This window comes from Pseudomonas sp. HP_01 (genome assembly GCF_055284355.1).
Map to the genome: position 1 here is coordinate 1 of NZ_JBTOPV010000026.1, position 56,173 is coordinate 56,173.

At 60.2% G+C, this 56,173-nt stretch carries 52 protein-coding genes, 1 tRNA gene, 1 pseudogene and 1 riboswitch (1 of these 55 cut by a window edge); of the genes and pseudogenes, 25 read left to right on the forward strand and 29 right to left on the reverse strand.

The window, feature by feature from the left end:
• Positions 1–567 precede the first annotated feature (567 nt).
• Genes ACYAR8_RS15485 through bglX form a run of 3 tightly spaced genes read right to left on the reverse strand, consistent with a single transcriptional unit; the run spans position 568 to position 6,018 of the window.
• Positions 568–1,920: a sigma-54-dependent transcriptional regulator gene (locus ACYAR8_RS15485; RefSeq protein ID WP_463580357.1), complete on the reverse strand. Its 1,353-nt coding sequence runs from the start codon at positions 1,918–1,920 to the stop codon at positions 568–570.
• Positions 1,914–3,677 carry a sensor histidine kinase gene (locus ACYAR8_RS15490; RefSeq protein WP_463580358.1) on the reverse strand — a complete coding sequence of 588 codons (1,764 nt, stop codon included), beginning with the start codon at positions 3,675–3,677 and terminating at the stop codon, positions 1,914–1,916. The genes ACYAR8_RS15485 and ACYAR8_RS15490 overlap by 7 nt, the downstream gene beginning before the upstream one ends.
• A gap of 43 nt (positions 3,678–3,720) precedes the next feature.
• The gene (gene bglX / locus ACYAR8_RS15495; RefSeq protein ID WP_463580359.1) at positions 3,721–6,018 is read right to left on the reverse strand and encodes a beta-glucosidase BglX; all 2,298 of its coding nucleotides are present in this window, start codon (positions 6,016–6,018) and stop codon (positions 3,721–3,723) included.
• A 341-nt stretch (positions 6,019–6,359) separates the two neighbouring features.
• Between bglX and ACYAR8_RS15500 the strand changes: the two genes are divergently transcribed.
• The 4 genes from ACYAR8_RS15500 (at position 6,360) to ACYAR8_RS15515 (ending at position 9,299) form a co-directional block, all read left to right on the forward strand.
• Positions 6,360–6,923, forward strand: a complete 564-nt coding sequence (locus ACYAR8_RS15500) for a LemA family protein (protein ID WP_425438866.1) — start codon at positions 6,360–6,362, stop codon at positions 6,921–6,923.
• Complete coding sequence (locus tag ACYAR8_RS15505) at positions 6,923–7,708, forward strand: TPM domain-containing protein (RefSeq protein ID WP_463580360.1); 786 nt, start codon at positions 6,923–6,925, stop codon at positions 7,706–7,708. Before ACYAR8_RS15500 ends, ACYAR8_RS15505 begins: the two co-directional genes overlap by 1 nt.
• 27 nt (positions 7,709–7,735) lie before the next feature.
• On the forward strand, positions 7,736–8,353 hold the full coding sequence (locus ACYAR8_RS15510) for a TPM domain-containing protein (RefSeq protein WP_463580361.1): 618 nt from the start codon (positions 7,736–7,738) through the stop codon (positions 8,351–8,353).
• A 451-nt stretch (positions 8,354–8,804) separates the two neighbouring features.
• Entirely contained in the window at positions 8,805–9,299 is a 495-nt protein-coding gene (locus ACYAR8_RS15515; protein WP_074888738.1) for an Hcp family type VI secretion system effector, read from the forward strand.
• 539 nt (positions 9,300–9,838) lie between these two features.
• On the opposite strand, the gene ACYAR8_RS15520 is transcribed toward ACYAR8_RS15515, so the two are convergent.
• On the reverse strand, positions 9,839–10,549 hold the full coding sequence (locus ACYAR8_RS15520) for a DUF4225 domain-containing protein (protein WP_074888741.1): 711 nt from the start codon (positions 10,547–10,549) through the stop codon (positions 9,839–9,841).
• A 40-nt stretch (positions 10,550–10,589) separates the two neighbouring features.
• Positions 10,590–11,189, reverse strand: a complete 600-nt coding sequence (locus tag ACYAR8_RS15525; RefSeq protein WP_074888745.1) for a hypothetical protein — start codon at positions 11,187–11,189, stop codon at positions 10,590–10,592.
• Between the two features lie 234 nt (positions 11,190–11,423).
• Between ACYAR8_RS15525 and ACYAR8_RS15530 the strand changes: the two genes are divergently transcribed.
• On the forward strand, positions 11,424–12,641 hold the full coding sequence (locus tag ACYAR8_RS15530; protein ID WP_463580362.1) for a class I SAM-dependent methyltransferase: 1,218 nt from the start codon (positions 11,424–11,426) through the stop codon (positions 12,639–12,641).
• Here ACYAR8_RS15530 and ACYAR8_RS15535 read toward each other — a convergent pair.
• Entirely contained in the window at positions 12,638–13,537 is a 900-nt protein-coding gene (locus ACYAR8_RS15535) for a DMT family transporter (protein WP_074888751.1), read from the reverse strand. The two genes, ACYAR8_RS15530 and ACYAR8_RS15535, sit on opposite strands and share 4 nt — an antisense overlap.
• 383 nt (positions 13,538–13,920) lie before the next feature.
• Here ACYAR8_RS15535 and ACYAR8_RS15540 point away from each other — a divergent pair, with 383 nt between their 5' ends.
• From ACYAR8_RS15540 to ACYAR8_RS15550, 3 genes are all read left to right on the forward strand, one after another.
• Positions 13,921–14,151, forward strand: a complete 231-nt coding sequence (locus tag ACYAR8_RS15540) for a hypothetical protein (protein ID WP_074888754.1) — start codon at positions 13,921–13,923, stop codon at positions 14,149–14,151.
• Positions 14,152–14,271: 120 nt separating this feature from the next.
• Positions 14,272–14,505: a DUF4160 domain-containing protein gene (locus tag ACYAR8_RS15545; protein ID WP_463580363.1), complete on the forward strand. Its 234-nt coding sequence runs from the start codon at positions 14,272–14,274 to the stop codon at positions 14,503–14,505.
• A gap of 3 nt (positions 14,506–14,508) precedes the next feature.
• Positions 14,509–14,952, forward strand: coding sequence for a DUF2442 domain-containing protein (locus tag ACYAR8_RS15550; RefSeq protein ID WP_074888757.1), 444 nt, complete (start codon positions 14,509–14,511; stop codon positions 14,950–14,952).
• A 3-nt stretch (positions 14,953–14,955) separates the two neighbouring features.
• Here the strand turns inward: ACYAR8_RS15550 and ACYAR8_RS15555 are convergent, their stop codons facing one another.
• On the reverse strand, positions 14,956–15,987 hold the full coding sequence (locus tag ACYAR8_RS15555) for a DUF4917 family protein (RefSeq protein WP_074889041.1): 1,032 nt from the start codon (positions 15,985–15,987) through the stop codon (positions 14,956–14,958).
• A 215-nt stretch (positions 15,988–16,202) separates the two neighbouring features.
• On the opposite strand from ACYAR8_RS15555, the gene ACYAR8_RS15560 reads away from it, so the two are divergent.
• Together ACYAR8_RS15560 and ACYAR8_RS15565 are read left to right on the forward strand one after the other, a co-directional pair.
• Complete coding sequence (locus ACYAR8_RS15560) at positions 16,203–16,400, forward strand: SPOR domain-containing protein (protein WP_108122292.1); 198 nt, start codon at positions 16,203–16,205, stop codon at positions 16,398–16,400.
• Between the two features lie 260 nt (positions 16,401–16,660).
• Positions 16,661–17,134 (forward strand): hemerythrin domain-containing protein, encoded by a 474-nt coding sequence (locus tag ACYAR8_RS15565; RefSeq protein WP_463580364.1) that lies wholly within the window; start codon positions 16,661–16,663, stop codon positions 17,132–17,134.
• A gap of 101 nt (positions 17,135–17,235) precedes the next feature.
• Here the strand turns inward: ACYAR8_RS15565 and ACYAR8_RS15570 are convergent, their stop codons facing one another.
• Positions 17,236–17,643: a type II toxin-antitoxin system HicB family antitoxin gene (locus tag ACYAR8_RS15570; protein ID WP_463580365.1), complete on the reverse strand. Its 408-nt coding sequence runs from the start codon at positions 17,641–17,643 to the stop codon at positions 17,236–17,238.
• A 423-nt stretch (positions 17,644–18,066) separates the two neighbouring features.
• On the opposite strand from ACYAR8_RS15570, the gene ACYAR8_RS15575 reads away from it, so the two are divergent.
• Together ACYAR8_RS15575 and ACYAR8_RS15580 are read left to right on the forward strand one after the other, a co-directional pair.
• A complete protein-coding gene (locus ACYAR8_RS15575) occupies positions 18,067–18,534 on the forward strand; it encodes an alpha/beta hydrolase (protein ID WP_463580366.1) in 468 nt (155 codons plus the stop codon).
• Between the two features lie 52 nt (positions 18,535–18,586).
• On the forward strand, positions 18,587–18,838 hold the full coding sequence (locus ACYAR8_RS15580) for an alpha/beta fold hydrolase (RefSeq protein ID WP_463580384.1): 252 nt from the start codon (positions 18,587–18,589) through the stop codon (positions 18,836–18,838).
• Positions 18,839–18,894: 56 nt separating this feature from the next.
• Here the strand turns inward: ACYAR8_RS15580 and ACYAR8_RS15585 are convergent, their stop codons facing one another.
• From ACYAR8_RS15585 to ACYAR8_RS15650, 14 genes and pseudogenes are all read right to left on the reverse strand, one after another.
• Complete coding sequence (locus tag ACYAR8_RS15585; protein ID WP_463580367.1) at positions 18,895–19,704, reverse strand: EAL domain-containing protein; 810 nt, start codon at positions 19,702–19,704, stop codon at positions 18,895–18,897.
• A 237-nt stretch (positions 19,705–19,941) separates the two neighbouring features.
• A tRNA-Gly gene (locus tag ACYAR8_RS15590) sits at positions 19,942–20,015 on the reverse strand.
• Positions 20,016–20,200: 185 nt separating this feature from the next.
• Positions 20,201–21,085, reverse strand: a complete 885-nt coding sequence (locus tag ACYAR8_RS15595) for an alpha/beta fold hydrolase (RefSeq protein WP_463580368.1) — start codon at positions 21,083–21,085, stop codon at positions 20,201–20,203.
• Positions 21,086–21,168: 83 nt separating this feature from the next.
• The gene (locus ACYAR8_RS15600; protein WP_463580369.1) at positions 21,169–21,861 is read right to left on the reverse strand and encodes a pseudouridine synthase; all 693 of its coding nucleotides are present in this window, start codon (positions 21,859–21,861) and stop codon (positions 21,169–21,171) included.
• Complete coding sequence (locus tag ACYAR8_RS15605) at positions 21,851–22,069, reverse strand: cysteine-rich CWC family protein (RefSeq protein ID WP_074888777.1); 219 nt, start codon at positions 22,067–22,069, stop codon at positions 21,851–21,853. The genes ACYAR8_RS15600 and ACYAR8_RS15605 overlap by 11 nt, the downstream gene beginning before the upstream one ends.
• Before the next feature lie 163 nt (positions 22,070–22,232).
• Positions 22,233–23,576, reverse strand: coding sequence for a putative adhesin (locus tag ACYAR8_RS15610; protein ID WP_463580385.1), 1,344 nt, complete (start codon positions 23,574–23,576; stop codon positions 22,233–22,235).
• Positions 23,577–23,579: 3 nt separating this feature from the next.
• Positions 23,580–25,637, reverse strand: a pseudogene (locus ACYAR8_RS15615) (dermonecrotic toxin domain-containing protein); the annotation flags it as partial.
• 198 nt (positions 25,638–25,835) lie between these two features.
• Positions 25,836–29,525: an urea carboxylase gene (gene uca / locus ACYAR8_RS15620; RefSeq protein WP_463580370.1), complete on the reverse strand. Its 3,690-nt coding sequence runs from the start codon at positions 29,523–29,525 to the stop codon at positions 25,836–25,838.
• A gap of 136 nt (positions 29,526–29,661) precedes the next feature.
• Positions 29,662–30,297 (reverse strand): urea amidolyase associated protein UAAP2, encoded by a 636-nt coding sequence (locus ACYAR8_RS15625; RefSeq protein ID WP_192135243.1) that lies wholly within the window; start codon positions 30,295–30,297, stop codon positions 29,662–29,664.
• Between the two features lie 11 nt (positions 30,298–30,308).
• A complete protein-coding gene (locus ACYAR8_RS15630; RefSeq protein ID WP_463580371.1) occupies positions 30,309–31,034 on the reverse strand; it encodes an urea amidolyase associated protein UAAP1 in 726 nt (241 codons plus the stop codon).
• A gap of 12 nt (positions 31,035–31,046) precedes the next feature.
• On the reverse strand, positions 31,047–31,811 hold the full coding sequence (locus ACYAR8_RS15635; RefSeq protein WP_463580372.1) for an ABC transporter ATP-binding protein: 765 nt from the start codon (positions 31,809–31,811) through the stop codon (positions 31,047–31,049).
• Entirely contained in the window at positions 31,808–32,623 is an 816-nt protein-coding gene (locus tag ACYAR8_RS15640) for an ABC transporter permease (protein WP_463580373.1), read from the reverse strand. Before ACYAR8_RS15640 ends, ACYAR8_RS15635 begins: the two co-directional genes overlap by 4 nt.
• Before the next feature lie 18 nt (positions 32,624–32,641).
• Positions 32,642–33,709, reverse strand: a complete 1,068-nt coding sequence (locus ACYAR8_RS15645) for a putative urea ABC transporter substrate-binding protein (RefSeq protein WP_108122269.1) — start codon at positions 33,707–33,709, stop codon at positions 32,642–32,644.
• Between the two features lie 58 nt (positions 33,710–33,767).
• Positions 33,768–33,869, reverse strand: a riboswitch (guanidine-I (ykkC/yxkD leader).
• A gap of 1,130 nt (positions 33,870–34,999) precedes the next feature.
• Positions 35,000–36,112 carry an enoyl-CoA hydratase/isomerase family protein gene (locus ACYAR8_RS15650; protein WP_463580374.1) on the reverse strand — a complete coding sequence of 371 codons (1,113 nt, stop codon included), beginning with the start codon at positions 36,110–36,112 and terminating at the stop codon, positions 35,000–35,002.
• Positions 36,113–36,284: 172 nt separating this feature from the next.
• Between ACYAR8_RS15650 and ung the strand changes: the two genes are divergently transcribed.
• Positions 36,285–36,980, forward strand: a complete 696-nt coding sequence (gene ung, locus ACYAR8_RS15655; RefSeq protein ID WP_463580375.1) for a uracil-DNA glycosylase — start codon at positions 36,285–36,287, stop codon at positions 36,978–36,980.
• 199 nt (positions 36,981–37,179) lie between these two features.
• Here the strand turns inward: ung and ACYAR8_RS15660 are convergent, their stop codons facing one another.
• From ACYAR8_RS15660 to ACYAR8_RS15675, 4 genes are all read right to left on the reverse strand, one after another.
• Entirely contained in the window at positions 37,180–38,226 is a 1,047-nt protein-coding gene (locus ACYAR8_RS15660; protein ID WP_463580376.1) for an AbrB family transcriptional regulator, read from the reverse strand.
• Positions 38,219–39,733: a tripartite tricarboxylate transporter permease gene (locus ACYAR8_RS15665; protein ID WP_331104751.1), complete on the reverse strand. Its 1,515-nt coding sequence runs from the start codon at positions 39,731–39,733 to the stop codon at positions 38,219–38,221. The genes ACYAR8_RS15660 and ACYAR8_RS15665 overlap by 8 nt, the downstream gene beginning before the upstream one ends.
• A gap of 1 nt (position 39,734) precedes the next feature.
• Positions 39,735–40,193, reverse strand: coding sequence for a tripartite tricarboxylate transporter TctB family protein (locus ACYAR8_RS15670; protein ID WP_108122261.1), 459 nt, complete (start codon positions 40,191–40,193; stop codon positions 39,735–39,737).
• A gap of 74 nt (positions 40,194–40,267) precedes the next feature.
• On the reverse strand, positions 40,268–41,248 hold the full coding sequence (locus ACYAR8_RS15675) for a Bug family tripartite tricarboxylate transporter substrate binding protein (RefSeq protein ID WP_074888811.1): 981 nt from the start codon (positions 41,246–41,248) through the stop codon (positions 40,268–40,270).
• Positions 41,249–41,722: 474 nt separating this feature from the next.
• On the opposite strand from ACYAR8_RS15675, the gene ACYAR8_RS15680 reads away from it, so the two are divergent.
• Positions 41,723–42,394 (forward strand): response regulator, encoded by a 672-nt coding sequence (locus ACYAR8_RS15680; RefSeq protein ID WP_074888816.1) that lies wholly within the window; start codon positions 41,723–41,725, stop codon positions 42,392–42,394.
• A complete protein-coding gene (locus ACYAR8_RS15685) occupies positions 42,387–43,811 on the forward strand; it encodes a sensor histidine kinase (protein ID WP_463580377.1) in 1,425 nt (474 codons plus the stop codon). Before ACYAR8_RS15680 ends, ACYAR8_RS15685 begins: the two co-directional genes overlap by 8 nt.
• An 18-nt stretch (positions 43,812–43,829) precedes the next feature.
• Here the strand turns inward: ACYAR8_RS15685 and ACYAR8_RS15690 are convergent, their stop codons facing one another.
• On the reverse strand, positions 43,830–44,651 hold the full coding sequence (locus tag ACYAR8_RS15690; RefSeq protein ID WP_074888823.1) for an HDOD domain-containing protein: 822 nt from the start codon (positions 44,649–44,651) through the stop codon (positions 43,830–43,832).
• Positions 44,652–44,748: 97 nt separating this feature from the next.
• The gene (gene ygfZ / locus ACYAR8_RS15695) at positions 44,749–45,690 is read right to left on the reverse strand and encodes a CAF17-like 4Fe-4S cluster assembly/insertion protein YgfZ (protein WP_463580378.1); all 942 of its coding nucleotides are present in this window, start codon (positions 45,688–45,690) and stop codon (positions 44,749–44,751) included.
• A 143-nt stretch (positions 45,691–45,833) separates the two neighbouring features.
• Here ygfZ and ACYAR8_RS15700 point away from each other — a divergent pair, with 143 nt between their 5' ends.
• Entirely contained in the window at positions 45,834–46,088 is a 255-nt protein-coding gene (locus ACYAR8_RS15700) for an FAD assembly factor SdhE (RefSeq protein WP_065992433.1), read from the forward strand.
• Positions 46,072–46,539 (forward strand): protein YgfX, encoded by a 468-nt coding sequence (locus ACYAR8_RS15705; RefSeq protein WP_463580379.1) that lies wholly within the window; start codon positions 46,072–46,074, stop codon positions 46,537–46,539. The genes ACYAR8_RS15700 and ACYAR8_RS15705 overlap by 17 nt, the downstream gene beginning before the upstream one ends.
• Here ACYAR8_RS15705 and nadB read toward each other — a convergent pair.
• Positions 46,508–48,124: an L-aspartate oxidase gene (gene nadB, locus ACYAR8_RS15710; RefSeq protein WP_463580380.1), complete on the reverse strand. Its 1,617-nt coding sequence runs from the start codon at positions 48,122–48,124 to the stop codon at positions 46,508–46,510. The two genes, ACYAR8_RS15705 and nadB, sit on opposite strands and share 32 nt — an antisense overlap.
• Positions 48,125–48,619: 495 nt before the next feature.
• Here nadB and rpoE point away from each other — a divergent pair, with 495 nt between their 5' ends.
• The 8 genes from rpoE to rnc all read left to right on the forward strand — a co-directional run.
• Positions 48,620–49,201: an RNA polymerase sigma factor RpoE gene (gene rpoE / locus ACYAR8_RS15715; protein ID WP_037014368.1), complete on the forward strand. Its 582-nt coding sequence runs from the start codon at positions 48,620–48,622 to the stop codon at positions 49,199–49,201.
• Positions 49,202–49,234: 33 nt separating this feature from the next.
• Entirely contained in the window at positions 49,235–49,822 is a 588-nt protein-coding gene (locus ACYAR8_RS15720) for a sigma-E factor negative regulatory protein (RefSeq protein WP_463580381.1), read from the forward strand.
• An 8-nt stretch (positions 49,823–49,830) separates the two neighbouring features.
• Positions 49,831–50,793: a MucB/RseB C-terminal domain-containing protein gene (locus ACYAR8_RS15725; protein ID WP_463580382.1), complete on the forward strand. Its 963-nt coding sequence runs from the start codon at positions 49,831–49,833 to the stop codon at positions 50,791–50,793.
• Positions 50,794–51,085: 292 nt separating this feature from the next.
• Positions 51,086–52,522: a DegQ family serine endoprotease gene (locus tag ACYAR8_RS15730; protein ID WP_074888842.1), complete on the forward strand. Its 1,437-nt coding sequence runs from the start codon at positions 51,086–51,088 to the stop codon at positions 52,520–52,522.
• 171 nt (positions 52,523–52,693) lie between these two features.
• Positions 52,694–54,490, forward strand: coding sequence for a translation elongation factor 4 (gene lepA, locus ACYAR8_RS15735; protein ID WP_074888844.1), 1,797 nt, complete (start codon positions 52,694–52,696; stop codon positions 54,488–54,490).
• 9 nt (positions 54,491–54,499) lie between these two features.
• Complete coding sequence (gene lepB, locus ACYAR8_RS15740; RefSeq protein WP_074888847.1) at positions 54,500–55,354, forward strand: signal peptidase I; 855 nt, start codon at positions 54,500–54,502, stop codon at positions 55,352–55,354.
• Between the two features lie 100 nt (positions 55,355–55,454).
• Positions 55,455–55,832, forward strand: a complete 378-nt coding sequence (locus ACYAR8_RS15745; protein ID WP_074888850.1) for a DUF4845 domain-containing protein — start codon at positions 55,455–55,457, stop codon at positions 55,830–55,832.
• A protein-coding gene (gene rnc / locus ACYAR8_RS15750; RefSeq protein WP_074888853.1) for a ribonuclease III crosses the window boundary here: on the forward strand, positions 55,829–56,173 show its 5' end (the start). Its footprint extends 345 nt past the window's final position; only the first 345 of its 690 coding nucleotides appear in the window; it begins with the start codon at positions 55,829–55,831; the stop codon falls past the right edge of the window. The genes ACYAR8_RS15745 and rnc overlap by 4 nt, the downstream gene beginning before the upstream one ends.

A 56,173-nucleotide genomic window follows, 5' to 3' on the forward strand; every position in this document is an offset into this window, starting at 1 on the left:
GGCGGCGAACAGTGAGATCTGGTGGCAGACGCTGGTCTTTTCCCGGCTGAATGGAACCGGTCCCACGGAATCACCGCGTACTTTAGTGGGACCGGCTTTAGCCGGGAATGCATCGGTTGTTACACCGCAGGGCAATTGACGTACTGCAGATGCGCGCTTGCCCGCGAATGCGTAGGCACGTACGACCCTTATGCGTCGGATGTACTGGCCTCTTCGCGGGCAAGCGCGCTCCTACACTGATCGGCGGCGAGCAGTGAGATCTGGTGGTAGACGCTGGTCTTTTCCCGGCTGAATGGAACCGGTCCCACGGAATCACCGCATACTTTAGTGGTACCGGCTTTAGCCGGGAATGCGTCGGTTGTTACACCGCAGGGCAATTGGCGTACTGCAGATCTGTAGGAGCGCGCTTGCCCGCGAAGGCGTAGGCACGTACGACCGTTATGCGTCGGATGTACCGGCCTCTTCGCGGGCAAGCGCGCTCCTACACTGATCGGCGGTGAACAGTGAGATCTGGTGGCAGACGCCGGTCTTTTCCCGGCTAAAGCCGATCCTACTGACGCACTTCGATCATCCTGTAGGACTGACTTCAGCCAGAAAATCCTCGCGCACCAGCCCGTGCCGCTGCATCTTTTCGTTAAGTGTGCGGCGGGGGAGTTGCAGTTCGGTCATGACTGCCTTGATGTCGCCCCGGTGCCGTCTCAGTGCCGAGCGAATGCAGTGGGCTTCGAATGCTTCTTGCTGCGCCACCAACGATTGCCCTATCGGGGTCCCTTGCGCAGCGGGACCGTCCAGCCCCAGCCCCAGCACCTGGCGCTCGGCCGTATTCGCCAGCTCGCGCACGTTCCCCGGCCAGTCGTGGCTGAGCAGATGACTGAGTTGTTCACCGCTCAACGTCGGCACGCTGCGGCCGAGGCGCTCTGCCGCATTGCGCGCGAAGTGGCTGAACAGCATGGGGATGTCTTCCCGCCGTTCACGCAGCGGTGGCAGGCGCAACTCGGCGATGTTCAGCCGATACGCCAGATCCTCGCGGAAACGCCCGGCCCTGGCTTCGTCCAGCAGATCGGGCTTGGTCGCGGCAATGATGCGCACATCAATGTCGATGCTCTGGTTCGAACCCAGTCGCTCGATCCGCCGCTCCTGAATCACCCGCAGCAGCTTGACCTGCTGCGCCAGGGGCATGCTCTCGATCTCGTCGAGGAACACCGTGCCGCCGTGGGCATATTCCAGTTTGCCGATTCGCTTGCCTTGAGCGCCGGTAAACGCGCCGCTTTCGTGGCCGAACAGCTCGGCTTCGAACAACTGCTCCGGGATCGCCGCGCAGTTGACCGCAACGAACGGCTTGTCTGCCCGCGGACCGAAGTCATGCAGGCAACGCGCGACCATTTCCTTGCCGCTGCCGGTCTCGCCGCGAATCAGCACATTGACCGGCAATTGCGAGAGGTCCAAGACCTGCCGCCGCAATGTCTGCATCGTCGGCGACATGCCCAGCAGCGTTGCATCCAGGCGCGAGCGGTTGTCCGCCTGCTCATGCAGCGCGCGGTTTTCCAGCACCAGGGCACGTTTCTCCAATGCCCGCCGCAGACTGCCGAGCAGGGTTTCAGGGGTAAACGGCTTCTCCAGAAAGTCATAGACGCCATCGCGCATGGCGTCCACGGCCATCGGCACGTCACCGTGCCCGGTCAGCAAGATCACCGGCAAATCGCGATCTCGCCGCTGCAACTCGGCCAGCAACTGCAAGCCATCCATGCCAGGCATGCGCACATCGCTGAGGATCACGCCGGGGAAGTGCTCCGGCAGATGCGCCAGGCATTCCTCGGCACGGCTGAACAGGCGGACCTCGAACCCGGACAGCGAGAGCCATTGCTCCACCGCTTCCCGAATGGGGGCCTCGTCGTCCACCACGATTACCGAGTTCAGCATGGGGTGTCGGCCTCCGGGGCCTTGGTAAGACAGAAGAAAAACCGCGCGCCGTTGTTAATGTTTTCGGCGCTGAGCCGGCCGCCCAGTTCATGGACGATGGCAAACGAAACCGCAAGTCCCAGGCCCAGTCCATCGCCCACCGGTTTTGTGGTGAAAAACGGATCGAATACATTGGCCAGATGCTCTTCGGCAATTCCGCCGCCACTGTCGATCACCGAAACGCACCAGTGCTCGCTTTGCGCGTCGATGCGGATCTCCAGGCGCTTGAGCGGTTTGTCGCCCATCGCGTCCAGGGCGTTGCGCATCAGGTTGATCAGCACCTGTTCCAGCCGAATCGCGTCGCCGCGCACCCAGGCCGGACGCGTCAGGTCGAGCACGCAGCTGACGCGCTCTTCGCGAATCCGCGCGTCCAGTAACAGCAGCGCCTGATCGACCACGGTGGCGAGATCGAGGCGTTCGCGCAGGCCGCTGGGGCTTTTGCGGGCGAAAGTTTTCAGGTGGCCGGTGAGCGCAGCCATGCGTGTCAGTTGCTGATCCAGCAAGCTCAACGCCTTGTACGCATCGTCGACACGGCCATGCTCCAGCAACAGGCGCAGGGTCGCGAGTTGCATGCGTTGCGCCGTCAGCGGCTGGTTGATTTCGTGGGCGAGGGCGGCGGACATCTGGCCGAGCGCCGCCAGTTTGGTCGACTGCACCAGACCGTCCTGGGCGGTGTGCAGGTCCCGCGTGCGTTCGTCGACCAACCGCTCGAGCTCTTCGCGACTGCGCTGGCGCACCCGGCCAAGTCGCCAGCGCTGATACAGAAACAGCCCGAGGAACACCAGTGTCAGCCAGATGCCTGCCGCCGCAAGACCGGCATTGCGCTCGTCTTCACTGGCAGGCTGAGGTTTACGCAGCAGGTGCAGGGTCCAGCCCTCGCTTGGCAGCGGCATCGACTGCCACAAGAAATCGGCCTGCTCGGTCGGGGCGTCGACGCGGCTGAGCTGGCTGTTCTCGCCGAACGTACGCACCGGCTCCTGATGCAAGAGCGCCAGCGGCTGCTTGTCGTACTGACGCGTGCTGGCCAGTTCGGCGCGGTCTTGCTCTGTGAGAGGCCGCAGGGCCCGGTAGCGCCAGCCCGGCTGATTGGCGATGAAGACGATGCCCTTGGCGTCACTGACCAGCAGCAGGTCATCGTTTTGCGCCCAAGTGTGTTCCAGGTCCGGAAACTCCAGCTTGACCACCATGGCCCCGATGAACTGCCCAGCCTCGTCGCGCACCGCGTTCGACAGGAAGTAACCCGGGATGCCGCTGGTCACGCCGACGGCATAAAAGCGCCCGACGCCGGTGGCGCGGGTTTGCGTGAAGTAGGGACGGAAGCCGTAATTGTGGCCCACGTAGCTGCTCGGCAGACGCCAGTTGCTGGCGCCGACGGCAAGGCCGTTGCGGTCGAGCAGTTCGAGGGTGGAGGACCGGGCAGCGCCGTTGATCTGCTCCAGTTTGAGATTGAGCGCCTGGGTGGTGTCAGCGCTGACCGGCCCGCTCAGCGCCCCCCGCAGTTGCGGATCGAGGGCCAGAACAGCCGGCAGTGCCCGGTAGCGCTCGATCAGGGTTTGCAGCGTGTTGGCATACAGCGCCAGTCGATCCCTGGAACGTTCAGCGTCTTCTTCCAGGGCATGCCGCTGAGCTTGATGCATCGCCAGTGTCGCCGCAATGACGGCACCGGCGAGGATCAGCAACACGTAGAGCACAAGGCGGACGGAACGGGGCATGGGCATGACCTCCTTTCAGTGGCTGGCGCATTCGCCCCGAATTCCTGCCTTACAGCAAATTGAACGTCGTCTCTTTCACGTTCTCCGAATCCAGTCCGATCATCAGCTTGAACTCCCCAGCCTCGGCTGCGTACTTCAGCGACGGGTTGAAGAACTTCAGGTCTTCTTCGGTCAGGGTGAAGCTCACGGATTTCTCTTCGCCAGGGTTCAGCATAATCTTCTGGAAGTTCTTCAGCTCTTTGACCGGGCGGCTGATCGAGGCGGCGACGTCGCGCAGGTAAAGCTGGACCACGGTTTCCCCGGCGACCTTGCCGGTGTTCTTGACCATGACGCTGGCGGTCAGCTTGTCCTTGCGGGTCATCTTGTTGATCGACAGGGTGATGTCCGAGACGCTGAACTGCGTGTAGCTCAGGCCATAACCGAACGGGAACAGCGGGCTGGTCGGCTCTTCGAAGTAGTTCGAGGTGTAGTTCGAATCGTTCGGGCGGTACGGGCGACCGGTGTTCAGGTGGTTGTAGTAGGCCGGCACCTGACCCACGGAGCGCGGGAAGGTCATCGGCAGTTTGCCCGATGGGTTGTAGTCGCCGAACAGCACGTCAGCCAGGGCATTGCCGCCCTCGGTGCCGAGGAACCAGCTTTCCACCATGGCGTCGGCCAGCTCGTTTTCTTCACCCAGCGCCAGTGGCCGGCCGTTCATCAGCACCAGCACCAACGGTTTGCCGGTGGCTTTGAGCGCGCGGATCAGCTCACGTTGACGGCCCGGGATCACCAGGTCCACGCGGCTCGCCGCTTCGTGGGACATGTTGCGCGACTCACCGACCACCGCGACCACCACGTCCGCCTGCTGAGCGGCCTTGACGGCTTCGTCGATCATCTCCTGCTCGGGACGCGGGTCGATGGCGATCTGGTCGTCCATCTTGTTCAGGTAGGTAATGGCGTGCTGGTTGTCGGTGACGTTGGAGCCCAGCGCGTAGACCAGCTTGGCCTTGTCGCCGACCGCCGCTGCGATACCGTCGTAGGCATTGACGGTCTGACGCGCCAGACCGGCCGCCGACCAGCTGCCCATCATGTCCATCGAGCTTTTGGCCAACGGACCGATCACAGCGATGGTGCCTTGCTTCTTCAGCGGCAGGGTGTCGTTCTGGTTCTTCAGCAGTACGACGCTCTTGCGCGCGACATCGCGGGCTTCAGCGCGGTGCAAACGATTTTCGGCGTTACGGTCGGCCGGGTCATCCACTGCCGCGCCGATACGCAGGTACGGGTTGGCGAACAGGCCCATTTCCCACTTCGCGCCAAGCACCTCACGCACGGCATTGTCGACTTCTTTCTCCGACACTTCGCCGCTCTTCACCAGCCCCGGAAGCTCTTCGCCGTAGGCTTTGTCGTTCATGCTCAGGTCGACGCCGGCTTTGATCGCCAGCTTGGCGGCCTCGCGGAAGTCCTTGGCCACGCCGTGGTCGATCAATTCCTTGATCGCGCCGTGGTCGCTGACCGTCACGCCTTTGAAGCCCCAATCCCTGCGCAGCACGTCCTGCAGCAGCCAGGCGTTGGCGGTGGAAGGCACGCCGTTGATGGAATTGAGCGCGATCATCACGCCGCCGGCGCCAGCGTCAATCGACGCGCGGTACGGCGGCAGGTAGTCCTGCTGCATGCGCACCGGGCTCATGTCGACGGTGTTGTAATCGCGACCGCCCTCGACCGCGCCATACAGCGCGAAGTGTTTGACCACCGCCATGATGCTGTTGGGCGCCTGCATGCTGGTGCCCTGGAACGCGCGGGTCATGGTGGCGGAGATGCGCGACACCAGATACGTGTCTTCGCCGAAGCCTTCGGAGCTGCGGCCCCAGCGTGCGTCGCGGGTAATGTCGACCATCGGCGCGAAGGTCATGTCCACGCCGTCGGCCGCCGCTTCGATCGCCGAAACGCGACCGGTGCGGGTGATGGCGTTCATGTCCCAGGTCGACGCGAGACCCAGGCTGATCGGGAATACCGTGCGCTGGCCGTGGACGACATCGAAGGCGAAGAACATCGGGATCTTGTTGCGGCTGTGCCCGGCAGCGTCCTGCATGGCGCGGTTGTCCGGCAACACGACGGAGTTGAACGTGCCGCCGATGCGGCCTGCGGTGATTTCCTTGAGAATTTCCGGCTTGGGCATCTCCGGACCGATGCTGATCAGGCGCAGTTGACCGATCTTCTCGTCGAGGGTCATTTGCTTCATCAGGTTGGTGATGAATGCATTCTTGGCTGGCAGCGTGGAAGCGGTGCCGACGCCGTTGGTGGCGCTTTCGGCCCAGGCGGACTGACTGACCAGGCCGATGACGAGACTCAGTAAACACAGCTTATTCATGAATGGTTTTCTCAAGGCGTTGCCGGCAACTCGCGCGTAATACCGGTCAGCCATTGTTATAGGTGTCGAACCTTTGGTTTTTATTGTCGTCAGGACGGCAACGTTGCTGAACTCCTGCCTCATATGAGCATCAGTAGCGCAACGAGTTTTATCTGATTGTGGCCCTGCAATCCAGAGCCCTGACAACGCGATGGGGCAGGATTATGCCGGGGATCGTCCAGTTTGGCTAAAGTCATGACTGACAGGACTAATTATTGATGAGTACAGGGAGCACGCACGCCATGCAAACAGAGCGTTATGACCACAGCCGGGGCAGTCGTTACAAATTGTCACTGGTGTTGATGATGCTGCTGACAACACTGTTGTCCGGCTGCGGGATCAACAACATTCCGACCTACGACGAGCAGGTCAAGGCCGCTTGGGCGCAGGTGCAGAACCAGTATCAACGCCGCGCCGACCTGATCCCCAATCTGGTGGAAACAGTGAAGGGCTACGCCAAGCAAGAGCAGGACACCCTGACCGCCGTTATTGAGGCGCGGGCCAAGGCGACGTCGATTCAGGTGGACGCCAGCACCCTGAACGATCCGGCCAAGCTCAAGCAGTTCCAGGATGCACAGGGTCAGCTGACCGGCGCATTGAGCCGTTTGATGGTGGTCTCGGAACGCTATCCGGACCTGAAATCCAACCAGAACTTCCTCGCACTGCAGTCCCAGCTTGAAGGCACCGAGAACCGCATTGCGGTGGCGCGTCGCGACTTCATCACGTCGGTCGAGCGTTACAACACCGAGATCCGCACCTTCCCGGGCCGTCTGTGGCATACGGTGATGTACAGCGATCTGCCGGTGCGTCCGAACTTCGAAGCCACTGCCGCTGACGCTGACAAAGCGCCGCAAGTGAAGTTCTGATGGGACGCGCGCGCCGGGGAGTGCTGGTCGCGTTACTGACGATGTCGGTGGGTGTGTTTGCCCAGTGGGCTCAAGCCGACCTCACGTTTCCGCCGCTGACCGGGCGCGTCGTCGACACCGCCGGGATGATCGACGGCCCGAGCAAAGAGCATCTCGAACAGATGCTGCGCGCCCATGAAGAACTGACCACCGAGCAAGTGGTGGTGGTCACGTTGCCAGACCTTCAGGGCTCGACCATTGAAGACTACGGCTATCAGCTCGGTCGTCACTGGGGCATCGGGCAGAAGGGCAAGGACAACGGCGCCCTGTTGGTGGTCGCCCGGGACGAGCGCAAGGTGCGCATCGAAGTCGGTTACGGGCTGGAAGATCGACTGACGGATGCGCAGTCATCGGTGATCATCAATCAGATCATCACCCCGGCGTTCCGGAAGGGTGATTTCGTCGGCGGTATCAGCAAAGGCGCCGAAGCGATGGTGCAGGTGCTCGGCGGCGATCCTCTTGCCGAGCCCGCGGTCGGCGCGACCGGCAGCGCAGCGGCGAGCGAGGACGAAGGCGTCGACTGGAAAGTGACCCTGCTGTTTCTGGTGCTGTTCGTGGTCATCAGTTACATCAGCGCACGTTCCGGACGGGGCAGGTCCATCGGCTCCGGTGGCGGCGGTGGATTTGGCGGTTTCGGTTCTGGCGGCTCAGGCGGCTTCGGGTCAGGAGGGTCGGGCTCCGGCTCCGGCGGTATGCGCGGCGGCGGTGGTGGATTTGGCGGGGGCGGTGCCTCCGGTGGCTGGTAGTTGTTCGCTCAGGAAGGGTTTGCTTGCATGACATTGCTCAACAAAGACGAACAGCAACAAGTGGCCCACGCCATCGAGACCGTCGAGCGTCAGACCGACGCGGAGCTGGTGACGGTGCTGGCGACCAGTGCCGACGACTACACCTATGTGCCGCTGATCTGGGCCGGGGTTATCGCGCTGCTCGTGCCGGGGCTGATCAGCCTGCTGACGGGCTGGTTCAATGCCAATCATTTGCTGCTGGCGCAGGTTGTTACGTTCATCGTCGTGGCGCTGGTGTGCCGGCTGCCCGGCATCACCACGCGGCTGGTGCCTGTCCGCGTGCGGCACTGGCGGGCGGGCAATCTCGCCCGTCGGCAGTTTCTCGAACAGAACCTGCACGCCACCGCCAATGGCACCGGCGTGCTGATTTTTGTCAGCGAAGCCGAGCGCTATGTCGAGATCATCGTCGACGACGGCATCGCCCGGCGTGTGGACAACGAAGTCTGGCGCGCGATGGTCGAGACGTTCACCAAGCAGGTGAGGGAAGGCAGGATTCTGGAGGGGTTTGTCGGGTGCATTCGTTCGTGCGGCGACGTGCTGAGCGAGCAAGTGCCGGTGACCCAGGCGCGCAACGAGTTGCCGAACCGGTTGGTGGTTTTAGACTGAGTCGTACTTGATCGCTGCGGCGCAGATCTTGGCGGCCCATACGGCTCCCACAGAAGGGTATCGCTGTGCGACCGCGTGGTGTCAGGAAATGATCGTTCCCGCACCAAGCGTCTGGCTCACTCAACTGGAAATGGACTACGATCTGCGCAGCCATGGGCTGAACGCTGCTGGCCACTGTCGTGGGTTTGCCGATGCTTCTGGTGCCTACGCCAAACGAAATCGCGGATCTGCGGGCCAATGTTGTTTTTCTGGAAGCCCGAGGGGGCAAAATTCAGCTCACCCAGTGTGGCCCAAGCAGCAATAGGGTTTTGTGCACAACTAGACATCAAAGCGAACACCGCCAAAAATGGGGCTTTCGGGTGGGGCAAGGACGGCAATTGGATGATTCTGCAGGGTATTAACATGTGGTTAATTTTTTAATTTTTTTGTTTTTGAAAAACAGGGAGCTTTTATGTCTTTTGATGCGTTTATGAAGGTTGATGGTGTTGAGGGCGAGTCTCTTGATGATGGGCACAAAGGTTGGATTGAATTGCTTTCCTACCACTACAACGCCATGCAATCCATAAGTCAGACTGCCAGCTCCAGTGGTGGAGCTTCTGCTGGAGGGGTTTCCCTTGGCGATTTCCAGATCAGCAAATATCTGGATAGAGCCACCCCAAAGCTATTTGAGCTTTGCTGTAGAGGTTCCCATATCAAAAATGTGACTATTCGAATCCATCGTGCAGGAACTGAAAAATTCAAGTATCTGGACATCGTGCTTGAAGAGGTGCTGATTTCATTAGTAAGCGGGCAGGGGACCGACCAATCTGGTTTCCCTGTAGAAGTGGTCACCCTAAATTACGGTCGAATCAAATTTGAATATTCACAACAGCGTCGTGCTGATGGTGGTAGTGCCGGTATCGTGTCTGGTGGTTGGGACAGGACTGCTAACAAGCCATTTGCGTAAGGAAACGGATTAGGGATCAATATAGAAAACTGAAAAAAGCGTACGCTAAGAATCCGACTTGTCAGGTCAAGGCCATAGAGATGGAGCCTCGGGGGTTAGAAAACCCTAGTCTGGCGTGGTACCAGTAAGCCGACTTGACTGTGTAGAGGCTTTCCTCCGTTTCACGTTCCTTAACGTACGCTTTTTCCCAAGTTATGTGCGCCATCCGTGAGAGGTTAAAGTGCTCAAGCTATTTTCGTGAAAACCAGCGTATGGGTTCATACTGGGTAGGAATGCAACATGTGTGGAGAAACATACTTACAAGTGCAATCCAACCAACCGTATCATTGCCTTGAAGTATAGGTTTTAAGTCAGGAAAAATAATGTCGTACCCATATTCTACGGTACTCATGTGAAATGATCCAAAAAAGATAGTTAGAGATAAAAATATAATAAACCATTTCCATTTAAAATTTTTTCCCGAAAAATATCGCGATAAAATATATAAGGAGGAAAGCACTATCAAAGATAATAATAGGTATGAGATTGAAACATAAATATTATTTCCCATTGGACTTGTACTCCAGGTACATAGATCTACCTGTCACGCTATCACTGATGCCTTCAAATACAAGTGCCCTAGTACCCATTGTCTTATAAGCTCTCATATAATCTGTATTTATATACCTAAACAGACGCCAAGTGTCTGGCTTTAATACCATTCTGCTGACGCCATATGCAGAAAGTCCTAAGTCAACAGCACCATAGGCCATATCCCCTTCGAGTGTGTCGCCTAGTAGGCCCTGATAAGCTTTTCTAACAGGGCCTTGAGTGTCGGAACGATTTTCCAAGAGGTTGCGTCCGTTCTCATAGATATTATTAGAACCATGTGCCATCAGGGGAGCACCTACGAATAGGCACAGCGTACCTACTGAGCCGTAGCAGATTCCAGCTCCTGCTGCGATTTGAAATGCCCCGGCGATTACACCAATACCTTTCTGAGCAACCTCTAGTGACTGACTAAGCAGACTTTTTTGCTCATCCTTTATCTCTTTTAAACCATCTGAAGGGCTTTTTTTTCCTTGCGAAACGTCATTTAAAATGCTTTTAGTGTAATAAGATATTTCGTGGTTGAATTGTAAGCGTAGTGTGCCGTTTTTGATGTATCGAACACCTAAGATACATGCTTGGTTCCCAAGTTCTCCGGCCGCAGCACTGACCATCAAGTAATCGCTGCTACCAGGCTTGCAACTTTTGTTTTTTGGTTTCATTAGTTATTTCGCCTAGCTGTAAAGTCGTTCATGGTACTTATCAATTCCTTAAGTAAGCTCCGCCATTCACCCAATTAAGCGTTTTGGGATCGCGTGCTGCTTCGAGCAGCACTCCCTTTTTCCGGTACTCAGTGATTAGCTTGACCCGGTCGCCCTTGGAGAATAGTGCGGAATTCACCCAGTACAGGTTGGCCGAGCGAGGGGCCAAAAAGCGGTTTAGCAGCAGCGCCTTGAAACCGGTGTGGAACGTACGCTCCCCCATGTCCAAAACGCGGCCGTTCAATCCATTACCAAACCAGTAGAGGTACACCAAGTCAGCGAAGCCGCCCGTCATGCTGGTGTTCTGGTACTCATCTAAAATCGCTTGAAAGACCCGCACGCCGGTCTTTGTCAGCCCGTACATGGCCTGTACTCCGGCAGCAAACACCTTGACGAACTCGGCGTCATCACGTCCCTCCACGGTGTGTATGGTAGCCACAGCAGATACTTCGCCTCTCAGCGTGTTAACGAGGTCGCTGCTGCGGCCTGTACGGACGTAGCGACGTTTAGTGATGACAGCGTTGTCCTCGATAAGAGTATTACGGTCTGGCGAGTACTGACGGTTCAGTTCGCGAAGGGTGGGTGCTTTGTTTGTCGTCACAACCGCAAGTCCCTATGCTTTTTTCTGCGGTCAAACCGTAACTCCCTGGAGGCGATACCGCAACTTTTATGGTTTTTTTCTACGGTGCCCCCGTAGGTGTCCGACTGAGTGATGATCGTTCCCGCGCTCCGCGTGGGGATGCCTCCTCAGACGCTCCGCGTCATTTAATTGCACCTACTCCTTACGACCCGCCTAAAATAGCGCCTCGCATTTCCGCTCCCGAGGCGCTTTCCGATGTCCGTTACCGCACCCGCCACCCTTCCTGCGCAGGATCACCGCGCTCAGTTTCTGAGTCTGCTCGACACCTGCCTGACGCAAAATTCGCTGATCAAACTGGTGCTGGCCAAGTACGTCGGAAGTGAAGCGGAGTTGCAGCGGGTCATCATCAAGCCCGTGACGGTCAAGGATCAGCCGTGCCTGTCCTTCGTCTATCGCTACAAGACCCGCGACATCACCAAGAATCACCCACTGGCCGAGGCGCAGACGCTGATCGCCAGCCTGCTGCCCGAGTCCTTCAAGAACGCTCATCTGCTGTCGCTCACCGATGAAGTGCAGCTGGAATTCAGCAAGAAGGGCAAGAGCACGCTGTTCCGTAACAAGGCCCAGCAAGAACGCGAAGCCCCCACCGCCGAGCATGACCGCGAGAAAAAGCGTTATCTGGAACTGAGCCGGCCGTTCCTCACCGACCTGGGCGTGACCAACAAGCAGCACGAGCTGATCCCGGCGATGTCGCGCAAGTGGAAGCAGATCAACAAGTTCATCGAGGTGTTCTCCCACGCGCTGGCGACGTCGCCGATCAAGCTGGACACACCGGTGACGGTCGCGGATTTCGGTTCGGGAAAGGGCTATCTGACCTTCGCCATTCACGATTACCTGCGCAACACCTTGCAGGCCGAAGGCAATGTCACCGGCGTCGAGTTGCGTGAGGACATGGTCACCCTGTGCAACAACGCCGCCGCGCGGCTGGAGCATCCGGGGCTGGTGTTCAAGTGCGGTGACGTGCGTTCGGTGGCGCCCAGCGAACTGGACGTCATGATCGCCTTGCACGCCTGCGACATTGCCACGGACTACGCGATTCACACCGGCATCCGCTCGGGCGCCTCGATCATCATGTGCTCGCCGTGCTGCCACAAACAGATCCGCCTGCAGATCCAGAGCCCGACCCTGCTCAAGCCGATGCTGCAATACGGTTTGCACATGGGCCAGCAGGCCGAGATGGTTACCGATGCCTTGCGCGCGTTGCTGCTGGAAGCGTGCGGGTATGAAACCAAAGTCTTCGAGTTCATCTCGCTGGAGCACACCAACAAGAACAAGATGATCTTGGCGGTCAAGCGGGCTACCCCGGCGGATCCTGCTGAATTGCTGGCGAACGTTCAGGAGCTGAAAGTGTTCTACGGCATTCAGGAGCAGTGCCTGGAGCGCTTGCTCCAGGCGGACGGCTTGCTCGGCTAAACGCGAACGGCGGCAACGGGTTTGGGTGCAATCACAGCTGTTTTACGCCCGATGGCCAGCACGACCACGACACCGGCGGCGAAGATCCAGGTCGTCGGATCAATGTGCTCGCCGAAAAACAGCGCCGAGAAGGCCATAGTGAAGAACAGCTGCACCAGCTGAATCTGGCTGACCCGCGCGATGCCGCCCATGGCCAGCCCGGCGTACCAGGCGAAGAATCCGATGAATTGCGAGAACAGCGACACGTAGCCGAAGGCCCACCAGGTGCCGGGGGAAATCGGGCCCTGGTGCTGCCACGCCAGATAACTGACGGGCACGATCAACACCGGAATTGAAATCACCAGCGCCCAGCAGATCACCTGCCAGCCCCCCATTTCTTTCGCCAGACGCCCACCTTCGGCATAACCCAGCCCGCCGATCGCCACTGCGGCGACCATCAGCACATCACCGGCCTGAAGATTGCCGGCGCCGCTGATCAGCGCGTAACCCAGCACTAGAACGCTGCCCATGGCCGCGCAGGCCCAGAAGGCTTTCGACGGCCGTTCGTGGGATAGCCAGGCGGCATAGATGGCGACCAGCAACGGTTGCAGGCCATTGACCAGTGCGCCATGGGAGGCGGGCAGGGTTTTCATCGCCCATGCCGACAGCACCGGGAAACCAACGATCACACCCAGTGCGACCACCATCAGCGCCTTGAACTGCGCGCGGGTCGGCCATTTTTCCCTGCGCCACAGCAGCAATGCTGCCGCCGGCACCGCCGCAAACAAGGCGCGGCCCAGCCCGTTGAGCAAGGGATGGATTTCCTGCACCACGATGCGGGTCATGGGCAGCGTCAGACTGAAGATCACCACGCCGATCAGTCCGAGGACCATTCCGGTGTTTTCACGAGAGGACATAGTGGGGCGTGCCTTGTTCTTGTTGGTGCGAAACGCACGGGTATTCAGCCACAGAACCGGGGCGGCGGCCCTTTACAGATGGGCGCGGAATCGTCCGTACACTTCGCATGTTAATTCTGCGGCGCTCAAACCGGCCTCTTCCCGGCTGAAGCCGGTCCCACATCTGGATTGCGTGCATTGATCGGGACTGGCGGGTGTCCTCATTGCAGGACCGGCTTTAGCCGGGAATCGCGTACGGGAGGCGAGGGTGGAAATGCCGTTTTCGAGGGTTTTGTGGCTGCGGGCTGAATCGTTCTAAATGTTGGTGCAGAACTTGAATGCAACGATCCTGCAACAGTTGGAAGGTCAAATGGGTGCCGTCGAATTCAGCCAGGAGAATCATCGTGTCGGTTATCGGAAAATGGGCGTTGCAGGGTGTCGTGGTATTCCTTTTCGCATGGCTGGCGACGGTGGCCGCCCAATGGTCGGGCAGCGTCGTGCACACGACGAGCAGCGACCGACTCGCCGCCCTCGGCAGCATGCGCCTGACCACCGAATCGGTCGCCACCAGCGTCAATAAACACAACCAGGGTGGGGCCGTGTTGGTGGGGGCATTGTCGGAAGGTAACGAGTAAAGGGCAGTGGCTGGGAAGATTGGAAGCGGTGGGAGATTGCAAGACCGGACCTGCAGGGTCCGGTTTTTGTTTTTGTCAGCAGAGTTTGTGCTGGGGAAAAAATTTCTCTAGTATCCCGCCATGGCTACCGTACATAACAATCGCAACTGGAAGATCAAAATCTATCCGGACGACCATGCCCCACCCCATTTCCATGTCCAGGCGCCTGACGGGGAGTCACTCGTGCAGATTGACGGTTTAAGGGTCTTAGGCAGGGGCGCGGAGGGGAAGGCGCTGAAAGAAGCGCTGCAGTGGGCCAGGAATCATACCGGGGACTTGTGGCGTATCTGGTATGAGCAGAATCGGAGGACTTGAGACATGACCAGCAAATTACGCATCGTCGCTGCGCAACCTGTCGCGAACAGCCGCTCGTTGATCCTCGACTGGAACAACGGCAAGCGTCATACCGTTGATTTGTCGGCCTACATCGACCAATTTGAAGCGCTGGTGCCGCTGAAGGATGAAACGCTGTTCAGTCAGGTGGCTGTGGGTGATTGGGGGTTCGACGTCTCGTGGGGGAATGATATCGAGCTGTCTGCGTCGACGCTTCACCGGCTCGCGCTGGAGCAGGCCGGCGAAGTCATGCCGACGCGCGACTTCAAACAGTGGATGGCCAAGAACAATCTTTCGCTCTCGGCTGCGGCCATCGAGCTGGGCTTTACGCGTCGAACCATTACTGCTTATAGCAGCGGCGCTGCACTTATCCCCAAGCACGTGGCATTGGCCTGTCGGGGTTGGGAATATGAGCACTCACCGCGTTAAACCTCAGCTCTTCTTCAACTCCAACGCTTCCTTCAGTCGCGCCACCGGCACCGCAAGCTGCGGATCGCCCAGCGGGTGGGTGGTGGCGTTGAAGAATGTCAGCTCGATGTTCTGCCCTTCAAACAGTTCGCTGTAGCGGCGTTTCTGGTGCTGGATGAAGGCGTCACTGCGCGGCAGCACCGAGATGGCGATGCGCGTGGGACGGGCCTGGAGAATGGCGTTGAGGATGTGTCGATCCTGCTTGCCCAGCGAGTGGCCGAAGACGCACAGCGCGCCCTGATGCTGCGCCAGCTGGCCGTGGCAAAACGACAGATAGTCCGAGCCGCGGATGATCTTCATTTTGTCGTCGCTGCGCCCTTCGCAGACGAACAGCGGCACATCCTCCAGCGCATTGATCGCGAAACTGCCCAGCAGGGTGCTTTCCGAGGACATTAGCTTGCGTGCCGAGCCATCGAAGTTCTTCACCAGGTGCATGCCCCCGTGCAGGTACAAAATACGGGTGGCGTGGCTGTCGGTGCGGTGCAGGTTGAATATCGCATCGTCGTCGAACAGATCATCGAACGGCTGCGCGCCATGCATGGCTGCCCAGTACGCCAACAGATCGTAATTGGTGGAATAAACCGTCTGGTACTGGCTCAGGGCGTCGCTGATCCTGGCGACGGTCGCCGCTTCCATCAGCCGCCACGGAATATGCGCCGAGCGGATGCCGTGAATCAGGGCTTCCTTGATCGCGAAATACCGGTTACGTGGTGATGACGAACCAATGGTCAGCGCCGCATTGACCCGCATGGCGACTTTCAAGCCGCTGAGTACAGGTTCGAAATTCTCCGTTTCCATGGACTTGAACAGCGCCAGCTCGGTGGCGCTCAGGGGTTTGTTGCGCGTGGTTTGCGCCAACTCGAACAGCGAGTCGTAGGCGAAGTTCTTCCACACTGCAAGACTGGCGCCGTTGCCCAGCAGCAATCCCGAGCAGGGAGTGGCGGCTTGCAGGGTGTTCCAGTCGGCCAGTTCGGCATCAAAATCCGTGAATTCCATCATCTCGCTTCGCTTTCAGGTGAGCAGGTACTGACCGGACGCCAGAACGGAGGGGACTTATAGAAACCCAGGTCAGCGTTGTCAACGCGGCATCCCGGCTTCCACCCATTTTGAGAAGGGAGCCGCCGGTCTCGGTAATGCCTTTAGAGTGAAGGGCGGGTGTAAGGTTTTATCCGACATCCCACAACACTCTCTTGAATGAGGGGGAGATCACCATGCATACCGCAATGCTCAGCAAAACGCACTTCAACGGCTACGATGTGATCAACGTGAACAACGGTCCCTGGCGGGTCTGCACCCATCACGATCGATTAGGCTCGTTTTCCACCCGAGAAGAAGCCATGGCGTTCGCGGCCTCCTTGCCTGCTTATCAAGAGCGAACGGCGTTGGCACCTGCGATCAAAGCGCACTAATGACGCGGTTTATCGCTATTTGAGCTCTGGTTTTTACCGGAGCTCAATCGGGTGGATAGCAACTTGGGAACTGCAATATCCGTTTGCGAAGTTTCATGCAGTCTGCACGATTGCTTGTTTTCTTTATTTTTACAACTGTTTGATTAGTCAGGCATTTTCAATGCTTCGCGATATCGGCACGCTCGATGCAACGCTCATCACGAACCTGCAGGGTCGGCACTTAGATCGATCCGCTTACCGTGATCTAGAGGAAAATCCCCATGAACGCCATCGAACTATTGAAAGCCGACCATGAACGCGTAAAAGCCATCTTGACCCAACTAAGCGAATCCACCGAGCGCGGTGTTAAAAAACGCACCGACTTGCTGGCCAAGCTGGAAATGGAAATCACCATCCATACGAAGATTGAAGAAGAAATTCTTTATCCGGCGTTCAAAGAAGCAGGCGGCAAAGAGCAGGACATCATGTACTACGAAGCCAAGGAAGAGCACCGCACTGTCGATGCCCTTGTGCTGCCGGACCTCAAGCAAACCGACCCTGCTACCCCGGAGTTTTCCGGTCGTGTGAAAGTGGTCAAAGAACTGCTGGAGCACCACATCGAGGAAGAAGAGGAAGAGATGTTCCCGCAAGCTGAAAAGTTGCTGGGCAAGCAGAAGCTGGAAGAGCTGGGCGCGCAGATGGAAGCGATGAAGGCTCAGTACAAGAAGTCCCTGTCGTCGAGCCTTGCGGCGTAAGCGTTGATGGCATTAAAAAGCCCGGATTTTCCGGGCTTTTTTGTGGGTGACTGTTTGTGCCTACAGGCCGGGTGGAGATTTGTTCAGCATCCTGGTTCCGCTCAAGCCTGCTGCAGCACTTTCAATGCGGCGGATGCCAGAAATCCTGAGCGGCTTTTTACTTCGGGATGATGTTTCACGTGTTCGTCTATGCGGGTGAGTAGGTGAGCCGGCAAGGTAATGTTGAGTTTTTCAGCCTTCCCCAGGTATTTGGTGATGTCTATGTCCACCAGTGCCCAGATGCAGCCCTCAAAGTCAGGATTGGCTTGGTGCACGGTCACCTTCTGAGCGGCGGGAATGGCTGCGCCGTCTTCAGCCAGGATCTCAAGGTGGCCTTCAATAGCTTCACGAGCCATTGCCATGGCGTCATCCATATCGTTACCGGCTGAGAAGCAGCCAGGAATATCTGGAACCTCGACACCCCATGCGTGCTGCGCATCGCCAGGAAGAATCGCGATTGGATAGAGCACTTGGTGTTCTCCTCGGACTAGAGTAATAGCCCGTTCGTTAGAGTTGAGCTTGTCTCATGACGCTGCGTACAAGCATTAGCAGCGAAGCCATCACGCATCACACCGCAAAACTGATAGCGCGGCAACCGGCCTCTTCCCGGCTAAAGCCGGTCCTACATTTGAATTGCATGCATTCAGTGGGCCTGGCGGCGCGCGCCATTGTAGGACCGGCTTTAGCCGGGAAGGGGCCAGGCAGCACACTGCAAGACTTTGTATACCCGCGTATCCAGCCCCCCTACCGATACGCGCTGATTTAAAGCTCCCCCTCAACGACACATTGCAGATACGTGCAGCGCATTCAATGGTTCACAGCCAAATGCGGGGCCTGGCTTTGGCTATCCCGCTCCAGCCCCGACCATGAATGCACACTGAGGAAGCACCCCCATGAACAGAATCCACGCGTCATTGCTGCTAAGCGTTTTTACGGCGGGGGGCCTGGCGCTGGGCGTTGCCACTGCGGCGCAGGCTGCACCGGTGAAGAACATCGTGCTGGTCCACGGCGCCTTTGTGAACGGGGCGGGCTGGAAGCCGGTCTACGAGATACTGCGCAAGGATGGGTACAACGTCTCGATCGCTGAACACCCACTGACGTCATTCACCGATGACGTGACGGCGGTGAAGCGCATCGTTGACCAGCAGGACGGCCCGACCATTCTGATCGGTCACAGCTATGGCGGCGCGATCATCACGGACGTCGGCAATGACGCTCATGTCGTGGGCCTGGTGTACATCGCCGCCCACGCGCTGGACCAGGGTGAAACCGAAGCGCAGAACGGCAAGCTGTACCCCAACGCCACCAAGGCGGTGAAGAAAACCGCTGACGGCTTCCTGTCCCTCGACCCTGCGTTCTAACCCCGCGGACTTCGCAGCCGACCTGCCCAAGGCTCAGGCTGAATTCGAAGCCATTTCCCAGGCGCCGACCGCTGCGTCGGTATTCACCACGCCCGCTGGGGTGCCCGCGTGGAAAACCAAGCCTAGCTGGTACGCTGTGGCCGGGGCGGACCGGATCATCAACCCGGACCTTGAGCGCATGTACGCCAGGCGTGCCAACAGCCACACCATCGAGATCAAAGGCGCCAGTCACTCGGTTTATGAGTCTCGTCCGCAGGAAGTGGCCGCGTTGATCGAACAGGCAGCGACCCACGCGGCGGATTGACGTCTCGCTTTGGCGACGGACCTGCAGCCATGCAACGTCGAATGTCGCCAGGAGAATCAGGCCACGTCGACAGCGTCTGAGCCGCCTATCAGTTCCACCGGCATCGGTTGCAGGCGCCCGATCATGGGTTTGGCAAACAGGTAGCCCTGCATCAGATCGACGCCCAGATTCAGCAGGGCGTTGCGTTCTTCGCAGGTCTCGATGCCTTCGGCCACGACGGTGATACCCAGACGCTTGGAAACCAGCACAATCCCTTCAACAATCGCCTGACGTACTGCGTCCCGGTCGATGTCACGAGTGAGCGCCATGTCGATTTTCAGGACCTGTGGCTGAAACATCGCCAGCATGTTGAGGCCGGAATAACCTGAACCGAAATCATCGATGGCGGTGGTAAAACCTTGCCGTGCGTACTCTTCAAAAATCGACTTGAGATGATTCGGGTCTTCGACGCGCTCGCCTTCGGTGACCTCGAACATGAGCCGGTCCACCGGGAAGTCGAACGTCCTGGACGCTTCAAGGGTTGCGCGAATGCAGGTTTCCGCCCGATACACCGCTTTGGGCAGAAAGTTGATGCTCAGCTTGCAGTCTGGAATGGCGGGAAGACCCAACTGCGTCGCGAGCTCGATGGCCCTCACCCGGCACGCCTGATCGAAACGGTAGCGGTTGCCGTCGTTGACCTGGCCCAGAATGAATGCAGCCGACTCGCCATTGACGCCACGGACCAGCGCCTCATAAGCAAAGGGCGCCCCGGTGGTTACGTTGAAGATAGGCTGGAATGCCATGGTGAAGTCGAATCCCAGCGCTTCAAGATTTCGGCATTCGGCGCAGCCAATGGATTCGAAGGTTGCCAAGGATATGTGTTGCATGATCGTCACTGCCTTGAGAATTCGTCAGTCGTTGTGTGAATTTTGAGCGACTGGTTTCTCTGTATCGGCAGCGTGGTCGAAAACTGTGCTGCGGATTTTCAGCAGGGGATCAGTGGTAACGAAAAAGATGCGTGAGAGGGGTTTCGAAGTGGCTTGACCCTGGACAGGTCGGGGGAAGGAGGCGCGGTTGCTTAGGAGGGGAAGTGCGGCTGGAAGGCCCGGAAACACTGGAGGAGATGGAGCGGGTAGAGGGAATCGAACCCTCAACTAAAGCTTGGGAAGCTTTCGTTTTACCACTAAACTATACCCGCTTTTAAATCGACGCCTTTGGCGCGGCTGACTTTGTACCAGATACCGCGTGTTAATTGAAGCGTTATATGCCGCACCGTTCCACTGCCATCTCGCTCACCCCTGATTCGCCGTCCACTGGCACTCATCAGAATTCGCAACAGACCCATTCCTTCCCCGTCTGCTGCCCTTTCATTTCCCGTTCCAGTCACATCGAAAACGCCTGTTGCGACTGATCCGCTCTGTAGTGAACGCGGCGGGGTTCGGGTGCGGGCGTCAGAAACCCCTGCAGCGCGCTTTTCGATGCCAGGCACGCCGCCTTGTTTTCCATGTCCAGAAAGTGCCCGGCATCCTGAATGGTGCTGAAGTGACAGTCGCGGATGTAGTGGGCGAAGTGGCGGGCGTCGGCAGCCGAGGTGTATTCGTCCCATGCGCCGTTCATGAACAGCACCGGCACATTGATGCGCTTGGCCGCTTTCATCTGAGGATGATTGCTCGCGTCCAGCACATGATCGATGTGGTGGTGCATCTGCGTGTACTCGTGCAGATCCAGGGAGCTAACGTGCTTGTGGTTGTAGCGCTTGAACAGCGAGGGCAGGTGTTTGCCCAACGTGCTGTTGAGCAACTCTCCGACGCCGTGACGATTGTAAGAGCCGAAATGTTGCCGGCCGCGTTCGAGGTAGTCGCGCAGTGGCTCGCTGATGACGGGCGAAAACGAGCTGATCACCGCTTTTTCAATACGCTTGGGCCGGTGCGCCAAAGCGACCAGCGCCGCCGCGCCACCCCACGAGAACGACATCAGGAGTTCAGCGTTGAAATGGTCGATGAGCTCCAGAAGCAGCTGGCCTTCGAGCTCTTTGGTCAGGGGGCGTTCATGGGCATTGTGGGGTTTTGATTTACCGGCGTAAGGCGGGTCGTACAGCACGACGTTGAATTGCGGGTGAAGGTTGCGCACGGTTTGAGCGAAGGAGGTGGTCGTGGCGAGCGAGCCGTTGACCAGAATGATGGTCTTCTCGGCGGCGTCTGCGCGATAGAGCTCCGTGTAAACCCGGAGCTGGCCTTGTATGTCCAGCACAGCGATTTCTGGCTTCATCTCCATGTCTCCTGACGAAAAAACGGGGTGCGCAGAGACACGTTGCACGGGTTTCGTGACAGGTAGGCAATGGGACGCAGGTTTCAGATCAACGCGATTTCAGCGGCACTCAGTGCTCTGTATTGTCCGGGCGCCAACGCGGAATCGAGCATCAGTGGCCCCATGCTTTCGCGGTGCAGCCGGGTCACTTTGTTGTCGAAGTGGCCGAACATCCTTTTAACCTGGTGATACCGCCCTTCGACGATGCTCAACCGGGCGCAATGACTGGCAAGAATCGTCAGCTCGGCGGGCTGTGTCGTCAGATCCTCGAACGCGAAATAAAACCCTTCAGCGAATTTCTCGATGTAATGCGCGCCGACCTCGTCTTCGGTTTCGACGTAATAGACCTTCGCCAGTTTGGTGGTCGGCTGCGTCAGCCGCCGTGACCACTGGCCATCGTTGGTGATGAGCATCAGCCCCGACGTATTGAAATCCAGGCGGCCGGCGATGTGCAGGTCGTCCTTGTCCGGTTCATCAAGCAGGTCGAGGACGGTGGGGTGCTGCGGATCGACGGTCGCGCTGACGCAGCCCTGGGGCTTGTGCAGCATGAAATACCGGGCGGGTTTGCCGAGCTGAAGGACTTCGTCGTCGATCCGCACCTGACTGAATTCGCGGACCTCATGCAGCGGGTCTTTTACCGGCAACCCGTCGACCTCCACGCGGCCTGCGATCAGCGCCAGTCGTACATCTTTGCGGCTGAAGCGCGGCAGGTTGCTGAGGAATCGGTCAAGACGCATCGCGACGCTTCGCCTCAACGCCTGCACATTGCGGGCAAAGACACGCCTGTCCACGGACCTCTTCGGGCAGAGCTGCCAATACCGCCGGGTCGATCTCGGCGGTGAAACACCAGCAGGCCTGGTCCACTGTGCGCGGATCAGCCAGGGTGCAGCGGTTACCGGCGCCGCAAACCGGACAGATGCTCGTGTCGATGATGTGAGTGTCCATGTAAGGCACGGCCTCTGGGTGTCTCTGGAGATCGACGCAGTGACAGGTGCCGAACAGCGCCTTCGTTGCGCCTGCGATCAGGGTTTACGCGGATGTGTAAGGTCGCCAATGCTAGCGCGCGGCCCTGTCTCGCGCCATGAGCATGTGATCTCGGGCAACGCGCCTACGGGGTGATGGGCGACGGCCCCTTGGATGCTACAAAAGAGGGGGAGCGCCCCAGCATTGAACCGACGGCAGGGCAGCGGCAATGCACCAGCAGGATGTTGTCGTAATGAATCCCTTGCCGATGCAACTCCCCGAACAGGTCCTGCAGGGTCGGGTTGGTCATGCCAAACCGGTTGCGCACGGTCAGCACATCCATGGGCGTTGCAGGGAGCGGGCTCGGTAACGGAGGTTGGTGACTGTTGCGCACGATCTGGCAGATGTCCCGATAGCTCTCATAGTGCTCGCTCTGAAATTTCGCCAGGGTGTAGTTCTTGATGCGCCCTGGCAGCGAGGTGCCGGCCATCAGCGTGTCACCCGCCAACAGGTCGGGAAAGGGCCCGACACCCGGGCCTGGAACCGTCTGTGTACTGTTCAGCCTTGCGTATGGCCTTACCGACTGGCTGGCGATGCGGTGCAGCATCGGGTCAACCAGTTCATGGCCGTGGGGCGCGAAGGTTCTCAGTTCAGTGCCATTCGGGATCGCTGTCGTGCGCGTCCATGGCAGGTAGTAGCCATGGCTGCTGACGACCAGCGTGCGGGCCTGGTTCCTGTCCGATGTCCACAGCAGAAACTTGCGCCCCAGTTTCCACACCTGAACCGCTGAAGTGCCGAATTCGGCGTTGCCCGCCACGCTCCACGTCTTCATCAGTCCAGTCCCGTTGAAAAACGGCTTGATCAGCGTCTTGCGCGCCTGGGTCGCCCGCCGCAGCCAGTCCCCGAAACGACGGGCAGGCAGAGCGACGTGGCCCCGCGCAGCCTCTCGCCCAATCCCTCGACTCAGAGATGCAGTCGGCGCTGCCAGTTTGCGGAACGCCTGCAAAAGTCGTGGTGTGGCCGGAGCCATGTGCAACAGCCCCAGAGACAGGAGGGCGAACATCACCTGGCGCCGTTCATCCTGGCGGTCGCCGGGAAGGTTGGCGGCCTGTATGCCCAGCGCGACACTCGCGGCGCTGGCCGTCAGCGCCGCCATCGAGGCGGCCGGCAGAACGAGCGCTATCGGTGCCAACAGCAGTTGCAGGCGATCAAGGTGTTGAATCCAGGCGCCGAGTGCCTGTTCGCGGTTGGTCACGATGCTGTCCTCGGCGTCGTACTGGCTGTTAAGGCGCAGGCCCTCACAGATGAATCCCATTGGCGAGCCGGACACGTGATGCTCGCACAGCTGATGCCGTCGGGCGGCATGGGTATCCGGGTGGTACAACGGCTCGGTCCAGGGGCGCAGGATCGAAACCGGTTCTGCGGGCGCACGAACGCCGCCCCACAGTTCGAGGATGTAGCTGAGTCTGGCGTGAAAACGGCACGGCATGTAGTTGAGCACCGTCTCGCGCCATGCAGGGTTAGCGGCTGCGGCCTTCAAATGGCTGATCAGCTGCTGACGATTGCTGAATGCCACGAAGGGCGTGGACTGCCCGGCCTCATAAAGCACGCCGCCTTCCTGGTCGGGAGCGCTGATCATCAGCAAGCCGACGCAGGGAGGGCAGTCGGAACTCAGTGGCAGGCCGTTGCTGACGTATAGCCCTGCAGCGCTCCAGCGGATGCGTGATGTCCCGAAAGGTGGCGTTTGCGGCAGAGACACCTGCTGAGCCTGCTCTATGGCGCCTATGATGAAGTTGAAGCTGTCCCTGGAAAGTTCGCCGCTCTTGAGGGCCAGCAGCGCCTAGCTGACAAATGTCGACCAGAGCGAGCGCTCGATGTCAGCGTGTTGCTGCTGCCAGAACTGGTCGAGTCGGCGCTGCATGTGTTCGAGAAAGTCGATGCCCTGAATGTACGCCTCGACGGCGGCCGCGCTGATATTCAGCTCCGCCTCGGGCGACCACGTCCCCTGGCCGCTCGGGTCTGCATAGACGACCCAGCGACCGCCTTCATCATCGTATCCCTGAGGCAGTCGTGCCCTGAACCGGCGCATCAGTGCCTGACCCAGCGCGACGGGCGTGTCATCCGGCGTGAAGGCGACGTTCGCTGCGGCAATCCGCGCATGACCCCATGGCGTCCTCGATGTGCCGGGCAGGTAGCGGACGAACACCCGCTGCGGGTCTGTGGTCGCCGTGTGGGTTTGCTTCAACGGGACCCGATCGAACCCGGGAGACATCTGCCTGAGCCACTGACCCATGAGCCGGTTTGCAACCCCGAGGGGCGTAGGGAGTCGCGCCAGCAAGGGCTCATGGTGTTGCCAGTGATCGAGGGCGCTGACCAATGCCATCGCGGGCTCGATGGGCATGAGCGCCGCATGGTCGTCGTCGATGAATGCGTCGGGTGATGCAACCGCGTCGACGCCCGTCAGTCGTGTAGCCCAAAAGCGTTCCTGGGCGACACGCAGTTGAGCGAACACGTCGTCCGCGGGAGCCGACAGCGTGAGGAGGGCTTGCGCGCTTTCCAGGGAGAGATTCAGCCGATGCCAGGCCGAGGCGTTGATCGCCTCCAGCACCTTGTCCGCCCTCCAGGGCGCGTCATCGCTGATGTACTCATGGCACTGAGGCGTGCTGCCCAGCACATGGACATAGCAATGCCCCGTGGTGTTGGATCGTACGTGGAAGATACCGGGGATGATCTCGCCGTTCAGCGCGAGTCCGCGCACCTCCGAGCGTCCCGATGACCTGACCTGCTGCAAGTCCTGAAGGGTTTGCGGAAAGCCCTCGAGCCCTAGCGCATCCAGCGCCAGCAGATGGCCCTCGTTATCGAGGCGCTTGCGCGAATGCAAACGGGTCACACCATCGAGAAACGCCAGCTTGGCGAGCATCTCCCATGTGTCACCGTGCTGCTCCCAGAACTGACGCTGCACCTGCTCATATTCCAGCGTCCATCGGGCTTCGGTGAGCAGCTCGAAAAAAACCGAGACGGTCAGGGTGGGTGTAGAAGCCGACAGCGGGCGATCAGCCTCGGCGCACCGTCGAAGTGCGAGCAATGCTGGCGGGTTCAGCACTTCTCTGGCCAGCTCGCGCAACGTCAGGCGCAGCTCGAAACGCTGCCGGCCGTCGGCCTCCACGGCTGGCTCCAGCGCAGTGCTAAAGCGGATGTGCAGCTCATCGATGTCAAGGGGGGCGCCAAATTGCGCCTGCAGGGTTTCCTGCAGTCTCTGGTCCAGATGGCTGACGATCGGGGGCGGAAATGCCAGATCGAGTTGCCAGGCCTTCAGCACCCAGACCGATCCGTACAACAATTCGGCGACCGGGCTAACGGCCTGGCGCATCAGTCTTTTGTGATTGAGCGTGTGAACTTCGGCGGGCGTGACGGCAGCGGGTTCGAGGGGTTGTGCCGGCCGCACGCGCTCCGCGAATGGGGAAACGCTTAACGCGCTGCCATCGGGGAGGGTGTCGTTGGAAGTGAGATCCAGGCCGCTCGCGGAACAAGAGCTGCTACGGTCGTTCATGGAAAATCGCGCCACGGGGAAAGGTGCCCACTATGGCGCGATGCCGGGTTGCAATGGCGTTAACTATGTATCGCGTATGCCACCGCGTTTTATGCCTGGGGGAAAGCTGCAATCGCTAAGCCGCAAGCCGCAAGCCGCAAGCCGCAAGCTGCAAGCTGCAAGCTGCAAGCTGCAAGCCGCAAGGAACAACAGTGCCAATCAGCCTACGTCCAGCACCACCACCCGTTGCCCGGCACGCACCGCTGAGCCAGGCTGCACGCGGACGTCGCTGACCACACCGGCGTGGGGTGCCAGTAACGGAATCTCCATCTTCATCGACTCCAGAATCACCAGCGTTTCCCCCGCTTCGACGCGCTGGCCGACGCTGACCTGCACCTGCCAGAGGTTGCCGGCAATGTGGCTGTCGATGCTGGTCTGCCCGCTTTCCAGCGCGGCTTCTTCCGTGGATTCGGCCACCGCTTCGTCGCTCTCGAACGAGGACTGGCCGTTGGCGATCCAGCGCTCGCGCTCGGCGTTGAACGCACTCTGCTGCTGGTTGCGGAATGCGGCGATGCTCTGTGCTTCATCGGCCAGAAAGGCTTGGTACTCGGTCAGGTTGAGCGTGCTGTGCTCGATCTGCAGCGGGTATCGCCCGAGGGGGAAATCCCGGCGTATGGTCAGCAGCTCATCGGCGCTGACCGGATAAAAACGGATCTGGTCGAAAAACCGCAGCAGCCACGGTTTGCCATCGAACGCCGCCACGGCGCGATAACGGTTCCACATCTGTAACGTGCGGCCCACGAACTGATAACCGCCGGGGCCTTCCATGCCGTAGACGCACATGTACGCGCCGCCGATGCCGACGGAGTTCTCGGCGGTCCAGGTCCGCGCCGGGTTGTATTTTGTGGTGACCAGCCGATGCCGGGGGTCCAGCGGCGTGGCGACCGGCGCGCCGAGGTAGACATCGCCCAGCCCCATCACCAGGTAGCTGGCGTCGAAGACGGTGCGGTGCACTTCGTCGAGGTTTGGCAGGTCGTTGATGCGGCGGATGAATTCCAGGTTGCTCGGGCACCATGGCGCGTCCTTGCGCACGGTGGTCATGTACTTCTCGATGGCCAGCTGACAGGCCGGATCGTCCCAGGACAAGGGCAGATGAACGATACGCGACGGCACTTCCAGATTCTTGCTGGCGCAGACCTCGTCCCACTCGCCGGCGACCACATCGAGCAGCGTCTTCAGCGGCAGTTGCTCGGGCTGGTAATGCACCTGCAGCGAACGAATGCCAGGCGTCAGGTCGATCACCCCGGTCAGCTGTTTGCTTTCCAGCGCCTGCATCAGCGCATGGCCCCGGAAGCGCAGCACCAGATCCAGCTCCGGAGAGCCGATTTCCAGCAACAGATGCGTGTCGCCGGAAAGGCGAGCAACCAGGCGGGTGTCGTCCTTGCCGATGTCGAGCACCACCGGTGAAGTCAACGCTGCACCTTGTGGGAACACAACCGGTGAAGTCAACGCTAAACCCTGTAGGAGTGAGCTTGCTCGCGAAGACTCTGGTCGAGTCGCTACATATTCATCGGATGTACCGACCTCTTCGCGAGCAAGCTCATTCCTGCCCAGATCGGTATTCAGTTTCAGCGAGCGGGCCGCTTCGACACTCACCGGATAAAACCTCACCTTGTCCCCGGCCTTGAGCTGCCCCAACTGCCACAGATCCGCCTCGATGATCGTCACCGGGCAGACAAACCCGCCCAGGCTCGGCCCGTCCGGACCGAGGATCACCGGCATGTCCCCGGTGAAATCCACCGCGCCGATGGCGTACGGATTGTCATGAATGTTCGACGGGTGCAGGCCCGCTTCACCGCCGTCCGCGCGTACCCACTCCGGCTTCGGCCCGATCAGGCGCACGCCGGTGCGGCTGGAGTTGAAATGCACTTCCCAGTCGGTGGCGAAGAAGGTCTCGATGTAGCGCTCAGTGAAATATTCGGGAGCGCCGTGTGGGCCATAGATCACCCGGATATCGCGCACGTCCGGCAGCTCGGCGACTTGCGTCGGTTCAAGCCGTTCGCCTGCGCTGTGGTCAGACAACGGCGTGACATGCAACACGTCCCCCGCACGCAATGCCCGTCCGCCGTGACCGCCAAACTGGCCCAGAGTAAACGTGCTTTTACTGCCCAGATAATCCGGAACATCCAACCCGCCGCGCACGCACAGATAACTGCGGGCACCGGCGCCAGCGATGGTACCAAGCACCAGCGTCGAGCCTGCCGAAACGAGCGACGATTGATTCATCGGCAGCGCTTCGCCATTCAGCGTCAGCGGAATGACCGCGCCCGTCACGGCAATCACCGCTTCGGTGTTGAAGCGCAGCGTCGGCCCGCTCATGGTGATTTCCAGCGCGGCGCAGCCTTCCGCGTTACCCACCAGAGCATTACCCAGACGCAACGAACGACTGTCCATCGGACCGGACGGCGGCACGCCCACCGCCCAGTAACCCAGACGCCCCGGATAATCCTGAACGCTGGTTTGGGTGCCGCCGCTCAGCACCTCGAAGGTGTCGGCACGATAGCTCAGCTCCTCAAGGCACCGCGTCCACGGCTGACCGCTGGCGAACGGCACGTCCGCGATGATCTGCCGCAAGTAGTCGCGATTGGTCTCGATGCCGTAAAGCCGCGTTTCACTGAGGGCTTGGGCCAGACCGTCGCTGGCCGACCCCCTGTCCGGCGCCCAGTTGATGACCTTGGCGATCATTGGATCGAAGAACGGCGGAATCTCGCACCCGGCCTCGACCCATGTGTCGATGCGCAAGTGTTTGCCGTCGGCGGCGGGGAAGTGCACCGAGGTCAGCAAGCCCGGGCTCGGCTGAAAATCCCGGCCCGGGTCTTCTGCGTATAAGCGCGCCTGGATCGCATGGCCGACAGGCTGTAAGCCCGCCCGCAACTTAACGAGCGGCGGCAGATCGCCGGCCGCGAGCTGAATCATCCAGCTCACCAGGTCCACGCCCCAGACCTGCTCGGTCACCCCATGTTCGACCTGCAAACGGGTGTTCACTTCCAGAAAATAGAAACGCTGATCGTCGCTGTCGAAGACGAACTCCACGGTGCCGGCGCTGCGGTAGTTGACCGCTTTCGCCAGCTTGACTGCCGCAGCGCAGAGTTCGTCGGCCATGCCGGCGGGGAGGTTCGGCGCGGGGGTTTCTTCAAGGACTTTCTGATTGCGACGCTGCACCGAGCAGTCGCGCACGCCGAGGGCGATCACCTCGCCACAGCCGTCGCCGAACACCTGCACTTCCAGATGGCGGGCACGCTGGATGTACTTCTCGATGAACACGCCGGCGTCGCTGAAGTTGTTCTGGCCCAGTCGTTTGACGGCCTCGAACGACTCGCTCAGTTCGCTGGCGCTGCGGCACACGCGCATGCCGATCCCGCCGCCGCCCGCCGTGCTCTTCAGCATCACCGGGTAGCCGATGGTTTCGGCAGCGCTCAATGCGGCTTCAAGGCTGTCCAGCAGTTCGGTGCCTTCGAGCATCGGCACGCCATGCTGTTTCGCGAGGGCGCGGGCGGTGTGTTTGAGGCCGAAGACCCGCAGTTGCTCGGGCGTCGGGCCGACGAAGGCGATGCCGGCGTCTTCACAGGCCTGGGCGAAGGCGGCGTTCTCCGACAGGAAGCCGTAGCCCGGATGAATCGCTTTGGCGCCGGTGGATTGGGCAATGGCGAGAATCTTGTCCACCGCCAGGTACGTGCCGGCAGCGCCACCTTCGCCCAGACTGTGGGCTTCGTCGGCTTGCAGGATGTGCAGACTGGCAGCGTCCGCTTCGGCGTACACCGCGACGCCGCCGACCTGCAGGTCGCGAAGGGTACGCAGGATGCGGCAGGCAATGGCGCCGCGGTTGGCAATCAGCAGTTTGTCGAACATGGCATAGACCCCGGGGATCGATAGCGATCAACCCCACACTGGGTAGCGGGCCGTCCCGCTGTGGTACGCGTTGCACGAAGGCCGTCCCTCGCGCCGAAGCCTTGAAGCCCTGAACACTTGAAAGTGTGGTCAGCGATCAGTCCCAGACGAGCAGTTCCGCCGGCGTGGGGTTGTAGCCGTTGCAAGGATTGTTCAGCTGCGGGCAGTTGGAAATCAGCACGATCACGTCCATCTCGGCGCGCAGTTCGACGTACTTGCCGGCGCCGGAAATGCCGTCCTCAAAGGTCAGGCCGCCGTCCGCCGTGACCGGTACGTTCATGAAGAAGTTGATGTTCGGGCCGATGTCGCGCTTGCCCAGTCGACCGTCATGGATGCAGGCGCGAAGGTAGCTGTCGCGGCAGCTGTGCATGTGCTTTTTCTCCAGCGCGTAACGCACGGTGTTGCTCTCCTGGGCGCAGGCGCCACCGAGGGTGTCGTGGCGTCCGCAGGTGTCTTCGACGATGGTCAGCATCGGCTTGCCCAGGTTCGAATACAGGACGCTGCCCTTGCTCAGGTAAACGTTGTTCTGCCGGCGCAGCGTACGTTGCACGTCATAGCGTTCGCGCGGGTTGGCAAGGCTGTAGAACAGCGTGTCGACCGCCTGATTGCCTTCGAGGTCGAGCAGGCGCAGGGTCTGCCCGGCCTTGAGTTCGGTCAGCGATGGCTCGCCCGCCGGGATGTGGGTGATGGAAACGGGGGCGTTCGTGTGGTGATGAGAGTGTGCAGTGCTCATGGCGAAACTCCTCAGGCGAACAGGCGATCGGTGTTGATGAAGCCGCGCACGTTTTCTTCGCGGGACGTGCGGCAGCGTTCGGCGACGCTGGGGTCGGCCTTCATCCAGCTCAGCTGGACCGGCTGTGGCGCGTACTCGGGATTGGGGTCCATCGGGTGTTGCAGGGCCGTCATGACCACCAGTGTGTCCATCGGCGCGTACAGCTCGATGCAGTCGCCCGCTTTCGAATTGCCCGGGACGAAGGCCAGCGCGCCGTGATCGTCGACGTTGACCCTGCTGAACAGGTTCAGCGTCATCAACAGATCGGAAAGCCCCAGGCCCCACTTGCCCATCTCCACCAGCAAGTTGTCAGCGCCGTTGCGGAAGAAGCCGTTGCGCAGTTCCTGGTAGCGGCCCTGGCCGTATTTTTCGCTGACCTCTTCGGCGCACAGCACGCCGCCGATGCTGTCGCTCCAGCCGCAGGTGTCAGCAGTGATCGCGGCCAGTACCCGACCCATGTCCGAATACAGGCAGTGACCGGTGGTGAGCTTGGCGGTGTGTTGGCATTTGAGGCTGTCGGGCAGGTTCAGGCGCTCGGTTTTTTCATGGGCGTTGAACATCGTCAGGCTGACGTTGGCGCTGCCGTTCAGATCGGTCAGACGTAGCAGTTCGCCTCTTTTGAGCACGAACGACAGGTGGCCGCCGCCTGGCAGGAGTTCTTCGGCGAACACGGGGAACAGCGGGGTTGATTCAGTCATGGTCAATGTCCTTCAAACCGTTTTCAGCGAATCGAGCGCCACGCGGGCGGCGCGACGATCGCTGTTCAGGGGAATGTCGTAAGTGATGCGCGCGCCATAGGCGCCGGGGGCGTGGGGGTCGATGCGGACCTTGTCGAACACCAGCAGTCGGGTGCCCAGGTTGAAGCCTTCGGACAGGTCGTGGGTGACCATGAACACCGTCAGCTTGGTTTCGCGCCACAGCTCCAGCAGCAGGGCGTGCATGTCCTTGCGGATACCGGGATCGAGCGCGCCGAACGGCTCGTCGAGCAGCAGAACCCGAGGTTTCATGATCAGCGCCTGGGCGATGGCCAGACGCTGCTGCATGCCGCCCGACAATTGCGTCGGGTACTTGTCCAGCGCGTGATCGAGGCCGACCTTGTGCAGCAGCGCCGCCGCCTGTTCGCGGGCGTCACGCTTGGCGGCACCGAACAGCCGCCCCAAGAGCGCCGAGCGCGGCAATTCAAGGCCCAGGGCAACGTTGTCCAGCACCGACAAGTGCGGGAACACCGAATAGCGCTGAAAGACCACGCCTCGGGTCGAATCCGGTTCCTTCGCCAGCGGTTCGCCGTCCAGCAGAATCGTGCCTTTGCTGGCGACTTCCTGGCCCAGCAGCAGGCGCAGGAACGTCGATTTACCGCAGCCCGACGCGCCCACCAGTGTGCAGAACTCGCCTTCGGCAATGCTCAGGTTCAGGCCTTCGAGCACCACCTGATCGCCATATTGCTGCCAGACGTTTTTGACCGAAATAAAGCTCATGGGCGCGCACCCTCGTACCACGGGAATGCCTTGCGCGTGAGGGCTTTCAGGCCCCAGTCCATCAGCCAGGCGAGGAGGGTGATCCACACGACGTAAGGCAGAATCATGTCCATCGCCAGATAGCGCCGCACGAGAAAGATCCGGTAACCCAGCCCGTCGGTGGAGGCGATGGCTTCGGCCGCGATCAGAAACAGCCACGCCGATCCCAGCACCAGCCGCAGGGAGATCAACAGGCGCGGCAGCAATTGCGGCAGCACCACCCGCAGGATCAGCGTCCAGGTCGAGGCGCCCAGGGTTTGCGCCTTGATCAGCAGCTCGACCGGAATCTCCCGGGCGCGCTGCTCCAGGTCACGGGCCAGCACCGGCGTGATGCCGATGACGATGAGCATCACTTTCGATAGCTCGCCCAGGCCGAAGACGATGAACAGGATCGGCAGAATCGCCAGCGGTGGCACCATCGACAGCACCGTCAGCAACGGCGACAGCGGCGCGCTGAACAAGGGCAGCACCCCCGACGCGATGCCCAGGCACAACCCGACCACGGCGCTGATGGCCAGGCCGATTGCCAGGCGCTGCAGACTGGCGCCAGTGTCCTGCCAGAGCAGGTATTCGCCGGTGCGTTGATCGGGTATGAACGCCACCCGTTTAATCGCATCGGTCATCTGCACGGCGCTGGGCAGCAGCTTGTCGTTGGGGTTTTCCGTCAGCCGCGTCGCCGAGCCCGTGAAATAGGCAAACAGCAACAGGGCGAACGGCAGGAGCACCAGGATCAATCGACTGGCGCGATCCGGGCGGCGGTTTATCAGGCGCATGGCAAAGACCTTTGGTTGTTACAGCTTGCCGTCGGCAGCCATCTGCACGTAGCTCGGGTCGAAATGCAGCTTGAGGTTGGCCTTGTCGCCTTCGGTCACGCCGCCTGCGAAGGTCATGCCGACCGCGCTGGCGTCTCTGGCACCTTCGCCGAGCAGGCCATGGTCGAAAGAGAAGTCAGCGACCTTGCGCATAGTCGACGGCAGCTGCTTGCTGGTGACGAAGTCCAGCGCTTCTTTGGGGGTGGCAAACAACTTGGTGGTGTCCAGCTGCGACTGGAAGCCGGCCAGATCGGTGCCCGACGCCTGGGCCATGTGCTCCAGTGCGGCTTTCGATTCGGCGGATTTGGCGTTCATCAGCGCCACTACTTCAAACCACGCGCCGGTCAGGGCTTTGCCCAGTGCCGGGTTGTCTTTCAGGGTCTGGGTGTTGACCACCATCATGTCCATGATCTCGCCAGGGATCTTGCTGGAATCGAACACTTCGGTGACGCCGGGCTTGGCCTTGATCTCCGAGAGCATCGGGTTCCAGGTGGTGACGGCCTTGACCTCGCTGGTGTTGAAAGCAGCGGCGATGTCGGCGTCGGAGGTGTTGACGACTTTCAGGTCTTTTTCAGTCAGGTCCACCGAGTCCAGCGCGCGGGCGAGCAGGTAGTGGGACACCGACAGCTCCACCAGATTGACGTCCATGCCTTTGAGGTCGGTAACTTTTTTGCCGTCGCCCTTGAGGACGATGCCGTCGTTGCCGTTGGAGAAGTCGCTGACCACCAGCGCCGTGCTTTCAACGCCACCGGCGGCGGGGATGGTGAGGGCGTCCATGTTGGTCATGGTGCAGCCATCGAACTGGCCGGCGGTGTATTGATTGATCGATTCGACGTAGTCGTTGAGCTGGGTGACCTTGATGTTGATGCCGTACTTCTTGGCCCACTTGTCGACGATGCCCTGAGTCCCTGCGTATTCCCATGGCATCCAGCCGGCATAAATGGTCCAGCAGACGTCGAAATCTTTTTTCGGAGCGGCGGTGGCCGAGAGGCTCAATGCCGCGAAGACGCCTGCGGTGAGCAGACTGAACAGACGGGATTTTTGCATGGGGTGTCTCCAGTAGCGAAAAGGGCGGTCAGGAGTACGGCGACACCACTGGTGTCCTGTCTCCCGGGCTTTTATCCCGCCGTGTAACCTCTACTGGAGGTCGCCAACTCTCGGACCAGCCACTCGCTAAACGCGAGCCGGAACCCTAGTCGGCTATTGCAAATTGTGGTGCCGCGAACCTGAGATGACTCCTGCACACCCTCTTCCAAGCGAGAGTTGTGCCAAGTTGCGCAAACCCTTGTGGCGCCTGAGTCGGGAAGACGTTTGGGTTTTTACGAAGGGCGAAGTGTGCACTGATGCAGGGCGCCGTCTGGCGCCTCGGTGCCGCAGTGGGGCACTAGGTCTGCAATTCGCAGTCTCAGTTAACGTTCTCTGCAGTTTCGGGAACGCCGACCAGCGCCGCTGGTTCGAGCTCTACCGCGGTCCGGGAGGCCGCCATGTATCGACGATTGCTTACCGCTTTGATGACGTTGTCCCTGGCAGGTTGTTACGGAGGTTATTACGAATCAGAAAGCTATACGCAGCCGATCTATAGCAGTAGCTACAGCAGCGGTTACGTGTACGACAGCTATCGCCCGGTCGCTCCGGCGTATTCCGGAGGGGCGGTGTACTACTCCTCTCCGCGTTATTACTCGGCGCCTCGCTATTACGCGCCGCCCCCACGTTATTACGCTCCACCACCTCGTTATTACGGGCCCGGATACGGCGGTGGGCGCCCCGGTTACGGTGGTCGCCCGGGTTACGGTGGCGGCAACTGGAATGGTGGGGGGTACCACGGCGGGGGTGGCTACAACGGTGGCGGCAACGGCTATCGTCCACCGCCCCCAGGTCCGAGACCCGGAGGTGGCTATGGTCCCGGCCCCGGCAGTGGCTGGCATGGCAATCCCGGCGGTGGCGGTGGCGGACCACGTCCCGGCTTTGGACCCGGTGGCTCGGGCGGCGGTCACCGAGGAGACGGCGGTTTCGGTCGTGGTGGTCACGGAGGACCGGGTGGCGGCAATCGCTGAGTGGTACAAAAAACGGCGCCCCAAGGAGCGCCGTTTTTTATGGGGTTGGATTTATGACCCTGGCCACCAGGGTGTGTTAAAGGGGACTGTGTTAAAGGGGACTGATTTATTTACTGTGTTAAAGGGGACTGATTTATTTACAACGCCTCACCGTAAATTAATCTGTCCCCTTCTTCTGAAAATCAAATAAATCAGACCCCTTTTAATATTCAGTTGCAGCACTGGCTTCAGCCGGGAAGAGGCCGGTGTGGGCACCCCAATATTTGTGGTGTGAATGACAGGATCAATACTCCGACAAATCCGCCAGCGGGTGTCGGCCTTCCCAGGCTTTTTCGAAATGCGCGTCCACCACCGCCAGAGGAATGCTTGAAATGTCCTGCCAGTGCCAGTGGGGCTTTTGATCCTTGTCGATCAGCCGTGCACGCACGCCCTCGGCGAATTCGGGATGTCGGCAGCAGTTAAGGGCCATGGTGTATTCCACCTGAAACACCTCAGCCAACGACAGATGCCGCGCCCGTTCGATCTGCTCCCACACCAGATGCGCCGTCATCGGGCAGCCCTCAGTCAGGGTTTTCGCCGCCTTGGCCAACAACAGGTCATCTGCATTCAAGTGATGCTTCAACGCCTGCCAGGCGCTTGGCGCGTCAGCCACATCCAGCAGTTCATCAAGGGCCTCGCGACGAGGCAGCCATTGCGCGGCAGGCATCTGATCCACCGCTTCCAGCTGCAGCGCTCTGAACAGGCTGGTCAGTTGCACTTTCGTCTGTTCCTGCCAATTGAGTTGCAGCAGCCGGTCGATCATTTCCTCCTGCTGGTCATCCAGCAGAAAACGGTCGGCGAGCCCGAGATCCAGCGCGTCACGGCCGTTGATGTGCGCGCCGGTCAATCCAAGAAACAAACCCAGCTTGCCCGGCAGCCGCGACAGGAACCAGCTGGCGCCGACGTCAGGAAACAGGCCGATGCTGATCTCCGGCATCGCCAGCCGGCTGCCTGGCGTGACGACGCGGATGTTCGCCCCTTGCAGCAAGCCCATGCCGCCGCCCAGCACATAGCCGTGGCCCCAGCAGATCAGCGGTTTGGGATAGGTGTGCAGCGTGTAATCCAGTCGATACTCCGCCGCGAAAAACTGCGCAGCCAGCGGCGGAACGGCGCCAGGCTGACCGCTCCCTGCCTCGACCAGCGCACGCACGTCGCCACCGGCGCAGAAGGCTTTTTCGCCATTGCCGCGCAGCAACACGCAGACGACTTGCGGGTCGCTGGCCCAGTCGTTCAGCCGGTCCTGCAACGCCAGAATCATCGGCAGCGACAGGGCGTTGAGGGATTTTTCCGCATCCAGCGTGGCGATGCCCAGGCGGGCGCCGTCCGTGGTGGTGAGTTCTTCAAATTGCAGATTCATCGTGACCTCTTGTCAGTGGTACGGGGATCTATCGAGAGTTGTGAGTCCCCTCGACGCCCGGAAGTTGCAAACCGGCGACTGTGAACGAGTTTAGGAAAGCGCACCGTGCGCTGCGCTGGAAATAATCAGCCACAGTCCCTAAAGTTGCGCATTGTTTCTGCCGGATCACACCATGACAAACGACGACCGCATCAAACTGGAGCCCAGCTGGAAGCAGGCCCTGCGCGACGAGTTCGAAAAACCTTACATGGGCGAGCTGCGCGAATTTCTGCGTCAGGAGCATGCGGCGGGCAAGGAAATCTATCCGCCGGGGCCGCTGATCTTCAATGCCCTCAACTCGACGCCGCTGGATAACGTGAAAGTGGTCATCCTCGGTCAGGACCCTTACCACGGCCCCAATCAGGCCCACGGCCTGTGCTTCTCGGTGCAGCCCGGCGTGCCGGCGCCGCCTTCGCTGGTCAACATCTACAAAGAGCTCAAACGTGACCTGAACATCGACATTCCCAACCACGGCTATCTGCAATCGTGGGCCGAGCAGGGCGTGCTGATGCTCAACACCACGCTCACCGTCGAGCGCGCCAACGCCGCGTCCCATGCCGGCAAAGGCTGGCAGCATTTCACCGACAAGATCATTGAAACCGTCAGCGCCCAGCAGCCCCATTTGGTGTTCCTGCTGTGGGGCGCCCATGCCCAGAGCAAGAAGAAGCTCATCGATGCATCCAAACACCTGATCCTGACCGCCGTGCACCCGTCGCCGTTGTCGGCGTACAAAGGGTTTCTCGGCTGCGGGCATTTTGGTCTGGCGAACAAGTTTCTGGAGCAGAACGACCTGGCGCCGATCGAGTGGCGATTGCCAGCCAGCGTCTGACGCAAATGCTTCGTCCGCCGCGAATTTTCTAGGAGCGCGCCCAATATCTGCGCCGGCCGCAGATCCCCATGTAGGAGCGTGGCTTGTCCCGCGATCGGCCGGGAACCGGTCGTGGAATGGGTGCATGGGGTGGATCAGGGAAGAAATCGATGGCTGTTGTGCTGCCGCTGCGCGCCAGATCGCGGGACAAGCCACGCTCCTACAATTTTTTGCCTGCGCAGGCCTTGCGATCCCAATACCGAAACAACGGCTCGGCCAGAAACAACACAAACAACAGCCTCATCACTTGCATCGCCGTGACCAGCGGCACCGACAGTTGCAGCACCTCCGCCGTCAGGCTCATTTCCGCGATCCCGCCGGGCATCATCCCCAGTGTCAACGAGCGCAAGTCCAGATGGGTCAACGCGCTCAGCCCCAGTGCGCACAACGCCGCGATGCTCATGGTCAGCGCTGTCCCCAGCAACGTGCGACCAATGAACGACGGTGCACGACGAAAGAACGCGCGGTTGAAGTGGCAGCCCAGACCGCTGCCGATCAGCCACTGCCCCAACTGACTGCCACCCTGTGGCAGGCCGATGTGCAAATCAAAACTGACGCTGATCACCGCGCTGATCAGCAACGGCCCGAACAACCACGGATTGGGCTGTTTCAACCGCTGCCAGCCCCAGGCCACCAGCGCGCCCAGCGGAAACAGCAGCATCAGCCACCGCCAATCCACCACCGTCGCATGGGAAGGCGGGCCGCCGTCGCCCATCAAATACTTGAAGATCGCCGGCACGCACAGCACCACCGCGAGCACCCGCAGGCTCTGCCCGGCGGCGACGTTGCTGAGAATCGCGCCGTTGCGTGCGCCGAGGTTGACCATCTCGCCCGAGCCGCCGGGCATGCTGGAGAAGAACGCCGTGGCGCGGTCCTCGCCGGTGCGCAGCATCAGCCACACGCCGACGACGCTGGAGACACTGGTCACCAGTGCGCCGATGAAGATCAGGCCAAAGTGGGAAAGGACTTGTTCGATGACGACGGGGGTGAAGTGCAGGCCGATACCGATGCCGACCACCCATTGGCCGCATTTGCGGCCGCCGGGGATTTCAGCCAGCTGCCAGGGGGTCAGGCAGCGGACCAGGATGATCGCCAGTAACGAGCCGACCATCCAGGGCAGTGGCCAGCCGACCTGGCTGGCGAGAAATCCCCCCAGCAGGCCAACCAGCGGTGTTCCCCACCACGTACTGAAGGGTCGGTCAGACATCGGCCAGCGCGCGACGCTGCCTGGAGCGCTTGCGCCAGATGCGGATCAGCGGGAACACCAGCATGAACGCGGTCACCACCCACATGCCCAACGTAATCGGGCTCGACCACAGAATTTCCAGGCCGCCGTTGGAAATCGACAACGCGCGACGCAGGTTCTGCTCCATCAGCCCGCCGAGGATGAACCCCAGCAAAATCGGCGACAGCGGGAAGTCCAGCTTGCGCAGGATATAGCCAAAGATACCGATGCCGACCATCAGGAACAGGTCGAAGGTGGTGGCATGCACCGCGTAGACGCCGATCCCGGTGATGATCGCGATCACCGGCACCAGAGCCCAGTTCGGCACCGCCAGAATGCGGGTGAAGATGCGGATCATCGGAATGTTGAGGATCACTAGCATGATGTTGGCGACGAACAACGACGCGATCAGGCCCCAGACGATGTCCGGTTGCTGTTGAAACAGCAGTGGCCCGGGCGTGATGTTGTACAGCGACAGGGCGCCGATCATCACTGCCGTGGTGCCCGAACCCGGAACGCCCAGCGTCAGCATCGGCACCAGCGCGCCGCAAGCCGTGGCGCCAATGGCGGTTTCCGGCGCAGCCAGACCACGCATGTCGCCTTGTCCGAATTTGCCGCTCGCGCCGGCGATACGTTTCTCGGACATGTAGGTCACGGCGCTTGCCAGCGTCGCACCTGCACCGGGCAGCACGCCCATGATGAAGCCCATCAGACCGCAACGGATGTTCACCCAGAACACCGAACTGGCCTCCTTGAAGTTAAACATCATGCGCCCGGTGGCTTTCACCGCTTCCTGGCCGCGATGGGTTTTCTCCAGCAACAACAGGATTTCGCTGATCGAGAACAGGCCCAGCACCAATACGACGAACTGAATGCCGTCCGCCAGATGGATGTTGTCGCCGGTGAATCGGTACACGCCACTGTTGGCGTCAATACCGATGCTCGACAGAAAAAGCCCGATCAGCGCCGCCACAAACGTCTTCAGCGGTCGATCACCGGCCATGCCGCCCAGGCAGACAATGGCGAATACCATCAGCACGAAGTATTCCGCTGGCCCGAAGGCAATTGCCCATTTCGCCAGCAGCGGCGCGAACATGACCATGCCGCAGGTGGCGATGAGCGCGCCGATGAACGAACTCCACGCCGACAGCGACAACGCCACACCGGCCATGCCTTGGCGTGCCATCGGGTAGCCATCCAGCGCGGTCATGACGGTCGATGCTTCACCGGGGATGTTCAGCAGGATCGAGCTGATGCGGCCGCCGTACTCGCAGCCCAGGTACACCGCCGCCAGCAGAATCAATGCTGACTCCGGCGGCAGGCCAAGGGCGAAGGCAATCGGGATCAGCAGCGCCACGCCGTTGATCGGTCCCAGGCCCGGCAGCAGGCCGACGACGGTGCCGATCAGCGTGCCGGAAAGGGCGGTAATCAGGTTGTAAGGGGTCAGCGCGACGCCGAAGCCCTGGCCAAGATAGCCGAGAGTGTCCATATCAGTTCTCCAGAACGTCGAGCAGGCCGAGGGGCAGGGGCACATCCATCACTTTGTCGAACAGCACGTATAACGCAATGCTCATGAAGGTGATGATCACGACGCTTGGCAGCCAGCGGCCACCGTACAGGCGCGCCATGGGGATGCCGATCAGAATGCTGCTCAGCACGAAGCCCAGCGGCTCGAACAACCCGGCGAATACCAGCAACAGCAGGGTGCAGATGCCGATTTTGATCAGCGTCGGACGGTCCAGCGCCGGTTCTTCCTCGGAATGCACGATCGGTGTCGGACGGATCGCCATGTACAGCAGCGAGATGCCCATCAGCGCCAGCATCAGCAGCGGGAAGGCGCGGGGGCCAACGGGTTCGTAGGAAAACGGCGCCTGATAAGGCCATGCCATCATGGCGAGGCCGATACAGACCAGCAGCAGCACGACGGCGAAAATGCGTTGTATAACCATGGAAAGCTCCCGGATCACGCCACCGCGCAGGCGGCGCAATCCTTAGTCAATCGAGTACGCTTCGACGGGTTCAGTCACTGAATCAGGCCGAATTCCTTGGCCAGCGTTTTGTACTCGGCGACGCGGGTTTTCACGTACTTGTCCAGCTCTTCACCGGTCATGGCGAACGGGAACAGCTCACGCTGATCGCGCAGCTTGGCGAAGTCTTCCGAGGCCAGCAGCTTGTCGAATGCCGCTTTCCACCAGTTGTATTCCTCGTCCGACACCTTTGGCCCCAGATAGAAGCCGCGCACCACCGGCCAGACGATGTCGTAGCCCTGTTCCTTGGCGGTCGGAATGTTCTTCATTTCCGGCTCGTCCAGACGCTCTTCAGAGAACACTGCCAGCAGGCGCATGTCGCCGCTGAGAATGTGCGGCATGGAGTCGGAAATGTCGGTGGAGCCCACTTGGATGTGACCGCCGAGCAGGGCAGTGGCGATTTCACCGCCGCCTTCGAGAGCGACGTAACGCAGTTCGCGCGGGTTGATACCGGCCGCTTTGGCGATGAGTGCGGTCTGCATCCAGTCCTGGCTGCCCACGGTGCCGCCGGAGCCGATGACGACTTTGCCAGGGTCGGCTTTCAGCGCTTTAACCAGATCGTCGAGGTTCTTGTAAGGCGAGTCAGCCTTGACTGCGATCGCGCCGTAGCTGGTGCCGACGGCGGCCAGCCACCGCACGGCGTTTTCATCGTAACGGCCGAATTTGCCCTGTGCCAGGTTCAGCAGCGAGCCGCTGGACCAGGCCACCAGCGTGCCGGCGTCGGCAGGGCGCTGGGCTACCACCGCGTTGTACGCCACGGCGCCGACGCCGCCTGGCATGTAGGTGACGCGCATTGGTTTGGAGAGGATTTTCTCGTTGATCAGCGCGCTCTGCGCCAGTTTGCACGTCAGGTCGAAGCCACCGCCGGGGGAAGCCGGCGCGATGCATTCAGGACGATTGGGCTCGGCGGCCCACAATTGGGTGGCCATCAGCATGCAGCTGGCGGCAACGCTGATATGGCGCAACGATAGGTTCATGGTCCGTCTCCAGAGGAGTTGTTGTTTTAATGGGGGCAGGCGGTCGTACGTTTGTCAGGCAGTCGTCCCACACCCTTGAGAAGGAGTGGGCCGACAAGATGCGGACGTGACAAAACACCGCGCAACAGGGCTGCGAGGTGAACAGTAAACACAACGGGATTCAGGCGGCACGAGGGCCGAGGATTGCAGTGAGGGCATCACTGATGACTCCGATATTGTTTTTATTGTTGAAAACGCATCAAGGCGTTTTTCGTCACGACCCTGGCATCAGCAGCGTCACGCGGGACGCAATCGTGACAAGTCGTAACGGGATCCTAATCAGCGAAGCTTTCGTGAACCTTTCAACTACCTTTCAGGAAGCTTTCAACTGATCCGCCTCAAGGGCAGGAGGTGGCTGTTCCCGCGCGCCGGACCTTCACAGACGACGGCGCCCCTGTAAACTCCGCTCATAAAATGCTCACTGGGGAGAAGTCGATGCGTGTCCTGCTCGTCGAAGATCATCTGCAACTGGCTGAAAGTGTCGCGCTGGCCCTCAAGAGCAGCGGCATGACCGTTGACGTTCTGCACGACGGCGTTGCAGCTGATCTGGCCCTGAGCAGCGAAGAATATGCTGTGGTAGTCCTGGATGTCGGCTTGCCGCGCATGGACGGCTTCGAAGTGCTGGCGCGTCTGCGGGCGCGGGGCAAAAACACGCCAGTGCTGGTGCTGACCGCCCGCAGCGACGTCAAGGACAGGGTCCACGGCCTCAACCTCGGCGCCGACGACTATCTGGCCAAACCCTTCGAACTGTCCGAGCTGGAAGCGCGGGTCAAGGCGCTGCTGCGCCGCAGCGTACTCGGCGGCGAACGTCAGCAACGCTGTGGCGAACTGGTCTACGACCTCGACACGCGCCGCTTCACCCTCGGTGAAGAGCTCCTTACGCTGACGTCCCGGGAGCAAGCGGTGCTTGAATCACTAATCGCCCGCCCCGGCAGGGTGATGAGCAAGGAGCAGCTGGCGGCGCAGGTGTTTGGGCTGGACGAAGAGGCCAGCGCCGACGCCATCGAAATCTACGTGCACCGTCTGCGCAAGAAACTCGATGGCCACCCGATTGCGATTGTCACCTTTCGAGGGCTGGGCTATTTGTTGGAAAGCCGGGATGCTTAATCCGTTTCCTTCAGCGGAAAACAGCCTGCGCTGGCGCTTGCTGTGGAACTTGGGCTTGCTGCTGGTGGTGCTGATGTTCGCCAGCGGCATGAGCGCCTACTGGAACGGACGCGAAGCGGCAGACACCGCTTACGATCGCACTTTGCTGGCCTCGGCACGGACCATCGCCGCCGGGTTGTCGGAACGCGACGGCACCCTCAGCGCGGACGTGCCCTACGTGGCCCTGGACACCTTCGCCTACGACAGCGCGGGCCGTATCTACTATCAGGTCAACGACATCAACCAGAAGCTCATTTCGGGCTACGAAAACATCCCCGCGCCGCCGCCGGGCACGCCGCGCACCGACGCTTACCCGGCCCTCGCCAAGTTTTACAGTGGCCGTTATCAGGGCCAGGACGTGCGGGTGGTCAGCCTGCTCAAGGCCGTGAGCGAGCCAAACATGAACGGCATGGCCGAGATTCGCGTCGCCGAAACCGAAGAAGCGCGGGTGGATATGGCCCAGGCGCTGATGGCTGATACGCTGTTGCGGCTGGGCATGCTTGGCAGCGGCGCGTTGTTGCTGGTCTGGTTCACGGTCAGCGCCGCGTTGCGACCACTGGACCGGCTGCGCACGGCGGTGGAAGAACGCCAGCCTGACGATCTGCGCTCATTGCCGTTGGTCGAAGTGCAGCACGAGTTGCGCCCGCTGGTCAGCTCACTCAATCACTTCACCGAGCGGCTGCGCATGCAGTTCGAACGCCAGGCGCAATTCATCGCCGACGCCGCCCATGAATTGCGCACGCCGCTGGCCGCATTGAAGGCGCGACTGGAGCTTGGGTTGCGTGATCAGGAGCCTGCGGCATGGCGCAACACTTTGGAAAGCGCCGCCTCCGGTACCGACAAACTGACCCACCTGGCCAACCAGTTGCTGTCGCTGGCGCGCATCGAAAACGGCGCGCGGGCCATTGCGGAGGGCGGCGCGCAATTGCTCGACCTCAGCCAACTGGCGCGCGAGCTGGGCATGGCCATGGCGCCGCTGGCCCACGCCCGGGGTGTGGCGTTGGCTCTGGAAGCCGACGAGCCGGTGTGGATGCGCGGCGAACCCACATTACTCAACGAGCTACTGAGCAATCTGGTGGACAACGCCCTGGCTCACACCCCGGCGGGCGGCAACGTGATCTTGCGTGTTCACGCGCCGTGCGTGCTCGAAGTCGAGGACGACGGCCCCGGCATCCCGGCCCACGAACGCGAACGGGTGTTCGAGCGATTCTACCGGCGCAATCAGCAGAGCAAGGGCTCCGGCCTGGGGCTGGCGATTGTGGGAGAAATCTGCAGGGCACATCTGGCGCGCATCACCTTGCATGACGGCGCTCAGCGGGGCTTGAAAGTAAGGGTGAGTTTTATGGTGCCGGAGTCGGGGCTGGTGGGACTAGTTTGACCGGTTAGGCGAAGGCAATCAGTACAACAGCGTCATCGCCTGGTTCATCTCATTGATCAGCCCGCCGTCGGCCATGTTCAAACCCAACTGCGCCACGGCCGGCACTGACTGAAAATGCAGGTTCGGGTAAGGCGTGCCGTTCATCTCATGAATATGAATCGTCGCGACCTGCACCAGATCCACATAATCGGCCTGATTCGAGACACGGCTGAAATTCTGGAACTGCCGAGGCACGCTCGCCAGGTTTTCCGGGAAATCCCATGAACGCAGCAGCCGCTCGCCGATGATCGGATGGATGCGTTCGATCACGTGATTGAGGCTGATCGGGTCGGAGAGCAATTCGTAATTGTCCTCGGCGTACGTCAGGATCGGCAGCACGCCGATCAGGTGGATCAGCCCGGCGAGGGTGGCCTTGTCAGCCTTGAGGCGCGCACTGCGGTAACTGAGCACGTTGCTGACCCCGGCCACCTGCATGCTGAGTTTCCAGATGTCGCGCATTTTGGTTTCGATGACGTCGGACTTGGCGTGAAACATTTGCTCCACTACCAGCCCGATGGCCAGGTTACAGCTGTAATTCACGCCAAGACGCCGAACCGCCGTCAGCACGTCGCTGACTTCAAAGTTTGGCCGCAGCAAAGGGCTGTTGACGACTTTGATCAGCCGGGCGGACAACGCGGTGTCACTGCCGATGACCTTGCTCAGCGCCGCAATGGAGATTTCCGAATCTTCCGCCGCCAGGCGGATTTTCAGTGCAACTTCGGGGAGAGTTGGCAGAAACAGAGCATCCTTGTCGATCGCCTTGATCAGATCCCTCTGCACTTCGTCAGCCATGCTACTCATATTGGATCTCTGGACATTGCATTCCGGCCAACGGCCGTCCACTCGGTGGTACGGCGCTGGAAACTACGCTGACGTCTTGCACATGCTTCAACCGGGTTCAACGCTGTGTTTCGAGCTTCGCGTCGAGGGTGTATGGCAAATCGTTTAATTGCAGGGCTTCGCCATCTGCCGCACCAAGGTGGATCCGGCCGTCTTCCGCCGCATCCGCCTGCAAGACCGCCAGCACCTCGATCCCGACATCAGACCGGGCCGCGATCACAACGTTGCCTACCGCACTTGAATGAACTGGCGAAAACAGTGCAGCGCCCGCTTCGGGCAGTTCGGTGCCTCCCATGGTGAGGCGATACAGCCGGCGTTTCAGCTTGCCGAGGTACTGCATACGCGCCACGATTTCCTGGCCGGTGTAGCAACCTTTCTTGAAACTCACACCGCCCACGGCTTGCAGGTTGATCATCTGCGGAATGAACTCTTCGCGGGTCTGCCCGAACACCTGGCCGATGCCGGCGCGGATCTGCCCCAGAAGCCAGTCGTTCAGCGGCGCTTCTGGCACGTGGGCGATCAGCCGGCTGCGCACATCCTCGGACTGCTCGGCACGCACCCACAATTCGGCGCGGGCAGGTGAGACGCGGACGGCGATGAGGTCATTGGCGCGGACGACCGAGTCGGTTTCCTGTGCGAGGTCGAGGCCGAGACTGACGAGCGCGCCGTCACCGTCCTGCAAACCGAATCGTACCCAGGACGCGCTTTCGTCGGTCAGTTTGGATTTGGAGAAGACTGCGTATTTCTTCAGGTCCAGCAATTGCGCTTCGATCAGCTCGCTGGCCATTGCCAGCAGCATGCCGTCACCTTCATGCAGGATGCGAAAGCTGGACTGCATGCGGCCTTTTTGCGTGCAGCGGGCACCGAGGGTGGCCCGGGCTTCGCCGAGGTAATCAATGTTGCAAGTCAGTTGGCCTTGCAGGAATTTGCCGGCATCCACGCCGCGAACGGCGAGCACACCTTCGTGGGACAGGGGGCAGAAAAAAGCTGTAACGGCCATGAGTCATCGCAGGGGTAGAAGTCTGGGGGACCATCATAGTGCCGCGTGCCGCTAATGGGTATACGCAAAAAGCCGAGACCAACTCCAGGTACGCCCCGGGACGATGCGCCTGTATACTCGCCGGCAAATTCGAGGAGCACTCCATGGTCGAAGATGTTGAACTCAATCGCCTCTTTTGGCACAGCCGTCGCGGCATGCTCGAGCTGGACGTATTGCTGGTGCCGTTCGTCAAAGAAGTCTACCCGACGCTCAACCAGGTCGATCGCGACCTCTACGTGCGCTTGCTGACCTGTGAAGATCAGGACATGTTCGGCTGGTTCATGCAGCGCGCGGAATCCGAAGATCCGGAGCTGCAGCGCATGGTTCGGATGATCCTGGACCGTGTCCAGCCGAAGTGATCGTTTTGAATGCCGTTGGCGGCCCTCCCGTGCGCTGCTGACGGCATACCTCGTGGCGCAAGTTCTTGCGCTGGCGTCGACAGTCCTCCTTTCAATTCCCCTGTGGGCAAAGGCCATCGTCCTTTTGCTGTGCGCCTTGCACGCATCACGCAGTCTTCGGATGTGCATTCTGCTCGATCGGCCGCAGTCTCCTGCCGGGCTGAGGCGGGACAGCAGCGGCTGGGCGTTGTGGAGCGAAGAGGGCGGCTGGCAGCCGGTGCAGCTACGCCCGGACAGCCTGGCGCTGCCGCACATGGTTGTGCTGCGTTTCAGGGCGGTGACGGGCCATTGGCTGAGCCGCTGGTGGGTGCGAAGCCTGTGCATCCCGGCAGACGCCATGGCGCCGGATAGCCACCGACGCCTGCGTTTGCGCCTGAAATTCAGCCGGCAAAGGTGGGCGGCACCAGAATAGTGTCCAGCGCTTCGGGCAGCATATCCGGGTAATCCAGCGTGTAGTGAAGCCCGCGGCTTTCTTTGCGCGCCATCGCCGAAGCAATCATCAGCTCTGCCACCTGGGCCAGGTTGCGTAACTCGATCAGATCCCGGCTGACCTTGTAGTTACTGTAGAACTCGTCGATCTCGTCCAGCAACAGCCGCACCCGATGCCGGGCGCGCTGCAGTCGCTTGTTGGTGCGCACGATGCCCACGTAGTCCCACATGAACCGACGCAGCTCATCCCAGTTGTGGGCGATGATCACGTCCTCGTCGGAATCGGTTACCTGAGTCGCATCCCATGCCGGCAGGTTCTGCGGCTGCGGGACGTGATCGAGCTGGGTAACGATGTCTGCCGCGGCGGAGCGGGCGTACACAAAGCATTCCAGCAGCGAGTTGCTGGCCATGCGGTTGGCGCCGTGCAGGCCGGTGAAGCTGGTCTCGCCGATTGCGTACAGCCCGGGCACATCGGTGCGGCCCTGTTGGTCAACCAGGACACCGCCACAGGTGTAGTGCGCCGCCGGAACCACGGGGATCGGCTGACGCGTGATGTCGATGCCGAACGTGAGGCAGCGCTCGTACACCGTCGGGAAGTGGCTCTTGATGAACTCTTCGGACTGGTGGCTGATGTCCAGAAACACGCAGTCGGCGCCCAGGCGTTTCATCTCGTGGTCAATGGCGCGGGCAACGATGTCGCGTGGCGCCAGCTCGGCCCGTGGGTCAAAACGCTGCATGAAGCGCTCGCCATTGGGCAGCTTCAGGTGAGCGCCTTCGCCGCGCAGGGCTTCGGTAATCAGAAAGCTCTTGGCTTGCGGGTGATAGAGGCAGGTAGGGTGGAACTGGTTGAACTCAAGATTGCCCACGCGGCAGCCCGAACGCCAGGCCATCGCGATGCCGTCGCCGCAAGCGCCGTCGGGGTTGCTGGTGTACAGGTAGACCTTCGCCGCGCCGCCGGACGCCAGAATGGTGAAGCGCGCGCTGTGGGTGTCGACCTCTCCCGTCGAACGATCCAGCACGTAAGCGCCCAGGCAGCGCTGCCCATCGAGCCCCAGCCGGGGCTCGGTGATGAGATCGACCGCCACGCGCTGTTCCAGTAATTCGATATTGGGGCGTGCGCTGGCCTGCGCCAGCAAGGTGCGGAAGATTGCAGCACCGGTGGCGTCGGCGGCGTGAATGATCCGGCGGTGGCTGTGCCCCCCTTCGCGGGTGAGGTGAAACTCGAAACCGCCGTCCACGACGGTCGACGGGTCATCCCGGGTAAAGGGCACGCCAAGGTCGATCAGCCACTGAATGGCCTCGCGGCTGTGCTCGACGGTAAACCGGACTGCGTCCTCATTGCACAGGCCGCCGCCCGCGTTGAGGGTGTCTTCCACGTGGGACTGTATGGTGTCGGTGTCATCCAGCACCGCCGCGACACCGCCCTGGGCCCAGAACGTCGAACCGTTCGCCAGATCACCTTTGCTGAGGACCGCCACGCGCAAATGCCCGGGCAATGTCAGTGCAAGACTCAAACCGGCTGCGCCGGACCCTATTACCAATACGTCGTGCTGGAAATGCTGACTCATCTCAGGTACCGGCGTCTAAATGGCCACTAGTATAAGCAAGTGCGGAACGGCACAATGTCCGCGCTTTATGGCGACGGTGAATCACAGTGGGAGCGGAGTGTGCGCCAACCCGCAATGTCCCGCACCCCGTTTGATGGACGCGATCTTTCCTACAGCTTCATATGGATTGAGTCCTACAACTGACGGGGCATGTGTCTTACGTCCAATAATGAACGGCGGGAACTTTTCACGAACCTGTACGTTCAATAGTGGGTTGCCCATAAAGGAACAGCGTCGACGTTGTGCATTGGCAGTTTTCAGCCGGTACGAACGCTTTTGACGACAAGATTATTTACGCAGCCGACCTGGTTCGAGCGGCGTTTTCTGTGCGGGCAGCAGACGCCCGCCGGAAACTTGCTTGAAGGGGGGAGAACTTTTGCTTAAAGCCCGAGTCTATGTTTGCAAGCCTGCGAAAGAGCCGATGCGATGCTCCTTTAAGCTTTATGAGGAGTGTTCATGCTAACCCAGGAAGAAGATCAGCAGCTGGTTGAGCGTGTACAACGCGGCGACAAGCGAGCATTTGATCTGCTAGTGGTGAAATATCAGCACAAGATTCTTGGGTTGATCGTGAGATTCGTTCACGACACCCACGAAGCCCAGGATGTTGCGCAAGAGGCGTTTATCAAAGCCTACCGCGCGCTTGGTAACTTCCGCGGTGACAGTGCGTTTTATACGTGGCTGTACCGTATCGCCATCAACACGGCGAAGAACTATCTGGTGTCGCGAGGTCGGCGGCCGCCGGATAGCGATGTCAGATCGGAAGACGCGGAGTTCTATGATGGCGATCACGGCCTCAAGGACATCGAGTCGCCAGAACGGGCATTGCTGCGGGATGAGATCGAGGGAACTGTCCATCGAACCATTCAGCTACTGCCAGAAGATTTGCGTACAGCTTTAACTTTGCGTGAGTTCGACGGTCTGAGTTACGAAGACATTGCCAGTGTCATGCAATGTCCGGTTGGTACCGTGCGCTCTCGCATTTTTCGCGCTCGGGAAGCCATCGACAAAGCCTTGCAACCTCTGTTGCAGGAAACCTGAGACAGCGGCGATAGCCACAAGAGAGGAACCGCCATGAGTCGTGAAGCCCTGCAGGAATCGCTGTCCGCGGTGATGGATAACGAAGCGGACGAACTGGAACTGCGTCGCGTGCTTAGCGCCATTGAAGATGCTGATACACGCGCCACCTGGTCCCGTTATCAGATTGCCCGTGCAGCGATGCATAAAGAACTATTGATGCCTCATCTGGATATTTCGGCTGCCGTTGCTGCCGGGATCGCCGATGAAGTCAGCCCGGTCAAGGCCGGCCGTGGCCCTTGGCGCACAATGGGTCGTCTGGCGGTAGCCGCCTCGGTGACTGTGGCCGTTCTGGCTGGCGTGCGTTTGTACAATCAGGACGAAATTGCAGGGGCGCAACTGGCTCAGCAATCTCAGCCGGCCACCGTTGCAATGCCGCAGGCGAAAGGCCCGGCAGTGTTGGCAGGCTACACCGAGGGCGAGCAGTCCCCGGGTCCGATGGCGAGCGGTGTGCTGCAGAACCAGGCTGGCTGGCATGACCAGCGTCTGCCAGGTTACCTTCGTCAGCATGCACAGCAAGCTGCAATGAAAGGCGCTGAAGGCGCTCTGCCATATGCTCGTGCTGCAAGCCTGGAAAACCGTTAAGGAGGATCATGCGCGCCATCCCTCTATTGCCGATTCTGCTTGGTGGATGGCTGGTCCTTCCAGCTCATGCCGATGATGCGCAAGACAATCTGAAGCGTCTTGCGCAGGCAGAGCAGCAACAAAGCTATACCGGCACATTCGTCTACGAGCGTAACGGTAGCTTCTCTACCCACCGAATCTGGCAGCGCGTTACCGACGGCAAGGTTCGGGAGCATCTTCTTCAACTGGATGGCTCTCCTCAGGAAGTACTGCGCGTTGATGGGGTTACCCAGTGCGTCAGCGGTACCCTCGAGGAGGGCGTGTCCAGCGTCCCCGATTCTCCGGCGCGAGCCTTCGATGCCGCCAGGTTGTCATCCTGGTATGACATCAAGTCGGCAGGTACGTCACGTGTGGCCGGACGCCTGGCCAATGTCGTGACACTCACGCCTCGTGATCAGCACCGTTACGGCATCGAACTTCACCTCGACAATGAAACCGGCTTGCCGCTGAAGTCTTTGTTGCTCAGCGACAAGGGCCAGTTGCTCGAGCGTTTTCAGTTCACTGATCTCAATACCTCGCAGCCTCTGACCGATCAGATGCTGTCGCCAGGTGCCGACTGCAAGCCGGTCGAAGTGGTCAAGTCCAAGGTTGATGCGCCCAGGCAGAAGGTTGCATGGCGCTCTGACTGGCTGCCTCCTGGTTTTGATCTGAGCAGTGCTGCCGCCCGCAAGGACCCGGATTCCAAGAGCCTGGTGACGAGCCTGATGTATGACGATGGTCTCGCCCGTTTCTCGGTGTTCGTCGAGCCAGTCACCGGCGCAGCTGTCACGGACATTCGTACCCAATTGGGCCCGACCGTTGCTGTCTCCCGCCGCGTAACAACGCAGAAGGGTGATGCAATGGTAACCGTGGTCGGCGAGATCCCGATCGGTACGGCCGAGCGCATCGCGTTGTCGATGCGAGATGACGCTGCGTCCACGAGCAAAAACTGATTCTGCACGCCGGTGATGGTCACCATGAAAAAGGTTTCATTTGGCCGTTTCACGTTCACAAGCCTGTAAATATGGGCTTCACTGGTACTGCTGAAATGTTTAGTGCGCTTTGTCGGTTGCAATCGGATGTGTTTTTTTCTATAGGTCACAGCTTCGCAGCTGTGGCCTTTGTTGTTTCAGGGTCCAGGAAACTGGAGCAGATACAGGCGTCGCTGGAAACCGCGACGCACAGATGCTTCGCGAGCCTGCGGGCTCGTACCGCTTAACCATGCTCGTTGTAAACGGGAGCCATATGTCGATACCACGTTTGAAACCTTACCTGGCCTGGATGGCCGCTGTGCTGATGCTTGGACAGGTCGTCACTGCTCAGGCCGAAGCCTTGCCGGACTTCACCTCTCTGGTGGAGCAGGCTTCCCCTGCAGTCGTCAACATCAGCACGCGTCAGAAGTTGCCGGATCGCTCGGTTGCCCAGGGTCAGATGCCTGACATGGAAGGCCTGCCGCCGATGCTTCGCGAATTCCTCGAGCGCAGCACGCCGCCAGGATCCCGTGCGCCGGGAGGCGGCAAGGGCGATCGTCAGCGTGAGGCTCAGTCATTGGGCTCGGGCTTCATCATTTCCGCTGACGGCTTCATCCTGACCAACAATCACGTGATCGATGGCGCTGACGAGATTCTCGTGCGTCTTTCAGATCGCAGCGAGATGAAGGCCAAGCTGATCGGCACGGATCCACGTACCGACGTCGCGGTGCTGAAGATCGATGGCAAGGATCTTCCTACCGTCAAGCTGGGTAACTCCGACAAACTGAAGGTCGGTGAGTGGGTGCTGGCGATCGGCTCGCCGTTCGGCTTCGATCACTCGGTGACCAAAGGCATCGTCAGTGCCAAGGGCCGCAGTCTGCCGAATGACACGTACGTGCCGTTCATTCAGACCGACGTGGCGATCAACCCGGGTAACTCGGGTGGGCCGCTGTTCAACATGGCGGGCGAAGTGGTGGGGATCAACTCGCAGATATTCACCCGTTCCGGTGGTTTCATGGGCCTGTCGTTCGCGATCCCCATCGACGTGGCGATGGACGTTGCCAACCAGCTCAAGGCCAGCGGCAAGGTCAATCGTGGCTGGCTGGGTGTCGTGATTCAGGAAGTGAACAAAGACCTGGCCGAGTCCTTCGGTCTGGACAAGCCGGCCGGTGCGCTGGTGGCTCAAGTACTCGAAGACGGACCGGCCGCCAAAGGTGGTCTGCAGGTCGGCGACGTGATCCTGAGCGCCAATGGCACGCCGATCGTGATGTCCGCAGATTTGCCACACCTGATCGGTAATCTGAAGGATGGCAGCAAGGCCGAGCTCGAAGTGATTCGTGACGGCAAGCGTCAGAAGCTCACCGTGACCGTGGGTGCATTGCCGGCCGAAGGCGAAGAGATGGGCGCGGCCGACACCGGAGTCGAGCGCAGCAGCAACCGCCTGGGCGTGTCGGTGGTCGATCTGACCGCTGAGCAGATGAAGTCGCTGGACCTGAAGGGCGGCGTCGTTATCAAGGAAGTTCAGGAGGGTCCTGCTTCCCTGATCGGTTTGCAGGCGGGTGATGTCATCACTCACTTGAATAACCAGGCCATCACGTCGTCCAAGCAGTTCACTGAAGTAGCCAAGGGCCTGCCGAAGAACCGCTCTGTCTCCATGCGCGTTCTGCGTCAGGGCCGTGCGACGTTCATCACGTTCAAACTGGCGGAATAACCCGTCGGGAACAGCAAAAAGGAGCGGTCAGACCGCTCCTTTTTTTGTGCCCTGGCGCTGCATGGCGGGCATGGCCTGTGCGTGAACGTGACGCCTGATCGTTCCTTCAGGTACAATTCCCGGCTATTTTTGGCGGGCAGTCTGCCTGCGACCTTTTTCGAGTGTTGATCCGTGAGTGATTTGAGTCATATCCGCAATTTCTCCATCATCGCCCACATTGACCATGGCAAGTCGACGCTGGCTGACCGGTTCATCCAGATGTGCGGCGGCCTGACCGAGCGCGAGATGGAAGCTCAGGTGCTGGATTCCATGGACCTGGAGCGTGAGCGCGGGATTACGATCAAAGCCCACAGCGTCACGCTTTATTACAAGGCGAAGGACGGGATCACCTACCAGCTCAACTTCATTGATACCCCCGGGCACGTTGACTTCACCTACGAAGTCAGCCGCTCGCTGGCAGCGTGTGAAGGTGCGTTGCTGGTGGTGGATGCCGGCCAGGGCGTTGAAGCCCAATCCGTCGCCAACTGCTACACCGCTATCGAACAGGGCCTGGAAGTCATGCCGGTCCTGAACAAGATCGACCTGCCCCAGGCCGATCCGGACCGGGTCAAGGAAGAGATCGAAAAGATCATCGGCATCGATGCCACCGACGCCGTGGCCTGTAGCGCCAAGACCGGCCTGGGCGTCGACGAAGTGCTCGAGCGTCTGGTCCACACCATCCCCGCGCCGACCGGCAACATCGAAGATCCGCTGCAAGCGCTGATCATCGATTCGTGGTTCGACAACTATCTGGGCGTTGTTTCCCTGGTGCGTGTGCGTCACGGCCGCGTCAAGAAAGGCGACAAGATTCTGGTCAAGTCGACCGGCAAGATGCACCTGGTCGACAGCGTGGGCGTGTTCAACCCCAAGCACAGCGCCACCGCTGATCTGAAAGCCGGTGAAGTGGGCTTCATCATCGCCGGCATCAAGGACATTCATGGTGCGCCCGTGGGCGACACCCTGACCCTGAGCACCACGCCGGACGTCCCGGTGCTGCCCGGCTTCAAGCGTATCCAGCCGCAGGTCTACGCCGGTCTGTTCCCGGTCAGCTCCGATGACTTCGAGGACTTCCGCGACGCCCTGCAGAAGCTGACGCTGAATGACTCATCCCTGCAATATCTGCCGGAAAGCTCCGACGCGCTGGGCTTCGGCTTCCGCTGCGGCTTCCTCGGCATGCTGCACATGGAGATCATCCAGGAGCGCCTCGAGCGCGAGTACGACCTGGACCTGATCACCACTGCGCCGACGGTAATCTTCGAGCTGCTGCTGAAGACCGGTGAAACCATTTACGTCGACAACCCGTCGAAATTGCCAGACCTGTCCACCATCGAGGACATGCGCGAACCGATCGTGCGGGCAAATATCCTTGTGCCTCAAGAGCACCTGGGCAACGTCATTACGCTGTGTATCGAGAAGCGTGGCATCCAGCACGATATGCTGTTCCTCGGTTCGCAGGTGCAAGTGACCTACGATTTGCCGATGAACGAAGTGGTTCTGGATTTCTTCGACCGTCTGAAGTCGACCAGCCGTGGTTATGCCTCGCTGGACTACCACTTCGATCGTTATCAGTCGGCCAATCTGGTTCGCCTGGACGTGATGATCAACGGCGACAAGGTCGACGCTCTGGCGCTGATCGTGCACCGTGACAACGCCGCCTACAAAGGCCGCGCGTTGACTGAAAAGATGAAAGAACTGATTCCTCGTCAGATGTTCGACGTGGCAATCCAGGCCGCCATTGGCGGCCAGATTATCGCGCGTACAACCGTCAAGGCGCTCAGAAAGAACGTACTGGCCAAATGTTACGGTGGCGACGTCAGCCGTAAGCGCAAGCTGCTCGAGAAGCAGAAGGCCGGTAAGAAACGCATGAAGCAGGTCGGCAACGTGGAAATTCCACAAGAAGCCTTCCTTGCAGTGCTCAGGTTGGAATAGTCAGGCCCTATGTCACTAAATTTCCCGCTGTTGCTGGTCGTCGCCGTGTTTGTCTGCGGTTTGCTGGCCCTGTTCGATCTGATCATATTGGCGCCGCGTCGCCGCAACGCGATAGCGAACTATCAGGGCAGCGTGAGCCAGCCTGATGTCGCGGTCGTGGAGCGGTTGAACAAGGAGCCGTTTCTTGTCGAATACGGCAAATCGTTCTTTCCGGTGCTGTTCATCGTTCTGGTCCTGCGCTCGTTTCTGGTTGAGCCGTTTCAGATCCCGTCGGGCTCGATGAAGCCAACGCTGGACGTGGGCGATTTCATTCTGGTCAACAAGTTCTCGTACGGCATCCGCCTGCCGGTGATCGACCTCAAGGTCATCCCGGTCGGCGACCCGCAGCGTGGCGACGTGATGGTGTTCCGCTACCCAAGCGACCCCAACGTCAACTACATCAAACGCGTCGTCGGCCTGCCAGGGGATGTGATTCGCTACACCAACGACAAGCAGTTGTTCATCAATGGTCAGTTGGTGGCCAAGCAGTTGATCGGTTCGGAGCCGGGCACGCTGGGCAGCGCAGAGCTCTACAACGAGAAGCTGGGCGAGGTGGAACACCAGATCCGTCAGGAAATGAGCCGCTACCGCGCGCCGCCTGATCATGAATGGACCGTTCCGGCCGCGCATTACTTCATGATGGGCGACAACCGCGACAACTCGAACGACAGCCGTTACTGGGATGACCCCAATATTCCCAAGGACGAGCTGGGCATGGTCCCCGACAAAAACATCGTCGGCAAAGCCTTTGCAGTCTGGATGAGCTGGCCTGAGCCCAAACTCAGCCACTTTCCGAACTTCTCGCGAGTCGGTCTGATCAAGTAATCGATGCGGCGCTGCCACTGGCAGCGCCGTATGTCATTCAGGGCCATGTTGCGTGGCCGATCTCGCAGGTGACAGGGAAGGGCTACTCTTGAAAGCAATCATGACGTCTGCCGGTCCGCAAAAAGGCCTCTCGTTCATCGGCTGGCTGGTGCTGCTGGCGGTTCTTGCTTTCGTCGGAAGCGCTGCCGCCAAGATCGTGCCGCACTACATGGACTACCTGTCGATGAAGAAAATCATCGAAAGTGCCGGCACTGATCGCACGGCAGACATCACCAACGCCGGTGACCTTTACGCCTACGTGGCCAAAGGCATGCAGGTTAATAACATTCGGGATTTGGATTTGAACAAGGCGTTAACTGTGACGACGGAGAACAACAGGTTCCTCGCCCATTTGAACTACGAAAAACGTGAGTCACTGATCCAGAACATCGATCTGGTGGTCAAGTTCGACCACGAATTCAGCGTGGGTAAACCGTGAGCGTTTCATTGAGTCGCCTTGAGCGTCAGCTCGGCTATACCTTCAAGGATCAGGAACTGATGATCCTGGCCCTGACCCACCGCAGCTTTGCCGGACGCAACAACGAGCGTCTGGAGTTCCTCGGTGATGCCATTCTCAACTTCGTCGCTGGCGAGGCCCTGTTCGAGCGTTTCCCGCAGGCGCGTGAAGGTCAGTTGTCCCGTCTGCGCGCCCGTCTGGTGAAAGGCGAGACCCTTGCCCTTCTGGCCCGCGGTTTCGATCTGGGCGAGTACCTGCGCCTGGGCTCGGGCGAGCTGAAGAGCGGCGGCTTTCGCCGTGAGTCGATTCTGGCTGACGCGCTG

Bases quoted from the DNA above. Each gene is read 5' to 3' on its own strand.
- ACYAR8_RS15485 (WP_463580357.1), bottom strand. From the start codon at position 1,920: ATGCTGAACTCGGTAATCGTGGTGGACGACGAGGCCCCCATTCGGGAA.
- ACYAR8_RS15490 (WP_463580358.1), bottom strand. From the start codon at position 3,677: ATGCCCATGCCCCGTTCCGTCCGCCTTGTGCTCTACGTGTTGCTGATC.
- bglX (WP_463580359.1), bottom strand. From the start codon at position 6,018: ATGAATAAGCTGTGTTTACTGAGTCTCGTCATCGGCCTGGTCAGTCAG.
- ACYAR8_RS15500 (WP_425438866.1), top strand. From the start codon at position 6,360: ATGATGCTGCTGACAACACTGTTGTCCGGCTGCGGGATCAACAACATT.
- ACYAR8_RS15505 (WP_463580360.1), top strand. From the start codon at position 6,923: ATGGGACGCGCGCGCCGGGGAGTGCTGGTCGCGTTACTGACGATGTCG.
- ACYAR8_RS15510 (WP_463580361.1), top strand. From the start codon at position 7,736: ATGACATTGCTCAACAAAGACGAACAGCAACAAGTGGCCCACGCCATC.
- ACYAR8_RS15515 (WP_074888738.1), top strand. From the start codon at position 8,805: ATGTCTTTTGATGCGTTTATGAAGGTTGATGGTGTTGAGGGCGAGTCT.
- ACYAR8_RS15520 (WP_074888741.1), bottom strand. From the start codon at position 10,549: ATGAAACCAAAAAACAAAAGTTGCAAGCCTGGTAGCAGCGATTACTTG.
- ACYAR8_RS15530 (WP_463580362.1), top strand. From the start codon at position 11,424: ATGTCCGTTACCGCACCCGCCACCCTTCCTGCGCAGGATCACCGCGCT.
- ACYAR8_RS15535 (WP_074888751.1), bottom strand. From the start codon at position 13,537: ATGTCCTCTCGTGAAAACACCGGAATGGTCCTCGGACTGATCGGCGTG.
- ACYAR8_RS15545 (WP_463580363.1), top strand. From the start codon at position 14,272: ATGGCTACCGTACATAACAATCGCAACTGGAAGATCAAAATCTATCCG.
- ACYAR8_RS15550 (WP_074888757.1), top strand. From the start codon at position 14,509: ATGACCAGCAAATTACGCATCGTCGCTGCGCAACCTGTCGCGAACAGC.
- ACYAR8_RS15555 (WP_074889041.1), bottom strand. From the start codon at position 15,987: ATGGAATTCACGGATTTTGATGCCGAACTGGCCGACTGGAACACCCTG.
- ACYAR8_RS15560 (WP_108122292.1), top strand. From the start codon at position 16,203: ATGCATACCGCAATGCTCAGCAAAACGCACTTCAACGGCTACGATGTG.
- ACYAR8_RS15565 (WP_463580364.1), top strand. From the start codon at position 16,661: ATGAACGCCATCGAACTATTGAAAGCCGACCATGAACGCGTAAAAGCC.
- ACYAR8_RS15575 (WP_463580366.1), top strand. From the start codon at position 18,067: ATGAACAGAATCCACGCGTCATTGCTGCTAAGCGTTTTTACGGCGGGG.
- ACYAR8_RS15585 (WP_463580367.1), bottom strand. From the start codon at position 19,704: ATGCAACACATATCCTTGGCAACCTTCGAATCCATTGGCTGCGCCGAA.
- ACYAR8_RS15595 (WP_463580368.1), bottom strand. From the start codon at position 21,085: ATGAAGCCAGAAATCGCTGTGCTGGACATACAAGGCCAGCTCCGGGTT.
- ACYAR8_RS15600 (WP_463580369.1), bottom strand. From the start codon at position 21,861: ATGCGTCTTGACCGATTCCTCAGCAACCTGCCGCGCTTCAGCCGCAAA.
- ACYAR8_RS15605 (WP_074888777.1), bottom strand. From the start codon at position 22,069: ATGGACACTCACATCATCGACACGAGCATCTGTCCGGTTTGCGGCGCC.
- ACYAR8_RS15610 (WP_463580385.1), bottom strand. From the start codon at position 23,576: ATGCCGTGCCGTTTTCACGCCAGACTCAGCTACATCCTCGAACTGTGG.
- uca (WP_463580370.1), bottom strand. From the start codon at position 29,525: ATGTTCGACAAACTGCTGATTGCCAACCGCGGCGCCATTGCCTGCCGC.
- ACYAR8_RS15625 (WP_192135243.1), bottom strand. From the start codon at position 30,297: ATGAGCACTGCACACTCTCATCACCACACGAACGCCCCCGTTTCCATC.
- ACYAR8_RS15630 (WP_463580371.1), bottom strand. From the start codon at position 31,034: ATGACTGAATCAACCCCGCTGTTCCCCGTGTTCGCCGAAGAACTCCTG.
- ACYAR8_RS15635 (WP_463580372.1), bottom strand. From the start codon at position 31,811: ATGAGCTTTATTTCGGTCAAAAACGTCTGGCAGCAATATGGCGATCAG.
- ACYAR8_RS15640 (WP_463580373.1), bottom strand. From the start codon at position 32,623: ATGCGCCTGATAAACCGCCGCCCGGATCGCGCCAGTCGATTGATCCTG.
- ACYAR8_RS15645 (WP_108122269.1), bottom strand. From the start codon at position 33,709: ATGCAAAAATCCCGTCTGTTCAGTCTGCTCACCGCAGGCGTCTTCGCG.
- ACYAR8_RS15650 (WP_463580374.1), bottom strand. From the start codon at position 36,112: ATGAATCTGCAATTTGAAGAACTCACCACCACGGACGGCGCCCGCCTG.
- ung (WP_463580375.1), top strand. From the start codon at position 36,285: ATGACAAACGACGACCGCATCAAACTGGAGCCCAGCTGGAAGCAGGCC.
- ACYAR8_RS15660 (WP_463580376.1), bottom strand. From the start codon at position 38,226: ATGTCTGACCGACCCTTCAGTACGTGGTGGGGAACACCGCTGGTTGGC.
- ACYAR8_RS15665 (WP_331104751.1), bottom strand. From the start codon at position 39,733: ATGGACACTCTCGGCTATCTTGGCCAGGGCTTCGGCGTCGCGCTGACC.
- ACYAR8_RS15670 (WP_108122261.1), bottom strand. From the start codon at position 40,193: ATGGTTATACAACGCATTTTCGCCGTCGTGCTGCTGCTGGTCTGTATC.
- ACYAR8_RS15675 (WP_074888811.1), bottom strand. From the start codon at position 41,248: ATGAACCTATCGTTGCGCCATATCAGCGTTGCCGCCAGCTGCATGCTG.
- ACYAR8_RS15680 (WP_074888816.1), top strand. From the start codon at position 41,723: ATGCGTGTCCTGCTCGTCGAAGATCATCTGCAACTGGCTGAAAGTGTC.
- ACYAR8_RS15685 (WP_463580377.1), top strand. From the start codon at position 42,387: ATGCTTAATCCGTTTCCTTCAGCGGAAAACAGCCTGCGCTGGCGCTTG.
- ACYAR8_RS15690 (WP_074888823.1), bottom strand. From the start codon at position 44,651: ATGAGTAGCATGGCTGACGAAGTGCAGAGGGATCTGATCAAGGCGATC.
- ygfZ (WP_463580378.1), bottom strand. From the start codon at position 45,690: ATGGCCGTTACAGCTTTTTTCTGCCCCCTGTCCCACGAAGGTGTGCTC.
- ACYAR8_RS15700 (WP_065992433.1), top strand. From the start codon at position 45,834: ATGGTCGAAGATGTTGAACTCAATCGCCTCTTTTGGCACAGCCGTCGC.
- nadB (WP_463580380.1), bottom strand. From the start codon at position 48,124: ATGAGTCAGCATTTCCAGCACGACGTATTGGTAATAGGGTCCGGCGCA.
- rpoE (WP_037014368.1), top strand. From the start codon at position 48,620: ATGCTAACCCAGGAAGAAGATCAGCAGCTGGTTGAGCGTGTACAACGC.
- ACYAR8_RS15720 (WP_463580381.1), top strand. From the start codon at position 49,235: ATGAGTCGTGAAGCCCTGCAGGAATCGCTGTCCGCGGTGATGGATAAC.
- ACYAR8_RS15725 (WP_463580382.1), top strand. From the start codon at position 49,831: ATGCGCGCCATCCCTCTATTGCCGATTCTGCTTGGTGGATGGCTGGTC.
- ACYAR8_RS15730 (WP_074888842.1), top strand. From the start codon at position 51,086: ATGTCGATACCACGTTTGAAACCTTACCTGGCCTGGATGGCCGCTGTG.
- lepB (WP_074888847.1), top strand. From the start codon at position 54,500: ATGTCACTAAATTTCCCGCTGTTGCTGGTCGTCGCCGTGTTTGTCTGC.
- ACYAR8_RS15745 (WP_074888850.1), top strand. From the start codon at position 55,455: ATGACGTCTGCCGGTCCGCAAAAAGGCCTCTCGTTCATCGGCTGGCTG.